The sequence below is a fragment of the Bordetella sp. H567 genome, from assembly GCF_001704295.1.
Lineage (GTDB): Bacteria > Pseudomonadota > Gammaproteobacteria > Burkholderiales > Burkholderiaceae_B > Bordetella_C.
Map to the genome: position 1 here is coordinate 1,081,842 of NZ_CP012334.1, position 56,473 is coordinate 1,138,314.

51 protein-coding genes, 1 tRNA gene and 1 riboswitch (2 of these 53 only partly in view) are annotated in these 56,473 nt (G+C 66.5%); of the genes, 30 read left to right on the forward strand and 22 right to left on the reverse strand.

The annotated features are described in order from the left end of the window. Both dusB and AKI39_RS04850 read right to left on the reverse strand, forming a co-directional pair. Positions 1 to 278: the beginning of a tRNA dihydrouridine synthase DusB gene (gene dusB, locus AKI39_RS04845; RefSeq protein ID WP_066633077.1), read on the reverse strand. 748 nt of this gene lie to the left of the window's left edge; 278 of the gene's 1,026 nt are visible here — the first part of the coding sequence; it begins with the start codon at positions 276 to 278; its stop codon lies beyond the left edge, outside the window. Positions 279 to 526: 248 nt separating this feature from the next. Further along, positions 527 to 1,723 (reverse strand): FAD-dependent monooxygenase, encoded by a 1,197-nt coding sequence (locus tag AKI39_RS04850; RefSeq protein ID WP_066633080.1) that lies wholly within the window; start codon positions 1,721 to 1,723, stop codon positions 527 to 529. Positions 1,724 to 1,775: 52 nt separating this feature from the next. Between AKI39_RS04850 and AKI39_RS04855 the strand changes: the two genes are divergently transcribed. Next, positions 1,776 to 2,228, forward strand: a complete 453-nt coding sequence (locus AKI39_RS04855; RefSeq protein WP_066633082.1) for an NINE protein — start codon at positions 1,776 to 1,778, stop codon at positions 2,226 to 2,228. Between the two features lie 13 nt (positions 2,229 to 2,241). Here the strand turns inward: AKI39_RS04855 and AKI39_RS04860 are convergent, their stop codons facing one another. Next, on the reverse strand, positions 2,242 to 3,585 hold the full coding sequence (locus AKI39_RS04860) for an aminopeptidase P N-terminal domain-containing protein (protein WP_066633084.1): 1,344 nt from the start codon (positions 3,583 to 3,585) through the stop codon (positions 2,242 to 2,244). Between the two features lie 168 nt (positions 3,586 to 3,753). After that, positions 3,754 to 3,860, forward strand: a riboswitch (yybP-ykoY riboswitch). Between the two features lie 111 nt (positions 3,861 to 3,971). Here AKI39_RS04860 and AKI39_RS04865 point away from each other — a divergent pair. From AKI39_RS04865 to AKI39_RS04880, 4 genes are all read left to right on the forward strand, one after another. Further along, the gene (locus AKI39_RS04865; protein ID WP_066642214.1) at positions 3,972 to 4,982 is read left to right on the forward strand and encodes a sodium:calcium antiporter; all 1,011 of its coding nucleotides are present in this window, start codon (positions 3,972 to 3,974) and stop codon (positions 4,980 to 4,982) included. 545 nt (positions 4,983 to 5,527) lie between these two features. Continuing rightward, positions 5,528 to 5,863, forward strand: a complete 336-nt coding sequence (locus AKI39_RS04870) for a hypothetical protein (protein WP_066633086.1) — start codon at positions 5,528 to 5,530, stop codon at positions 5,861 to 5,863. A gap of 45 nt (positions 5,864 to 5,908) precedes the next feature. Continuing rightward, positions 5,909 to 7,030, forward strand: a complete 1,122-nt coding sequence (locus AKI39_RS04875) for a porin (RefSeq protein WP_066633088.1) — start codon at positions 5,909 to 5,911, stop codon at positions 7,028 to 7,030. A gap of 108 nt (positions 7,031 to 7,138) precedes the next feature. Next, positions 7,139 to 7,999: a cytochrome c oxidase assembly protein gene (locus AKI39_RS04880; protein WP_066633091.1), complete on the forward strand. Its 861-nt coding sequence runs from the start codon at positions 7,139 to 7,141 to the stop codon at positions 7,997 to 7,999. 12 nt (positions 8,000 to 8,011) lie between these two features. Here AKI39_RS04880 and galU read toward each other — a convergent pair whose 3' ends face one another. Beyond that, positions 8,012 to 8,857: a UTP--glucose-1-phosphate uridylyltransferase GalU gene (galU, locus tag AKI39_RS04885; protein ID WP_066633094.1), complete on the reverse strand. Its 846-nt coding sequence runs from the start codon at positions 8,855 to 8,857 to the stop codon at positions 8,012 to 8,014. A 71-nt stretch (positions 8,858 to 8,928) separates the two neighbouring features. Here galU and AKI39_RS04890 point away from each other — a divergent pair, with 71 nt between their 5' ends. Then, complete coding sequence (locus tag AKI39_RS04890; protein WP_145925194.1) at positions 8,929 to 10,443, forward strand: tetratricopeptide repeat protein; 1,515 nt, start codon at positions 8,929 to 8,931, stop codon at positions 10,441 to 10,443. A gap of 1 nt (position 10,444) precedes the next feature. Here AKI39_RS04890 and AKI39_RS04895 read toward each other — a convergent pair whose 3' ends face one another. The 4 genes from AKI39_RS04895 to AKI39_RS04910 form a co-directional block, all read right to left on the reverse strand. Further along, complete coding sequence (locus tag AKI39_RS04895) at positions 10,445 to 11,542, reverse strand: YheT family hydrolase (RefSeq protein WP_066633097.1); 1,098 nt, start codon at positions 11,540 to 11,542, stop codon at positions 10,445 to 10,447. A gap of 14 nt (positions 11,543 to 11,556) precedes the next feature. Beyond that, entirely contained in the window at positions 11,557 to 11,979 is a 423-nt protein-coding gene (locus AKI39_RS04900; protein ID WP_066633099.1) for a YybH family protein, read from the reverse strand. A 64-nt stretch (positions 11,980 to 12,043) separates the two neighbouring features. Next, on the reverse strand, positions 12,044 to 12,256 hold the full coding sequence (locus AKI39_RS04905) for a zinc-finger domain-containing protein (RefSeq protein WP_066633101.1): 213 nt from the start codon (positions 12,254 to 12,256) through the stop codon (positions 12,044 to 12,046). A gap of 119 nt (positions 12,257 to 12,375) precedes the next feature. Then, positions 12,376 to 13,296: a branched-chain amino acid transaminase gene (locus AKI39_RS04910; RefSeq protein WP_066633103.1), complete on the reverse strand. Its 921-nt coding sequence runs from the start codon at positions 13,294 to 13,296 to the stop codon at positions 12,376 to 12,378. A 206-nt stretch (positions 13,297 to 13,502) separates the two neighbouring features. Between AKI39_RS04910 and AKI39_RS04915 the strand changes: the two genes are divergently transcribed. The 3 genes from AKI39_RS04915 to AKI39_RS04925 all read left to right on the forward strand — a co-directional run bounded on the left by AKI39_RS04915 (position 13,503) and on the right by AKI39_RS04925 (position 16,279). Next, on the forward strand, positions 13,503 to 14,180 hold the full coding sequence (locus AKI39_RS04915; protein WP_083228626.1) for an AzlC family ABC transporter permease: 678 nt from the start codon (positions 13,503 to 13,505) through the stop codon (positions 14,178 to 14,180). A gap of 8 nt (positions 14,181 to 14,188) precedes the next feature. Next, the gene (locus AKI39_RS04920; protein ID WP_145925401.1) at positions 14,189 to 14,518 is read left to right on the forward strand and encodes an AzlD domain-containing protein; all 330 of its coding nucleotides are present in this window, start codon (positions 14,189 to 14,191) and stop codon (positions 14,516 to 14,518) included. 309 nt (positions 14,519 to 14,827) lie between these two features. Then, the gene (locus AKI39_RS04925) at positions 14,828 to 16,279 is read left to right on the forward strand and encodes a DEAD/DEAH box helicase (protein WP_145925195.1); all 1,452 of its coding nucleotides are present in this window, start codon (positions 14,828 to 14,830) and stop codon (positions 16,277 to 16,279) included. A gap of 32 nt (positions 16,280 to 16,311) precedes the next feature. Here AKI39_RS04925 and AKI39_RS04930 read toward each other — a convergent pair whose 3' ends face one another. Next, positions 16,312 to 16,692: a thioredoxin family protein gene (locus tag AKI39_RS04930; RefSeq protein ID WP_066633109.1), complete on the reverse strand. Its 381-nt coding sequence runs from the start codon at positions 16,690 to 16,692 to the stop codon at positions 16,312 to 16,314. Between the two features lie 59 nt (positions 16,693 to 16,751). Between AKI39_RS04930 and AKI39_RS04935 the strand changes: the two genes are divergently transcribed. The 3 genes from AKI39_RS04935 (at position 16,752) to AKI39_RS04945 (ending at position 19,413) form a co-directional block, all read left to right on the forward strand. Beyond that, positions 16,752 to 17,555, forward strand: coding sequence for an EI24 domain-containing protein (locus tag AKI39_RS04935; RefSeq protein ID WP_066642224.1), 804 nt, complete (start codon positions 16,752 to 16,754; stop codon positions 17,553 to 17,555). Positions 17,556 to 17,573: 18 nt separating this feature from the next. Next, a complete protein-coding gene (locus AKI39_RS04940) occupies positions 17,574 to 18,383 on the forward strand; it encodes a competence/damage-inducible protein A (protein WP_066642220.1) in 810 nt (269 codons plus the stop codon). Between the two features lie 148 nt (positions 18,384 to 18,531). After that, on the forward strand, positions 18,532 to 19,413 hold the full coding sequence (locus AKI39_RS04945; RefSeq protein WP_066633112.1) for an IclR family transcriptional regulator: 882 nt from the start codon (positions 18,532 to 18,534) through the stop codon (positions 19,411 to 19,413). A gap of 229 nt (positions 19,414 to 19,642) precedes the next feature. Here the strand turns inward: AKI39_RS04945 and AKI39_RS04950 are convergent, their stop codons facing one another. Next, complete coding sequence (locus AKI39_RS04950; RefSeq protein WP_066633115.1) at positions 19,643 to 20,620, reverse strand: tripartite tricarboxylate transporter substrate binding protein BugD; 978 nt, start codon at positions 20,618 to 20,620, stop codon at positions 19,643 to 19,645. A gap of 417 nt (positions 20,621 to 21,037) precedes the next feature. Between AKI39_RS04950 and phaP the strand changes: the two genes are divergently transcribed. Continuing rightward, entirely contained in the window at positions 21,038 to 21,622 is a 585-nt protein-coding gene (gene phaP, locus AKI39_RS04955) for a TIGR01841 family phasin (protein WP_066633116.1), read from the forward strand. Positions 21,623 to 21,818: 196 nt separating this feature from the next. On the opposite strand, the gene AKI39_RS04960 is transcribed toward phaP, so the two are convergent. The 6 genes from AKI39_RS04960 to AKI39_RS04985 form a co-directional block, all read right to left on the reverse strand. Then, on the reverse strand, positions 21,819 to 22,868 hold the full coding sequence (locus AKI39_RS04960) for a quinone-dependent dihydroorotate dehydrogenase (RefSeq protein ID WP_066633117.1): 1,050 nt from the start codon (positions 22,866 to 22,868) through the stop codon (positions 21,819 to 21,821). A gap of 191 nt (positions 22,869 to 23,059) precedes the next feature. After that, positions 23,060 to 23,803 carry an arginyltransferase gene (locus AKI39_RS04965; RefSeq protein ID WP_066633121.1) on the reverse strand — a complete coding sequence of 248 codons (744 nt, stop codon included), beginning with the start codon at positions 23,801 to 23,803 and terminating at the stop codon, positions 23,060 to 23,062. 60 nt (positions 23,804 to 23,863) lie between these two features. Then, positions 23,864 to 24,619, reverse strand: coding sequence for a leucyl/phenylalanyl-tRNA--protein transferase (gene aat, locus AKI39_RS04970; RefSeq protein ID WP_066633123.1), 756 nt, complete (start codon positions 24,617 to 24,619; stop codon positions 23,864 to 23,866). Continuing rightward, a complete protein-coding gene (locus AKI39_RS04975; RefSeq protein WP_066633124.1) occupies positions 24,616 to 25,191 on the reverse strand; it encodes an NUDIX hydrolase in 576 nt (191 codons plus the stop codon). The genes aat and AKI39_RS04975 overlap by 4 nt, the downstream gene beginning before the upstream one ends. Positions 25,192 to 25,201: 10 nt before the next feature. Beyond that, the gene (locus AKI39_RS04980; protein WP_066633126.1) at positions 25,202 to 25,870 is read right to left on the reverse strand and encodes a DUF2946 family protein; all 669 of its coding nucleotides are present in this window, start codon (positions 25,868 to 25,870) and stop codon (positions 25,202 to 25,204) included. 82 nt (positions 25,871 to 25,952) lie between these two features. Continuing rightward, positions 25,953 to 26,882 (reverse strand): aldose 1-epimerase, encoded by a 930-nt coding sequence (locus AKI39_RS04985; protein ID WP_066633134.1) that lies wholly within the window; start codon positions 26,880 to 26,882, stop codon positions 25,953 to 25,955. A 108-nt stretch (positions 26,883 to 26,990) separates the two neighbouring features. Here AKI39_RS04985 and AKI39_RS04990 point away from each other — a divergent pair, with 108 nt between their 5' ends. After that, positions 26,991 to 27,401, forward strand: coding sequence for a hypothetical protein (locus AKI39_RS04990; RefSeq protein ID WP_145925196.1), 411 nt, complete (start codon positions 26,991 to 26,993; stop codon positions 27,399 to 27,401). 23 nt (positions 27,402 to 27,424) lie between these two features. Here the strand turns inward: AKI39_RS04990 and AKI39_RS04995 are convergent, their stop codons facing one another. Then, entirely contained in the window at positions 27,425 to 28,330 is a 906-nt protein-coding gene (locus AKI39_RS04995) for a 2OG-Fe(II) oxygenase (RefSeq protein WP_066642226.1), read from the reverse strand. Between the two features lie 231 nt (positions 28,331 to 28,561). Between AKI39_RS04995 and AKI39_RS05000 the strand changes: the two genes are divergently transcribed. The 6 genes from AKI39_RS05000 to AKI39_RS05025 all read left to right on the forward strand — a co-directional run bounded on the left by AKI39_RS05000 (position 28,562) and on the right by AKI39_RS05025 (position 38,557). After that, complete coding sequence (locus tag AKI39_RS05000; RefSeq protein WP_066633137.1) at positions 28,562 to 30,580, forward strand: alkaline phosphatase D family protein; 2,019 nt, start codon at positions 28,562 to 28,564, stop codon at positions 30,578 to 30,580. A 42-nt stretch (positions 30,581 to 30,622) separates the two neighbouring features. Then, positions 30,623 to 32,899 (forward strand): alkaline phosphatase family protein, encoded by a 2,277-nt coding sequence (locus AKI39_RS05005; RefSeq protein WP_338012421.1) that lies wholly within the window; start codon positions 30,623 to 30,625, stop codon positions 32,897 to 32,899. Between the two features lie 90 nt (positions 32,900 to 32,989). Next, positions 32,990 to 34,438 carry a cytochrome-c peroxidase gene (locus AKI39_RS05010; protein ID WP_066642231.1) on the forward strand — a complete coding sequence of 483 codons (1,449 nt, stop codon included), beginning with the start codon at positions 32,990 to 32,992 and terminating at the stop codon, positions 34,436 to 34,438. 272 nt (positions 34,439 to 34,710) lie between these two features. Beyond that, complete coding sequence (locus AKI39_RS05015) at positions 34,711 to 35,445, forward strand: gluconate 2-dehydrogenase subunit 3 family protein (protein WP_066633139.1); 735 nt, start codon at positions 34,711 to 34,713, stop codon at positions 35,443 to 35,445. 3 nt (positions 35,446 to 35,448) lie between these two features. After that, positions 35,449 to 37,224 carry a GMC family oxidoreductase gene (locus tag AKI39_RS05020; protein ID WP_066633142.1) on the forward strand — a complete coding sequence of 592 codons (1,776 nt, stop codon included), beginning with the start codon at positions 35,449 to 35,451 and terminating at the stop codon, positions 37,222 to 37,224. Between the two features lie 10 nt (positions 37,225 to 37,234). Then, complete coding sequence (locus AKI39_RS05025; protein WP_066633145.1) at positions 37,235 to 38,557, forward strand: cytochrome c; 1,323 nt, start codon at positions 37,235 to 37,237, stop codon at positions 38,555 to 38,557. A 62-nt stretch (positions 38,558 to 38,619) separates the two neighbouring features. Here the strand turns inward: AKI39_RS05025 and AKI39_RS05030 are convergent. Further along, positions 38,620 to 38,693 (reverse strand) — tRNA-Cys (locus AKI39_RS05030). A 282-nt stretch (positions 38,694 to 38,975) separates the two neighbouring features. On the opposite strand from AKI39_RS05030, the gene AKI39_RS05035 reads away from it, so the two are divergent. Continuing rightward, positions 38,976 to 40,376: an amidase gene (locus AKI39_RS05035; protein ID WP_066633153.1), complete on the forward strand. Its 1,401-nt coding sequence runs from the start codon at positions 38,976 to 38,978 to the stop codon at positions 40,374 to 40,376. A gap of 108 nt (positions 40,377 to 40,484) precedes the next feature. After that, a complete protein-coding gene (locus AKI39_RS05040; RefSeq protein WP_066633156.1) occupies positions 40,485 to 41,447 on the forward strand; it encodes a LysR family transcriptional regulator in 963 nt (320 codons plus the stop codon). Between the two features lie 15 nt (positions 41,448 to 41,462). On the opposite strand, the gene AKI39_RS05045 is transcribed toward AKI39_RS05040, so the two are convergent. Beyond that, a complete protein-coding gene (locus AKI39_RS05045) occupies positions 41,463 to 42,320 on the reverse strand; it encodes an oxidoreductase (protein ID WP_066633158.1) in 858 nt (285 codons plus the stop codon). A 450-nt stretch (positions 42,321 to 42,770) separates the two neighbouring features. On the opposite strand from AKI39_RS05045, the gene AKI39_RS05050 reads away from it, so the two are divergent. The 6 genes from AKI39_RS05050 (at position 42,771) to lhpH (ending at position 50,525) form a co-directional block, all read left to right on the forward strand. Further along, on the forward strand, positions 42,771 to 43,442 hold the full coding sequence (locus AKI39_RS05050; RefSeq protein ID WP_066633161.1) for an RraA family protein: 672 nt from the start codon (positions 42,771 to 42,773) through the stop codon (positions 43,440 to 43,442). Between the two features lie 594 nt (positions 43,443 to 44,036). Next, on the forward strand, positions 44,037 to 45,491 hold the full coding sequence (locus tag AKI39_RS05055) for an aldehyde dehydrogenase family protein (RefSeq protein ID WP_066633169.1): 1,455 nt from the start codon (positions 44,037 to 44,039) through the stop codon (positions 45,489 to 45,491). A 175-nt stretch (positions 45,492 to 45,666) separates the two neighbouring features. Next, positions 45,667 to 47,421 (forward strand): thiamine pyrophosphate-requiring protein, encoded by a 1,755-nt coding sequence (locus AKI39_RS05060; RefSeq protein WP_066633171.1) that lies wholly within the window; start codon positions 45,667 to 45,669, stop codon positions 47,419 to 47,421. A gap of 9 nt (positions 47,422 to 47,430) precedes the next feature. Next, positions 47,431 to 48,384 carry a ketopantoate reductase family protein gene (locus AKI39_RS05065; RefSeq protein ID WP_066633173.1) on the forward strand — a complete coding sequence of 318 codons (954 nt, stop codon included), beginning with the start codon at positions 47,431 to 47,433 and terminating at the stop codon, positions 48,382 to 48,384. A 38-nt stretch (positions 48,385 to 48,422) separates the two neighbouring features. Continuing rightward, the gene (locus tag AKI39_RS05070) at positions 48,423 to 49,409 is read left to right on the forward strand and encodes a Bug family tripartite tricarboxylate transporter substrate binding protein (protein WP_066633175.1); all 987 of its coding nucleotides are present in this window, start codon (positions 48,423 to 48,425) and stop codon (positions 49,407 to 49,409) included. A 108-nt stretch (positions 49,410 to 49,517) separates the two neighbouring features. After that, on the forward strand, positions 49,518 to 50,525 hold the full coding sequence (gene lhpH, locus AKI39_RS05075) for a trans-3-hydroxy-L-proline dehydratase (RefSeq protein ID WP_066633177.1): 1,008 nt from the start codon (positions 49,518 to 49,520) through the stop codon (positions 50,523 to 50,525). An 82-nt stretch (positions 50,526 to 50,607) separates the two neighbouring features. Here the strand turns inward: lhpH and AKI39_RS05080 are convergent, their stop codons facing one another. Continuing rightward, a complete protein-coding gene (locus AKI39_RS05080) occupies positions 50,608 to 51,723 on the reverse strand; it encodes a calcium:proton antiporter (RefSeq protein ID WP_066633179.1) in 1,116 nt (371 codons plus the stop codon). A gap of 280 nt (positions 51,724 to 52,003) precedes the next feature. Here AKI39_RS05080 and AKI39_RS05085 point away from each other — a divergent pair, with 280 nt between their 5' ends. Further along, entirely contained in the window at positions 52,004 to 53,074 is a 1,071-nt protein-coding gene (locus AKI39_RS05085; protein WP_066633181.1) for an alpha/beta fold hydrolase, read from the forward strand. A 78-nt stretch (positions 53,075 to 53,152) separates the two neighbouring features. Here the strand turns inward: AKI39_RS05085 and AKI39_RS05090 are convergent, their stop codons facing one another. Beyond that, positions 53,153 to 54,502, reverse strand: a complete 1,350-nt coding sequence (locus AKI39_RS05090; protein WP_066642233.1) for an MFS transporter — start codon at positions 54,500 to 54,502, stop codon at positions 53,153 to 53,155. Positions 54,503 to 54,919: 417 nt separating this feature from the next. Here AKI39_RS05090 and AKI39_RS05095 point away from each other — a divergent pair, with 417 nt between their 5' ends. After that, a complete protein-coding gene (locus AKI39_RS05095; RefSeq protein ID WP_066633183.1) occupies positions 54,920 to 55,681 on the forward strand; it encodes a YdcF family protein in 762 nt (253 codons plus the stop codon). A 52-nt stretch (positions 55,682 to 55,733) separates the two neighbouring features. Here AKI39_RS05095 and AKI39_RS05100 read toward each other — a convergent pair whose 3' ends face one another. After that, positions 55,734 to 56,473, reverse strand: partial view of a DUF899 domain-containing protein gene (locus AKI39_RS05100; protein WP_083228629.1) — the 3' portion only. The gene runs 118 nt beyond the window's last position; 740 of the gene's 858 nt are visible here — the last part of the coding sequence; its start codon lies off the right edge, out of view — the gene reads right to left on this strand; the stop codon is at positions 55,734 to 55,736.

Here is a 56,473-nt window from a genome sequence, read left to right on the forward strand (position 1 = left end):
ATGCGGGCACCCTTGCCCGCATTGAAGGCGGCGGCCTCGGCCATCATGGCCGGGTCGGCCCCGGCGATCTGCACCGCGACCGGCGCGATCTCGCCGTCATGGTTCAGGCGGCGCGAGGTCTTGACGCTATCCCACAGGCGCGGGTTGCTGGCGGCCATCTCCGACACGGCGTATCCCGCGCCCAGCCGCTTGCACAGCTGGCGGAACGGGCGGTCCGTCACGCCTGCCATGGGCGCGACCAGCACGTTGTTGGGAAGGGTCCAGGGGCCGATTTGCATCCGCGGATTTTACCCGGGCCGGATACGGCCCGGATTACGCAGGGTGCAAGCCCGCGTAAGCACCCACCGGCGCCGCGCCCGTGCAGGCCCGTACGCTCGTGCGGAGGGAGCACGCTTTAGTATCTGCGTGGGCGGCCTGCCCCGGCCATCCAGTCGGCTCCTGGACGTGCCCGGCCGGCCTAGGGCCTGCTCGCGCGAGAAGGCGATTCAGACTGGCCGAGTCCGGCGCGGCAGACCAGGGGCGGCAATCAGGCCCGCCAGCCTTGCAGCAGGTGCCTGGCCAGTGGCGCCCGCAGGGGCGCGGCCAGGTCCAGCGCCAGCAGCGCCAAGCCGCAGGCGTGTTCGACCGGGGCCAGGCCGGTGGTGAACACACGCGGCAGCAGGTCCGTCAGCGCGGTGGTGAGCCAGCGATCGCCGCGGCGCGCGCCCGCGAAGGCGCGCAGGGTCACGCCGGGATCGCCCGTGGGGTCGCGCAGCCAGGGCGCCAGCGATTGCGCCAGGCTGGCGGCATCGCGCAATCCCAGGTTCAGCCCCTGTCCCGCGACGGGATGCAGCGTCTGGGCGGCATTGCCGATGGCCACGACGCGGCCGTCGACCTGCGTGCGCCGCATGCTCATGAAAAGCGAAGAGACATGGCGGTCGGCGATGCAGGTCAGCGGACCGAGACGGTCGCCGAAGGCGCTGCTGACCGCGCGCGAGAACGCCGCCGCGTCCAGCTTCGCCAGTTCGGCCGCATGGGCAGGCGCGCAGCACCACACCACCGCATAACAATCGTCGCCGGCGGGGTGGGGCAGCAGGGCCAGCGGGCCTTCGCGGGTAAACCGCTCGTAGGCCCACCCCGGCCGCGGACGGGCCGCGCGCACGGCGGTCAGCACGGCATCCTGGCCGTATTCGCGGCGCAGTTGCCCCGTTGCGGCGCCGTCGGACACGACGGCCACGGCACAGCGCGTTTCCCTTCCGTCGGCCGCGCGCACGACGACGCCTTCGTGATCGCGCGCCGCCACCCGGGAGCCATGGGCGTGCAGCACCGTGATGCCGGACTGCCCCACGGCCCGCGCCAGCGCCTCCCGCACGGCGGGATAGGGCGCGACGGCGCCCAGCTGCGGCACCTGGAAGTCCGTGTGGCGGATGACCGCATGGCCGAGCCGGCCGCGCTGCGAAACGTGGATGGTATGGATGGGCGCGGCGCCGGGCGGCCGTGCCCCCAGGGTTTCGAGCAGCACCAGGCTGCCATGGTTAAGGGCAAGGACGCGTGCCTCCGCGCCCGCGGTGGCGCCGGGGCCGGTCGGTGGCGGCGATGCCGTTTCGGCCGCCCGGGCCGGCGGCGCGCCCTGTATGAGGGCGATGCGCGACGGGTCGTCCATGACGCGCGCCAGCATCAGCGCCAGGGCCTGTCCCACCGGGCCCGCGCCCAGGATCGCGATAGGGAATGCGGAGTCATCCATGCCCGAATTCTAGCTACAATCCTCGACGCGGCCCGTCCGCAATGGGATTCCTATGGCCGAAGCCTCTTCCGTTCTGCAGTCGCCGTCTCGCGCGCCCCGCACCAAGGTGCGGGCCGGTTTGCTTGCCCTGTTTTTCGGCTGGATGGGCGCGCACTGGTGGTATCTCGGGCGCCGCGGTGCCATCTGGGTGACCGTATACGCGGTCGCCTGCCTGGCCGCGACCCGCTGGTATCCGGTCTGGTACGACAATCCCGCTTTCTTCCTGCTGTTCATTCCCATGACCGACGGCTTCATCGAGAGCGCCGTGCTGTGCCTGCGCGCCGATGAGAAATTCGACCGTGCCTACAATCCCGGCCTGGGCACGCCATCGCGCACGGGCTGGGGCCCGGTGCTGGTCGCGCTGGCGGCGGTCCTGGTCGGCTCCATCTGCACCATGTTCGCCATCGCCATGGTCGTCGTGTACGTCTGGCAGACCATGGGCTGGCTGGAAGGCTACGTGCTCTGACGGCGCCGCGGCGCTACTCCCGCATCAAGGCCTCTATCTCGCGTGCATCCACCGGCACGCCGCGCGTGATCAGCTCGCAGCCTTCGTCGGTGACCAGGGCATCGTCCTCGGTACGGATGCCGATATTCCAGAAGGCCTCGGGTACGTCGTCCGCCGGCCGTACGTAGATGCCCGGCTCTATCGTCAGCAGCATCCCCTTTTCCAGGGCGCGCCACGGCCGTTCCGGCCCGGCCGCTGCGTCCGGCATGCGGTAGTCCCCCACGTCATGCACATCCAGGCCCAGCCAGTGGCCGGTGCGGTGCATATAGAAGCGGTTGTAGGCCTTCGATTCCAGCACCCCATCCAGCGAGCCTTGTAGCAGGCCCGCATCGATCATCCCCTGGGCCAGGACGCGGATGGCGGCTTCATGGCCGTCGTTCCAGGTGAGCCCGGGACGGGTCGCCGCGCTTGCCGCATCCTGCGCCGCCACGGTCAGGTCGTACAGCAGGCGCTGGGGACCGCTGTAGCGTCCGTTGACCGGAAAGGTGCGCGTGATGTCGGCGGCATAGCCGTCCACCTCGCAGCCGCCGTCCACCAGCAGTAGATGGCCGTCTTGCAGCACGGCGTCCCCGGCCGGATAGTGCAGGATGCAGGCATTCGGTCCCGTCGCGACGATGGTGTTGTAAGCCGGGGCCTGCGCGCCGTGGCGGCGAAATTCATACAGCAGCTCGGCTTCGATCTCGTACTCCCGCATGCCGGGCCGCGTGTGGCGCATGGCGCGCGCGTGCGCGCCCGCCGAAATGCGGGCGGCGCGCCGCATGGTGGCGATCTCGTCGGGGTCCTTTACCAGCCGCATTTCCGCGATCAGCGGCAGCGGGTCCTGCTGGCGCGCCGGCGGGCGCTGGCCTGTCCGGGATAGCCGGCGCACCGCCCCGGTGGCGCGGCGCACGCATTCGTCGACGCGGGTGTCGCGCAGCAGCGAGGCAAACAGCGTGGGGTGGTCCAGCAGCATGCCCGGCAGCAGGTCGTCCAGCCGTTCCACCGGATAGGCTTCGTCGAAGCCGAAGCGCGCGACGGCGGCCTCAGGCCCGGCGCTGCGGCCTTCCCACAGTTCCCGCTCTGGGTTCTTGTCGCGGCAGAACAGCACGGCGCGGTCCGTCGCGCCGGCGATCAGCACCAGCCAGGCGTCCGGCTCCGGAAACCCCGTCAGGTATAGAAAATCGCTGTCCTGGCGATAGGGATATTCCGCGTCGCGGTTGCGCATGACCGGCGGCGCGGCGGGCAGCAGGGCGATGCCGCCGCCCGCGGCGCGCATGAGGTCCTGCAGACGGCGGCGGCGCGCGATGTGAGGGGCAAAATCGTCGGGTGGCAGGCTCATTGGTGGACCGTCCTGTCGCTACGCGACTGCCTGCCCAAGGGCGGGAGCGCCCCTTCGGGCGGCCGTGCGGTGGCGCTCATGGCGTATCCGGCTGTGTCGGAGACGCTACTTTACCCCGTGTCCAGCGTGTTTCACGGCACAGGACGTTTAACCTCCTGCTACAATCCGCCCGTTGTCATTGGGGAGTAGCCATCCTTGCCCCAAGGAGTTTGCGTCAACACACTTGGCGGCCCATGGGCCCCATGGCGCAAACGGCCTCTGCCACGGGCGCGCTTGCCGCGCGCCGGGCGGGTCAGCCAGGCGAGACCTTTGGCCACGACGCGCTAACCCAGCCGGGCGAGCCGTGTCGTCGCGCCATCGGTATCCGCTCGTCCGGCTGCGTCACCATGATTTCCACGTTCCTGCTGTTCTTTGCCGCGGCCGCCGCGATCTATCTCGCGTGCGAATACTTCGTCAATGGCGTCGAATGGGTTGGCCACCGGCTCGAGCTGGGCGCGACGGCGGTGGGGACCGTGCTGGCGGCGTTCGGCACCGCCCTGCCCGAGAGTGCCGTCACCTTCATGGCCGTGGTGTTCGGCGCGACGCCGGACCAGAAGGATATCGGCGTGGGCGCGGCGATGGGCGGGCCCCTGGTGCTGTCCACGTTGGCTTATGCGGTGGTGGGCCTGTCGCTGCTGCGCCTGCGTAGACGGCAGCCGGCCGGCGCCAACGATCCCTGTATCAAGGCCGACCAGCAGCGGCTGGCGCGCGACCAGGGCTGGTTCATGGGCATATTCGTCTTCAAGGTCGGGCTGGGGCTGCTGGCCTTCGCCTGGAAGCCCTGGCTGGGCATCCTTTTCCTGATGGCCTACGCGCTGTACGTCAAGCGCGAGCTGTCCGCCGAGGACACCTTTTCCGAAGCCGACGTCCTGGAACCGCTGAAGTTCAGGCCACGCGACGCGGAGCCCACGATGGGCTGGGCCTGCCTGCAGACCGTGCTGGCTCTGGTGGTGATCGCGATCGCGTCGCGCGTCTTTGTGGTGCAGATCGAAGCCCTGGGCGAATTCATGGGCGCCAGCCCGCATGTGGCGGCCCTCCTGCTGGCGCCCGTCGCCACTGAGCTGCCCGAAATCATGAACGCCATCATCTGGGTCCGCCAGGGCAAGGAACGGCTGGCCTTGGCGAATATTTCCGGCGCCATGATGATCCAGGCCACCATCCCCAGCGCCCTGGGTATCTTCCTGACCCCCTGGCTGCTGGACGGCACGTTGATCGCCGCGGGGCTCTTCACCATGTTGTCCATCGGCGTTCTTTGGTTGCGCTTCCGCCAGGAGGCCATGAGCCTGCGCACCCTGTCCGCCGTGGGCGGCCTGTATGCGTTGTTCGCCGGTTACATCGGCTGGCATTTTTACGCCTGAAAAGCGGCTCAGCCATTGAGCATGCGGGTAAACCCGGTTACAATGGACGCTTCGAATCCCCAGGAGTTGCTTCGTGAATACAGATTCCGGCGACAGTAGTAGTCGACCTAGTGTCGACGTCGCTGCCTGATAGGGTTCACGCAGACCAACTCTGCCGTGCCCTGTCCCGCAGGGTGCGGTTGTCCAGCAAGTTCCATGTTCCGTCCGCGTTGCGGTCGGGTTCCGGGATGAAAGATCCGGCACGGTTTCCTAGTGTGCGGATGCGGTCATCACGGAATGGCGTATAGCGCTGACTTTCTGTACTTTCCCGTTTTCGCTTTCCCGGCATATCCCTCTTGGTATGCCGCGGTCTGGCTGATGCTTCGCAAAGCGTCGTGGCCGGGCTGGATGCGGCGTAAACACGGGCTGCCTTGTTGTGCAGCGAAGTCGTTCGAATCGTCCGTCGTCACCGTTCGCGGTCGTTCCATGCCTGCCCGGCATGGTCGCCGCGGGCAGTGGCGCGACGCGTATCCACGTGGCACCCGCTTCGCGAGAAGGAGGCCACTATGCGTGTTTTCGATTTGTTCCTGCGCCGTGCGGGCGTTGACCGTGCCGCCATGCCCAATCGCCGCGACGCCAGTTCGCGGCTGACAGTGGTTTGTCCGCGCGACGCGCTGGGCGCGGTACGCAAACATATCGTGTCCGACTTCAAGGCTGCGGGGCTGACCGTCTCCCAAATGCAAGTGGAGCAGGGCGGGGACCAGCAGCTCGCTTCGGCGTGCATTACCGTTAAATGCCCTGCGGAAATGAGATCGATACTTATGTCGCAAGCGCGCCAGTTGCAGGCGCATCCGAAGATCAGCCACGTACACTTCGGGGACCTTCGCCGCGCCGCTTCTTGACGGTAGACTCGCACGCGGCGAGGAATCACTCTAGGGTTGCGTGCAATGAAGCAATACGTTTTATCCGCCGCGCTTGCCAGCGCGGCTTTGTTTTATCCGGCGATGGGCCACGCGGACGACGAAGACCCCGCGGGTACCCACGTCACCCTGTATGGTTTGATCGATCTGGCCGTCGCCAGCCAGCACACCTCCGGCCAGGGCACACACAACGGCATGCTGACCGGTGGCCAGACGGACTCGTTGTGGGGAATGCGCGGCAGGGAGGATCTGGATGCGGGCTGGCATGCGTCCTTCCAGCTGGAAACCGGGTTCAACGCCGGCAACGGCCTGGTAGAGGACGACAGTAACCGCCTCTTCAATTACAACGCCTGGGTGGGGCTGGGCCAGGATGCAATCGGTGAAGTGCGCCTGGGGCGGCAGTCCACCATCGGCCGGCAGTTCGGGAACCAGCTGGAACAGGCGGGCTGGAAGGACATGGGCTTGGGCGCGACCTTCAAGGCATCGGACAACTTCCAGTTCGACAACACGGTCAACTATCTTTCGCCGGCTTTCGGCGGGCTGCAGCTGGGCCTGGGGTATTCCTTCAACGCGGACGACAGTAGCGCGTCCGGATTCCGCACGGCCAACAACAACCGCGCCTACAGCGTCGGCTTGCGCTACGAGCAGGGTCCGTTGCTGGCGATCGCCACCTGGGACCAGATGCGCCTGGGCGCCGTCCAGGCGGGGGGCGCGCGGCCGCGTGCGCTTCAGCTCGGCATGGCCTACGATTTCGAGGTCGTGAAAATCGCCGTGGCCTGGAGCCGCCAGCAGGACGGCTACGTCGGCCTGGACGGTGCCGATCCGGACGGCTTTGGGGTGGATGTCGGCCCGGCCGCCTTCGTCCATGGCGGCCGTGTGGATGCCTGGTTTGTGGGCGCGACAGTGCCGGTGGGCGCGGGTAGCGTAGTCGTGCAGTGGTCCCCGGCCAAGCCATCGTGGTCGTGGCAGGACGGCAGCCGTGCACGCACGGCCCAGGTGGGGACGCTGGGCTACATCTATCCGCTATCCAAGCGGACCAGCGTGTATACCTTCGCGGGCTATGCGCGCAACTACACGCTGGACAACCAGTTCGATCCGGACAATTCACATACGACACGCGTGGCCATGGGTATCACGCACCAGTTCTAGCGCTACCAGGCCCTGGCGTAGACGCGGCCCGGCGCCGCGGCCGCCGGCGACTACAATGAGGCGTTCGCGTGCCGCCATCCGGGTGGTGCGCGTGTCGGGATCGTCTCCGTGCTGCTGCTCGATTGGCTCACTCCCTGGGAGTTCTCACCGACGCTGGTAGCCCTTTTCGCTGCCGGCGCGATCTTGTTCGTGCGCGGCGCACGCGTGCACCATGTATCGGCCGTGCGCAAGGCGCTGTTCTGGAGCGGGATGGTGCTGCTCTACCTGTCGCTGCACACGCGCCTGGATTATTACGCGGAACGGATGTTTTTCATCCACCGCATCCAGCACCTGGTGCTGCATCACCTCGGCCCCCTGATCGTCATGGCGGCGTATCCCGGCTCCGCCATGCGTGCTGGCCTGCCGTCTGGCGCCCGGCGCTGGCTGCATCGCTTTCGCGCCAGCCTCGTCGGCCGCGGCGTGGAGGCCGTGCTGACGCACCGGATCCTGGTGCCCGTGCTCTTCGTCTTCCTGGTCGTGGTGTGGCTGTTGCCGACGGTGCAGTTCTATTCCATGCTGGACTGGCGCCTGTACCGCCTGATGAACTGGTCCGTGGTGGTCACCGGTTTCCTGTATTGGAACCTGATCCTGGACCGGCGTCCGCGGCCGCCCGCCGCCATGTCGCCCGGGGGGCGCGTGATATCGCCGATCTTCACGATGGCGCCGCAGATGGTGGCGGGCGCGTATATCGCGCTGACGCAGCGCGATCTCTATCCCTTGTTCGAATTGTGCGGCCGGGCCATACCCATGCCGGCGCTGATGGACCAGAGCATAGGCGGCCTGACGATGTGGATACCAGCGGCGCTGGTGGAATTGATCGGCCTGCTGGTGGCGCTGGGCAGCCTGATGCGCTTGTCCGGCAAGGGCCGGCTGCCCGCGCGCAAGCGCCGCGGGCGGGTCGGGATGGCGGCACCGCCCGCCATCCGCTAGCCCGCCGGGGGCTTATTCCTTGTCCGGTTCCAGGCCGTGGTACTTGCGCCCCAGCGCCACGGTGGCCTGGAACATGCCGTGCTTGTTGCCGCAGTCGTAGCGCGTGCCTTCATAGCGATGCGCGAAGACGGCGCGTTCCCGCATCAGGGATGCGATACCGTCGGTCAGCTGGATCTCGTTGCCGGCGCCCATTTTGGTGGCGCGCAGATGTTCGAAGATTTCCGGTTCGAGCACATACCGGCCAACCACGGCAAGCGTGGACGGTGCGTCGTCAGGCTCCGGCTTTTCAACGATGTGCGTGACGCGCTCCGTGCGTTCGTCCACCTTGCGCGCCGCGACGATCCCGTACTTCTTGGTTTCCGCGCGCGGCACATCCTGCACACCCAGCACGCTGCCGTCGTACTTGATGGCGGTGTTCACCAATTGCTTGAGCACCGGCGTGTCGGCGTCGATCAAGTCATCGGCCAGCACAACCACGAAAGGCTCGTTGCCCACCGCGGGCTCGGCGGTCAGGACGGCATGCCCCAGGCCCAGGGGCGCCGATTGCCGGATATAGATGCAGTTGACGCCCGGCGGCAGGATGCCGCGCACCATATTCAACAGTTCTATCTTGCCCTTCTTTTCCAGATCGGATTCCAGTTCCGGTGCGGAGTCGAAGTGATCCTCGATCGCCCGCTTGTTGCGGCCGGTGACAAACACGAGGTCTGTGATGCCAGCGGCGACTGCTTCTTCCACTGCGTACTGGATCAAGGGTTTGTCCACGACAGGAAGCATTTCCTTGGGCATGGCCTTGGTGGCCGGCAGAAAACGGGTGCCCATGCCCGCAACGGGAAATACAGCTTTTCTTATAGGTCGCATTGGAGCCTCAATATGATGAAATATCGATATAGCTGGGGAAAGGATACTTTGTTCCTGGGTATGATACTCGCATGAAACACGGGACTTCGCGGCTTCCGGCCTACGTAAATAAGCCGCTCATGCTGTTGCTTTGTGCTTCATTATTGAGCGGAGCGCCATCGGCCGCATGGGCTCAGCCGATCGGCTTACCCTCCATGGGCGCCGCGTCGGCGGACCAGCTGTCGCCGTACGCGGAACGGCAACTCGGCGACGTGATCATGGCCGAAGGCCGCCGCGATCCGACCTATATCCCCGATCCCGAAATCAACCAATACCTGACGTCGATGGGGCGCAAGCTGGCGTCCTTTTCGCCGGGTACCGTGCCCACGGTGGACCTGTTCGCCGTGCGCGATGCCGAGATCAATGCCTTCGCCTTGCCAGGCGGCTATATCGGCGTGAACAGCGGCCTGGTGGTGGCGACCCGAAGCGAATCCGAGCTGGCCGCGGTGCTGGCGCACGAGATCGGCCACGTGGTGCAGCGGCACATCGCGCGCGGCATGACACAGGGCAACCAGACCGGCGCCATCATGCTCGCCTCCATCGCGGGCGCGCTGCTGGCCGCGCTGGCGGGCGGCGGCGGCAACCTGGCCATGGGCGTGGCCGCGTTCGGGCAGGCGGCCGCGATCGACCGCCAGCTGGGATTTTCGCGTGATGCGGAACGCGAAGCGGACCGCGCGGGCTTCCAGATGCTGACCGGCGCCGGCTACAACCCGAGCGGCATGGCCAACATGTTCGAGCGCCTGATGAGCGCATCGCGCCTGAACGAAGGGACAGGCGGCGGCGCCTGGGCATCCACGCACCCCTTGTCCATCGACCGTATGTCGGATATCGAGAACCGCGTGCGCAATCTGCCCAAAGGGCATCACGTGGATAGCGACGATTACTGGTACGTGCGCGCCAAGTTGCGCGTCATCCAGGGCCAGGACATGACGGGACTGCGCGGCGCCACGCAGTTGTTCCAGGACGAAGCCCGCACGCTGAGCGGCGTGCAGCAGTCGGCCGCTTACTATGGCCTGGCGCTGGGCGCCATGCGGCGCGAAGACCTGGCGGGCACGGAGAACTACCTGAAGCTGGCCACCGCCAATGGCCGGTCTTCGCCCGAACTGGACAGGCTTGCCATCGATCTGGCCAATGCGCAGAAGGACCATGCCAAGGCCTTGTCGCTGGCGGAGGCCGCCTGGAAGGCCTGGCCCGGCCGCTACGCGATCGCGATCGCCTACGTGCAGGCTTTACAACAGGCCGGCCGCGATGCCCAGGCGCAGACTTTCCTGCGGGACCGCATCAATCAATGGGGTGAGGACGAACCGGTGTTCTACCAATTGCTCGCGCAGAGCGAGGAAAGGACGGGCGACCGGGTGCAGGCCCGGCGCGATATGGCCACTTACTACACCGCGATCGGCGCCTTGGCGGCGGCGGAGGCCCAATTGCGCCAGGCACGCGACATGTCGCGCGACTTCTATGTTTCGTCGCAGATCGACGTGCAGATTAAGCAGGTCAAGGACAAGCTGGACGAGCAGCGCCTGCTGTTGCAGCGCTTCAAGAGCTGATTCAACTGCCGGTTTCGAAGAACCGGCCGAGCCGTTGCGGCAGCCAGCCCAGATGCGCGGGGAAAGCCCCGGTGGGAAAACCGGCGTGGCCGCCGTTGGCTGGTTGGTGCAGCAGCACCTGGGCCGAGCAATCCGCCGGACCCGGCAGCGCGGGCTCCGGAAAGAAGGGATCGTTGCGCGCGTTCAGCACCAGCGTCGGCACCGCGATGGACGCCAGCCAGGGCTTGCTGGATGCACGCGTCCAGTAGTCCAGGGCATTGCGGAAGCCATGCATGGGCGCGGTATAGGCGTCATCGAAGTCGCGCAGGCTGCGCGCATGGGCGATGCGCATGACATCGATGGCGCCGGGGAAGCGGCGCGCCTTTTCCAGAACTTTGTGCTTCATCGTGCGCAGGAAATACGCGCTGTAGACACGGCGGTTGATGAGTCCCCGTGACAGGCTGTTGCCCCCCGCCACGAGATCCAGTGGAACCGAAATGCCGGCGCAGGCGCCCAGCCAATCCATGGCTTGCTGTTGTTCGCCGATGTATTTCAGCAGCGCGTTGCCGCCCAGCGAGACGCCCACTGCGTGCCAGCGCGCATGCGGCACGCGCGCCCGGACGCTGCTCAACATGAACCCCACTTCGTCCGAATCGCCGGAATAGTAGGCGCGCGCCAGTCGATTGGGCGTGCCGGAGCAGCCGCGGAAATGCGCGATGGCGACGATCCAGCCGCGGGCGCGGAAATGGTGCGCGATCGCTTGCGCATAGCGGCTCAGGCTGCCGCCCTCCAGGCCATGGAAAAGTACCAGCGCCGGCGTGCCGGGCAATTGCGGCAGGCTTGCCCAATCGGCGTCGGTGATCCAGCGCGCCGCCGCGGTCTTTGCCGTGACCACGGGCGGCGGCACGGCAGGCTGGCCGTCCGCGGATTTATGCGGGAACAGGCCCGGGCCGGTCCAGTCGATGTCGATGAAGTCGCCGTCCGGCGTATCGACCCGTTCGCGCACGAAGGCGATGCGGTGATAGTGCGCCAGCGTGGCGGCGTACAAGGTCTGGCTATGCCCGTCGGGCAGCCAGCGGGGTACGGGGCAGGGTGTGGTGTCCAGGCGAGCGGAGGCCAAAAGCTGTCACCCGCCTAATGCAGCATGCCAGGGATATCGTGCAGGTCCAGCAGGCCGGCTTCCGCCGGTGCCGCGGAAGCATGATGCATGACCATGCGCCAACCCGTCGCGCCCTTGTGGTAGACATTCGTCGCATAGCAGCTGACATAGCTGTCGTGCGGACCGCGGGTCGACCCGACATGTTCGACCAGGATGTGGACCGCGCTGGCGATGCTCTGCATCACCACGGGCTGCATCGGGCGAATGTGCAGGGGGCCGGCAGCCAGGATGGTCTGCCATGATTCTTCCACCGCCTTCAGGCCGACGATGCGCAGGCCGCCCGGGTGGATGCATACCACTTCTTCATCATCCGCCCAGACCTGCATCAGGCGGGCCAGGTCGGCGTGTTCCAGGGCCTCGTAGAAGGCGTCTTCGGTTTCTTGCGGCGTGGCGAACATGGGCGGCTGGGCGAGCGGAAAACGAAGTGGACGGAAAATCCCGGCGGGCGGGCCGGCGCGGCGATCAGTGCCCGTGGCTACCGAGCACGGTGCCGGGCTTCAGGCGATATTCGGCGCCGCAGTACGGGCAGCGCGTCGACCCGGTATGGGCAACATCGAGGAAGACGCGGGGATGCATGCTCCACAGCGGCGCCTTGGGGCCGGGGCAGTAGACGGGCAGGTCTTCGGCGCCGACCTCGATGACTTCATGCTTGGAGGCGGTGGCGGCAGCTGTCATGGTGTTTCCTGAAAACGGTGTGTGCGGTGAATAGCGCAACGATAGCGGAGGAATCGATGTCTGGGTAATTAGGGCGATCGGCGATGTCTACAAGCCGATCGCGGCGCGTCATGCCTGTGTCAAACCTTGGTCAGCCAGGCCTGGTACTTGGCGTTGCGGCCCTGGACCAGGTCGAAGAAGGCTTGCTGCAGGCGTTCCGTGACCGGGCCGCGGCGGCCGGCGCCGATACGGCGGTTGTCGACCTCCCGGATGGGCGTGACTTCGGCCGCCGTGCCGGTGAAGAAGGCTTCGTCCGCGATATAGACGTCGTCGCGGGTCAGGCGGCGGGTCAGCAGGGGGATGCCCAGGTCCGCCGCGAGCGCATGGATGGTGGACCGCGTGATGCCGGTCAGCGCCGAGGCGATTTCGGGTTCCACCAGCACGCCGTCCTTGACGATGAAGATGTTTTCGCCAGCGCCTTCCGCGACGAAGCCTTCCGTGTCCAGCAAGAGCGCTTCGTCGTAGCCGTCCTGCAGCGCTTCCGAGTTGGCGATGATGGAATTGGCGTAGGTAGTGGCCACCTTCGCGCGCGGCATGGTTACGTTCACGTGCTGGCGCGCATAGGACGACACCTTGACGCGGATGCCTTCGGCCAGGGCTTGCTCGCCCAGGTAGGCGCCCCAGGGCCACGCCGCGATGGCCACATGCACCTTGGCGCCCTTGGGCGATACGCCCATTTTTTCCGAGCCGTAGAAGACCAGGGGACGCAGGTAGCAGGATTCCAGCTGGTTGGCGCGCACCACTTCGCACTGGGCGGCTTCCAGCGTTTCGGCGTCGTAGGGAATCGGAATCTGGTAGATGTGGGCGGAGTTGAACAGCCGCTTGGTGTGATCCTTGAGGCGAAAGATGGCGGTGCCGCCATCCGTCTTGTAGGCGCGGACGCCTTCGAACACCGACAGGCCGTAATGCAGCGAATGGGTCAGGACGTGCGTGGTGGCATCGCGCCAGGGAACCAGTTTGCCGTCATACCAGATGAATCCGTCGCGGTCGGCCATCGACATGTTCGTTCTCCTTGAGTGGGCCGTATTGTATCAAGCAGCCGGCTACAATACGCCCCGTTCCGGTGCGTCGCGGCCTGCCCGCGGTGGCATTTTTGTCCGGCCATCAGGCCGGTTTCCTCCCTCGATCAGGTCCGTCTTTGTCGTTCCAACCGGCAGTCTCAGATCCCGATGGCCTTTCCGTCCGGCAGGCGCGGTGGGCTGCCGCGATGGAAGGCCTGCGCGCCGTCGCGCCCACCCTGGTCGCCACGGCCGCGTGGGGGCTGGTCACCGGCATCGCCATGGTCAAGTCCGGACTCGCCGAATCGATGGCGCTGCTGATGACGCTCACCCTGTATGCCGGTTCGGCCCAGCTGACTTCGCTGCCCCTGATCGCCTCGGGCGCCCCGCTGTGGCTCATCTTCGCCGCCGGATTCGTCGTCAATCTGCGCTTCCTGATCTTCGGGGCGGCGCTGCATCCCTACTTTCGCCATTTGTCCTGGTCGCGCCGCCTGGCCTTGGGCTACTTCACCACCGATATGGGCTTCGTGCTGTTCATCCCGCGCTACGGCGATGCGCGCGTGCGGGGCACGCGCGAACAGCTCTGGTTTTTCGTCGGCGTGATCACGCCCGGCTGGTTCGTCTGGCAAGGCAGCTCCATTGCCGGCATCTACCTGGGTTCGCTGGTGCCGGCCGCGTGGTCGCTGGATTTCGCCGCGGTGCTGGCCCTGCTGGCGATCGTGGTGCCGTTGGCGACGACGCGCCCCATGCTGGCGGCGATGGCGGCCGCGGCGATCACCGCCTGGGTCGGCCAGATTTTTCCCTTGCGGCTGGGGCTGGCCGCGGCCGTTGTCGCGGGCGTGGTGGCCGGCATGCTGGCCGAACGCCACGCGCGGAGTCGCGCATGACCCTGGACATGGCAGCCGAGGACGCATACGTCTATGCCGCCATCGCGCTCTTGATGCTTTGCAGCGTCATCACGCGCGCGGGCTATCAGTTGTTCGGCGATTACCTGCCCCTGTCGGACAGCGTGCGGCGCGCCTTGCGCTACGCGCCCGCGGCGGCGCTGACGGCCATCATCGTCCCCGATCTCCTGCCATGGAAGGCGGGCGTGGGGCCGCTGTTGGACATGAAGCTGCTGGCCGGCGTCGTCGGCGTGCTGGTGTTCCTGCGTACGCGCAGCGCGGTACTGGTCATCGTCGCCGGCATGCTGGTGCTATGGGGGCTGCGCTGGCTGGCGCCGTAGAAGCGTTGCGCAGGTGCGGCGGGCGCTCACTTGCGCTGCGAAGCAGCGCGGATGTGCCAGGGGCTACTCGCCCGCGCCGTGGAAGCCGCGCGAGGCAAGCAAGCACCCTTGGCGGCAGCGCTTTCGATGCATGCCGGCCCCCCGGAAGGGCCCTTGCAACGTGCGTTCGCGGACGGATTTGTCCCCAATAAACTCGCCTTGCCGATGGCGGGCGGCCCCACCTGCGCTAAAATGCAGTTATCCACAGCAATCCGGGCCTGATTCCTTCTGTTTTCGTGCTTGCACGTGGCACCGGTATCTGCCTACTCCATGACTGAAACCAATTCTTCCGCAGTCCCTTCAACGGATGCGCCGACACTCACGTTTTCGGACTTCGATCTGCATCCGCTGTTGGTAGCATCGATCACCGAAACGGGCTACACCACCCCCACTCCCATCCAGGCCCAGGCGATCCCCGTGGTGATCGCGGGCCGCGATGTCATGGGCGCGGCGCAGACCGGGACCGGCAAGACCGCGGCGTTCACGCTGCCCATCCTGCATCGCCTGATGCCGATGGCCAACAGCAGCGCGTCGCCGGCGCGGCACCCCGTGCGGGCGCTGATCCTGACGCCCACGCGCGAGCTGGCCGACCAGGTCGCCGAAAGCGTCAAGCGCTACAGCAAGCGCACGCCCCTGCGATCGGCCGTGGTGTTCGGCGGTGTGGACATCGGGCCGCAGAAGGAAAGCCTGCGCAACGGCTGCGAGGTGCTTGTCGCCACGCCCGGACGGCTGCTGGATCACGTCGAGCAGAAGAACGTCAATCTGGGCCAGGTCGGCATCCTGGTCCTGGACGAAGCGGACCGCATGCTGGACATGGGCTTCCTGCCCGACCTGGAACGCATCATCCGGCTGCTTCCCGAACAACGCCAGAACCTGCTGTTTTCGGCCACGTTCAGCAACGAAATCCGCAAGCTGGCGCGCTCGTATCTCAGCCACCCCGCTGAACTCGAAGTCGCGGCGCGCAACGCGACGGCCGACACCGTCACGCAGATCGCCTACGAGATGAGCAGTGAAGGCAAGCGTGCCGCGGTGGTGCACCTGGTGAAGTCGCGCAACCTGAACCAGGTCATCGTTTTTTCGAACACCAAGATCGGCACCGCCAGGCTGGCCCGTGAATTGGAACGCGACGGCATCAAGGCGGAATCCATACACGGCGATAAAAGCCAGGCCGATCGCATGAAGGCGCTGGATGCCTTCAAGGCCGGACAGCTGGAAGTGCTGGTCGCCACGGACGTCGCCGCGCGCGGCCTGGACGTGGCGGGCGTGCCGTGCGTCATCAATTACGACCTGCCGTACAACGCCGAGGACTACGTGCACCGCATCGGCCGCACGGGTCGCGCGGGCGCATCGGGCGAAGCCATCGCGCTGTTCACGCCCAGCGAAGAACGCCTGTTGCTGGACATCGAAAAACTGATCAAGCGCCCGGTGCCGCGTGGCAAGCTGGATGTACCGGCCGAACTGATCGCCCGCAGCCGCGGCCATCGCGACGAGTCTCGCGGCAGCCACGATCGCCGCGAACCGCGCGTGCGTTCGTCCGGCGACCGCCGCTACGGCGACTCCGGGACGCGCCAGGCGCCGGTCGACGATTTCTTCCTCAAGCCCTACGTGCCGAGCAATCCTGCGCCGGAGTCCACGTCCGGCGAGGACGCGCCCGGCGAGCGCGGTGCCGCGCCCAAGCGCAAGGTCGCCGTCCTGCTGGGCGGCACCCGCAAACCCTCCTGAAGCCAGGCCCGTCCGCGGGCTGTCGCGGTCCGCTATCCGGCGAGCAGGCCGCGTACGTCGGGCAGCCGCGTCGCCACCACGGCGCTGTCCGGGCCCAGCGAGGCCAGCAGGCGTTCCAGGTGCCCGATGTGCGGCAGCATGGGACCGTAGAAAACGGTCTTGCCCGCGCGCTGGACCAGCAGCGTCGGGAAATTTTCCACTTCTTCCTCACCCAACAGATCCGGGTGGTCCTCGATGTCTATCCAGGCGAAGGCCGTGGCCGCGGTCCGCGACGCCAGCGTTTCCAATTTAGGGCGGTATTCGCGGCAGGTATCGCACCAGGCGGCGCAGAAGCAGGCGACCAGGTCGATGTCGGGGCGTTGAAGCAGGCCGCGCAGGGCGGCCGTATCGTTACCAGGTTCTAGAACGGACATATGGGCAGCGGCGAAAGTATTTAACTATCATACCTGCGATGCACAACCGGACCATTCTCATGCCCGCATCTTCCTATTCCCCGTCCAACCCGCCGCCCGTTTCGGCCGGCCTGGCTGGCGTGTGGCAGGCCTTCAAGCGAGCGACGGTATCGCAATGCCACCCTGCAATGCTGTTCGCGGTGCTGCTGCCATTCCTGATCGCGCTGGTCGGCGCCATCCTGCTGCTGTGGTTCTGCTGGACGCCGTTGACCGACTGGCTGCGGGACGAGGCGTCGCGCTGGAGCGTCGTCAACAACGTCGACGAATGGCTGGTGGCGGTGGGATTGTTTTCGCTCAAGGTCTATCTGGTGCCCATCGTGGCGGTCGCGATCCTGCTGCCGATTTCCGGCATCCTGGGGCTGGCCATCGCGGCCATCTTCGTCATGCCGCTGGTGCTGCGCCACGTCAGCGAACGGGAATACGCGGCCGTCAGCAAGCAAGGCAAGTTCGGCACGGCGGTCAGCGTCTGGAACGCCTTGTGGGTCAGTATCGCCTTCGCGGTGGGATGGCTGTTGACCCTGCCCTTGTGGCTGGTGCCGCCGATGGCGGTGCTGCTGTCCATTTTCTGGTGGGCCTTTGCGTTTTCGCGCATGATGCGGATCGACGCCATCGTCGAACATGCCAGTCCGGAGGAAAGGCGCGTCCTGCTGCGCCGACACAACCTGGGCTTCTGGATCGTCGGGCTGGTGTGCTCGCTGATCAATCTGCTGCCGCCCGCGTGGGTGTTCCTGCCGGTGTTCTCGGCGCTGGTATTCGCCCACTATGGCCTGGATGCCCTGCAGCGCCTGCGGCAGGAAAAAGCCATCGAGATGGCGGGCCGCTGATCTTTATTGGAATCCGAAATGTCTCTCGACTCCACGACGCCGCGCATCGGCCTGATCATCGTCGGTGACGAAATCCTGTCCGGACGGCGGCAGGACAAGCATTTTTCCAAGGTCGTCGAACTCCTGTCCGCCCGCGGGCTGAGGCTGGCCTGGGCGGAAATCCTGCCCGACGATCGCGATACGCTGGTCGCGGCCTACCGCCGCAGTTTCGCCGGCGGCGACATCGTCTTTTCCTGCGGTGGCATAGGCGCCACGCCCGACGACCACACCCGGCAGGCGGCGGCCGAGGCCCTGGATTTGCCCCTGGCCCTGCATCCCGATGCCGAGCGGGAAATCACGCTGCGCTGCGCCGAAATGGCGGCGAAGGGCCAGGGCAGCGCGGACATGCGTACGCCGGAAAACCAGCGCAGGCTGGAAATGGGGCGGTTTCCACAGGGCTGTGAGGTCGTGCCCAATCCCTACAACCGGATTCCCGGCTTCTTCATCCGCGATCACACCTTCGTGCCCGGTTTCCCCGTCATGGCCTGGCCGATGCTGGAATGGACGCTGGACACCCGATACCGCGATCTGCACCACCGGACGGCGCATGCGGAGCATGCCTTCCTGGTCTACGGCCTGCCCGAATCCCGGATCGCACCCGTCATGGAAGAGATCCAGGCGCGCTGGCCTGGCGTGAAAGCGTTCAGCCTGCCCAGCGTCGGCGAAGATGGCCGCTCGCCCCACATCGACCTGGGGGTGAAGGGGGAGCCGGCGGCGGCGGCCGAAGCCATGAACCATCTGCGCGCGGAAGTCGAACGGCTGGGCGGGCGCTTGACCCCGCCGGCATGAGGACGGCCGCGACTGGCCCGGCCGCCTGAGCCGCGCCCGCCGCGGTTGCCAAACGGGGCTGCGTATTTCACAATACGGAAATAACGAATTGTTGCGCCGCCGCATGCCGTGCTCCTCACGGTGCACGCGGGACAGACGCGTAGAGCCTATGACCCGCCCCTCCGCCCCAGCCAGCACCCCCCAATCGCCCGGCGATGGCCACGCGACCATCGCGATCCAGGTCATCGAGCGCGCCATGCGGCTGCTCGATGCGCTGGCGGCCCAGCCAGAACCGGTGACCTTGAAGGAACTGGCCGCGACCACCGGCCTGCATGCGTCCACCGCGCACCGCATCCTGAACGACCTGGTCGTGGGCCGCTACGTCGAACGCGTGGACAACGGCGTCTACCAGCTTGGCATGCGCTTGCTGGAACTGGGTTCGCTGGTGAAAGGCCGTTTGAACGTGCGCGATGCGGCAAAAGGCCCCATGCACGATCTGCACGAGTTGACCGGCCAGACGGTCAATCTGTCGGTCCAGCAGGGCGACGAGATCGTCTATATCGACCGCGCATGGAGCGAGCGCTCGGGGATGCAAGTGGTGCGCGCCATCGGCGGGCGCGCGCCGCTGCACCTGACGTCGACCGGCAAGCTGTTCCTGTCCATGGCCGAGCCGCGGCAGGTCCGCGCCTACGCCCTGCGCACCGGGTTGGCGGGCCACACGGGAAACAGCTTGACGCGGCTGGACCTGCTGGAACGGGAGCTGGCCAAGGTACGCAGCCATGGCTACGCCCGGGACAACGAGGAACTGGAGGTCGGCGTGCGCTGCATCGCCGCCGGTATCCATGACGACAGCGGAAAGCTCGTGGCGGGACTGTCGATTTCCGCGCCGACGGAGCGCATGCAGGACGAATGGATCGCGCGCCTGAAGGACACGGCCGCGAGGATCTCCGCATCACTGGGCTATGACGTCCGCGTGGCCGAAACGGATTTCGACCCGCTGGAGGTGGACGGCCACCCCGCCACCCAGAGGGACGGCGCGCAAGCCGCTTGAGCTCACCCCTACAGAAAAAGGCCCCGAGGGGGCCGTTTTTGTCTTGGGGCGGCCCTGCGAGGAAAAGGGCCCCCACGCCGCGCCGGCGAGCCGGCTTGCTGCCCCCCAAGGGGGCCGTTTTTGTCTTGGGGCGGCCCTACGACAAAAAACCCGGCCAAAGCCGGGCTTTCGAAGCATCCCGGCAGAGGGGATGCACGCGCGGTCCGCGGGGCGGCGCGCGCGGTGGGTGTTATTGTTTTTCGATCTTGGCCTTCTTGAACAGCTCGGCCCACTGCGGCACCTGCTGCTTGACCAGGGTTTCCAGCGCCTGCGGGTTGGCTTCATCGGCCAGCACCGAGGCCCCCAGCGTGTTCATGCGTTCCTGGAACTTGGGATCATTCACCCCCGCCTGCAGCGCCTTGACGAGCTTGTCGACCACCGGCTTGGGCGTGCCCTTCGGCACCCACATCCCGTGCCAGATGCCGACCTGGAAACCCTTGTAGCCGGATTCGTCCATCGTCGGCAGATCCGGCAAGGTGGCGACCCGCTTCAGGCTGGTCACCGCGTAAGCCTTGACCTTCTTGGCGTTGATCTGCTGTGTCGTATTCGTGGTCTGGTCGCAGAGCATGTCCACCTGCTTGCCCAGCAAGTCGTTCATGGCGGGCGCCGTGCCTTTGTAGGGAACGGTGAGCAGCTGCACGCCGAAGGCCTCGTTCAGCATGGTGCTGCACAGGTGGCTGGCGGCACCGATGCCGGCATTGGCCAGCGTGATCTTGTCCGCGTTCTTCTTGACGTACTCGGCCAGTTCCTTGATGTTGTTGGGCGGGAAGTTCTCGCGGGCCAGGATGGTCATCGGCACGTCGACCACCAGGCCGATGGGCTCGAAGCTCTTGAAGGGGTCGTAGCCGGAATCCTTGTACAGTGACGGCGCCGTGGAAAAGCCGACGTGCATCAGCAGCACGGTGTAACCGTCCGCCGGCGCGCGCGCGGCGAAGGTGGTACCGATCGTGCCCCCGGCTCCGCCCTTGTTTTCCACGATGATGGATTGTCCCAGCGACGGACGCATGGCTTCGGCCAGCGAACGCGCGACGTTATCGGTCGGTCCCCCGGCGGCGAAGGGGACCACCATGTTGATGACGTGGTCCGGGTATGCGGCGTGCGCGGCGCCAGCCGCGGACAGCGTGACAGCCGCAAGGGCGGCGGCCAGCCGACGAGAAGGGAAAGGCATGTTGTCTCCTGGTTCGCGGATGCAGTGATGCAATCGGTACGAGCGCCTCTGCGGGCTTACTCTGCGTACCGAGTCTAGGCAATAAGCAGGGACACGTCATCCTAGTTGTTTCCCCATGTTGCTCCTCCTCCACGCAGTCTCTATTTTTGCCGAATGGCGGCGCTGTTATCTTGCGCTGCCACCGTGGCCAGGCAAGGCGATGGCCAAGCTGAATTGTGTGACTTTGTTGCGCTGCACCAAAAGCCCTTGACATAGGGCGCCGCGTGCCTAAAATGGCAATTGTGCAGTGCAACAAGGCTCGGGATCCGTGGTAGCCGCGAGCCGGGGGCGTTCCAGCAGTACGGGAAGCCTCGCAACGTCTTCCGCAACCAGCCATTCCCGCCCCCTGCGAAGGGGCAACTCGAGGAGATACCCCCAATGAGCGCTATTCCGCAACAAGTCTTCGCCCGTCAAAAGGCCGGCATCAATACCCTGATCGCCACGCAGTCCGCCCTGTTCGCGGGCTTCGAAAAACTGGTGGACCTGAACCTGAAGGTCATCAAGGCCACCATCGACGAAGTCGCGCTGCGCTCGCAGCAAGCCGCCGACGTCAAGGATCCGCAGGAAGCCCTGGCCTTCTCCACCGGCCTGGTGCAGCCCAGCGCGGAAAAGGCGCTGGCCTACGGCAAGCATGTGTATGACATCGTCGCGGGCGTGCAAGGCGAATTGGTCAAGCTTGGCGAAGAGCATATCGCCGAAAACCAGGCGCAACTGTCCGAAGCCATCGACCAGTTGGCCAAGAATGCGCCGACCGGTACCGAAGGCGCTGTCGCTTTGATCAAGTCTTCGCTGGCCACCGCCACCAGTGCGTATGATTCGATGAGCAAGGCCGCCAAGCAGGCCGCCGAAGTCGCCGAATCCAACCTGAATGCCGCCGCCAACGCGACCTTCAAGGCTGCCTCGGACGCCGCCGACGTCGCCAACAAGGTCGCAACGCCGCGCAGCCGCCGCGCCGCCGCCTGAGTTCCCTCGGGACAGGCTCGCGCCGCGACGCCGCTGCAGGCGTCATCGAAGTAAACCAGTTTGAGCAGAGCTGGAACCTGGGCCGCCTTTTAGGCGGCCCTTTTTTGTACCCAAGCCGAACCCGGACCAAAGCCCCTGGTGCGCAAGCAAACGGGTTCGCGAGGGGCGGCCAGGGGCCTGAGAGCTGCCAGCGTGGCTAGCGCGCCCGTACGGCCGTGGCGTCCACGCATTCGCGGACCAGGGCCGGTCCGCGGTAGATCAGTCCGGTATACAGCTGCACCGCGTCCGCGCCGGCCGCCATTTTCTCGGCTGCCTGGCGCCCGCTATGGATGCCGCCCACGCCGATGATGGACAGCGACGAGCCCAGCCGTTGCTTCAGCCGGGCAATGACGGCCAGGCAGAGTTCATGCACCGGCGGGCCTGACAGGCCGCCTGCTTCCTCCGCGTGCGGCAGCCCGGCGACGGCGGCGCGCGACAGCGTGGTGTTGGACGCGATGACGCCGTCCACGCCGTAGCGGGGCAGGATGTCGGCGATGCCGTCGACCTGCTCCGGTGTCAGGTCGGGCGCGATCTTCACCGCCAGGGGCACGTCGCGCCCATGCGTGTCGGCCAGGGCCTTGCGCGCCTCGCGCAGCCGGCCCAGCAGATCGCTCAGCTCATCGCCGCCCTGCAGGGAGCGCAGGTTCTGCGTATTGGGCGATGAAATATTGACCGTCACATAATCCGCGTGCGGAAACACGCCCCGCAAGCCCAGCAGATAATCGTCCGCCGCCTGCGCGATCGGGGTATCCGCGTTCTTGCCGATGTTCAGCCCCAGGATGCCGCCCTGTGCGCGCCACTGGCTGCGCTTCACATTGGCGATGAAGGCGTCCAGGCCCAGGTTGTTGAATCCCAGCCGGTTGATCAGCGCGTTGGCGCTGGGCAGGCGGAACAGCCGCGGCTTGGGATTGCCCGGTTGCGGGCGCGGCGTGACGGTGCCGACCTCGACGAAGCCGAAGCCCAAGTTGCCCAGTGCGTCGATGTAGGCCCCATTCTTGTCCAGGCCCGCGGCCAGGCCGACGGCGTTCGGGACGCGCAAACCCATCAGCGTGATGGGCGCGAGCGGCGCGGCATGCATCAGGGAACGGGTCAGGCCGCATTCGTAGGCGCGCTGCAGGCTTTTCAGCGTGACTTCATGGGCGGTTTCCGCGTCCATGGCGAACAAGGCCCGGCGCGCGAGGGGATAGGCGTGGAACAGGATAGACATGGGGGGGCATTGTAGAGCGATCCGCCGCGCTCGTGGCGTCCCGATCGCGCGTAGCGCGGCGGTCCGCGCAGCGGTTCGATGGCGTGGCGCGTGGCCGTGGCGCGCCGGATGGCGCGGGCAGGGCAGGGAGGTGTATCGGGGGCATCAGGCTTGCCCCTGCCCACCCGTGCCGGCGGTGGGGCACAGGCCCGTCAGCCTGCCGCGTCTTCCTGTGCGGGCGAGTCGCGCCAGGTGCCGTCGATCAACAGCTGGGCGGGGCGGAAGCCCGCCTTGTAGGCCATTTTGCGGCTGGCCGAGATCCAATAACCCAGGTAAAGCCACGGCAGGTCCAGGGCGCGGCACTGTTCGATCTGCCACAGGATGCTGTAGGTGCCGAGGCTGCCCGCGAGATCGGGGTCGTAGAACGTATAGACCGACGACAGCCCTTCGTCCAGCACGTCGATGATGGAGACCATCGCCAGCGAACCTTCCGGCGTGCGGAATTCGACCAGCCGGGTGTTCACGCGGCTGGTCAGCAGGAATTGCGCGTACTGTGTGCGGCTGTCCTCGTCCATGCCGCCGCCGGGGTGCCTTCCCTGCTGGTAGCGGGTATAGAGCTCGTAATGCTCCGGCGACCACGCCAGTTCCGCCACGAAGGCGCGCAGATCGCCATGGCGCTTCCAGGCGCGGCGCTGGCTGCGATTGGGCGCGAAGCGCGCGGCGTCCACGCGCACGGGGATGCATGCCTGGCAGCCGTCGCAATGCGGCCGGTAGGTAAAAAGGCCGCTGCGGCGAAAGCCCTGCTCCACCAAGTGCGAATAGGTGCCGGCGTGGATCAGGTGCCCGGGCGCCGCGACCTGTGAGCGCGCCTGTCGCCCGGGCAGATAGCTGCAGGGGTAGGGGGCCGTGGCATAGAACTGTAGGGTCGAAAAAGGAAGTTCTTTTAGCTGGCTCATGCGCGCCCGCCGGCGGGGGTGAGGCCCCGTGGCGGTGGGGACATGATAACGCTTAAGGCGCTAGGGCGTCGCCTCGGGCAAAGGCAGCAGGCGGCCCTGTGTATCGAGCCGCCCACACCGCCAGGGCGGCGCCGGGCGGGTGACGAGCTCCGCCACGCGCGCCACGAATTGCGCGCGCGGCAGGGGGCGCGCGCCCAGGCTGGCCAGATGACGGGTTTGTTGCTGGCAATCTATCCACGGGACATCGTGGTTCGCGAGGAAACGCACCAGATGCGCCAACGCGATCTTCGAGCCGTCGCTCACCTGCGTGAACATCGACTCGCCGTAGAACATGCCCCCCAGGCTGATGCCGTACAGGCCCGCGCGCAGCTTGCCGTCCACCCAGGTTTCCACGCTATGCGCGGCGCCGGCTCGATGCCAGGCTGCATAGGTCTCGCGCATTTCGTCGGTAATCCACGTGCCGGATAGCCCGTCGCGCGGCGCGGCGCAGGCCTGCAGGACCTGGTCGAACGCCGTGTCCACGCGCACCTGCACGTGCGGTTGCGCGTGCTGTTCCTCGCGGGCGAGGCGGCGCAGGAGCTTGGCCATCGAATGCGAGACGATGAAGTCCTCGCAGGCGAGCACCATGCGCGGGTCGGGGGACCACCACAGCACCGGTTCGCCTTCCGAATACCAGGGGAAGATTCCGCGGGTATAGGCTTCCGTCAGGCGTTCCACCGAGAGGTCGCCGCCGGCCGCGAGCAGGCCGTCGGGTTCGCGCATCGCGAACTCGACCGGCGGCAACGGCGTGTCGGGGTCAACCCAAGGCAGTTTCAATGATGTTCTAGCGAATAGCGATGGGCGCCGAATACGCCACGGCGGCGATCTTCCAGGAAGTGCCGCAGGGTGGTCACCACCGTGCGGAACGACAGGTCGTCCCAGGGGATTTCCGATTCGTCGTAATACCGCGCGTCCAGGCTTTCCGGACCGGGATCGAGTTCCGGCCCCAGCGCGCGAGCCAGATAGTAGACATGGACCTGGTCCACCTGGGGTACGTCGATGACGGTGAACAGATCGCCCAGTTCGATACGGGCGCCGGATTCCTCCAGGGTTTCGCGCGCGGCGCCCTGGGCCGTGGTCTCGCCCAGCTCCATGAACCCGGCCGGCAGCGTCCAGGTGTCGTAGCGCGGCTCGATGGCGCGCCGGCAGAGCAGGATGCGGTTCTCCCAAACCGGGACGGTGCCCACCACGACACGGGGATTCTGGTAGTGGATGGCGCCGCAGTGGTCGCAGATATCCCGCTCACGGTTGTCGCCGTCCGGCACGCGTCGATCGACCGGCGATCCGCACTGGCTGCAGAAGCGTGCGCGGCGCGGCGCCGGGAAATAGTGGGGGGGCTTTTCACTCATGATGCCGATTCTAACGGCTAGGCTGGCCCGTCGGGGCGGCGTGTGGGGCGGCGGACCCGGAGCCGGGGCCTTGCGGATCGCTTGACGAGGTACGCGGATTCGCCACGAACCCCAGTTCGCGCTCGATCGCATCGTGGCGCAGGCGGCGCAGCGGCGCACCCTGCTTCGACGCGGGATGGTGGACGCGCAAGGCGCCGCCGTCCTCGGGCAGTCCGGCCGCGGCTTCCAGCGCGTCGCTTCCGTCCTCCAGCCGCATGGCATCCATCAGGGCCGATACGTCGCGGCCGGCGATCATGCCGGGACCCAGGTCGGTGCTGGCATACAGGCGGTGCGACTCGTCCAGGTACCACGCCGTCACGTCCTGCACGGGCAGGCCGGTATGCGTTTCTAGGCACGTGGCGTCCGCGCTCGTGCGCAGGATGTAGGGTGCCGCATCCAGCCGCACGTAGACGCGCTGCGGCCCGTTCTGGAAAAACCAGCGGCCTTGTTCGTCGTGGTCGTAGTTGCGCCCCATAAAGGCCAGGATCGCGGGATTGCCGATGGATACCCCTGGCCCGCCTTGTGCCGCGTCGCCGTCCGGATGCAGCCGCCAGCGGCCCGCGGCGTCCAGCGACAGCCAACCCGCCACGGCGGGAATATTGGGCCAGCGTGCGATGGATTTCAGTACGGAGGCGTCCATGGATGGCTCCTGGGGTAAAGGCCTTTCATCCGCGGCGTACCGCTGGCCGATGTGGCGATGCCAGCCTTCGCGGTCTCGGTGGTCATGGGATGCCTGCCTCGCGCAGCGTCGACGGGCGCAGGCAAATGGCGCCGGTCAAGGTCGCGCCGGGCGCCAGTACCGTCGTGCCGGTGTCGGGATCGTGGCCCGGGATGGCGGTGCCGCCGGCCGCGGTATATCGGTTGAACGCATCCGTCATGTGCGACACCGGCTCGACGGCCAGGTGCGGCTTGCCGGGTGGCGTGAAGATGACCAAATGGCTGAAGATTGGGTCGGCGCGCAGCGTGACGGCGGTATCGCGTTCCGGCCAGGCCACCGCGGCATGGCCGCGGAAACCGCGGAACACATTATCGTAGTCCGCGTGCTCGGCCAGCATCCCGGACGCCAGCGCGGCGGGCGCGGGCACCAGGCGCATGGGCAGGTGGGCCTCGTCGTTGACCCACATATCGCCGGTATCGGCGTACACCCGCGTCCGCGGCGTGCGTGGGAAATAAGGATGCCAGCCCAGCCCGGCCGGCTGCGCGACCGTGCCGGTATTGCGTATCGACAAGGTCATCCGCAGGCCGGCGTCGTCCAGCGTGAAGCTCTGCTGGGCGGCATAGGGAAAGGGCCAGGGCGGCGTCGCGCCTTGCGGGGCGTAGTCCTGGGCCAGGACGGCGCTGCACGCGGTATGCGATTCGACGCGCCACGGGCGCTGCCAGGCCAGCCCGTGCATGGGCAAGGGTGCGTAATCCACCGTTTGCGGAATGGGGTACACCCGGCCGCCGAAGTCGAGACGGCCGCCCGCGAGGCGATTGGAAAAGGGCAGCAGCGGGTAGCAGGCGCTCAGCCGCGCGATGTCGGGGACGCCGTCGCTGGGCCGCAGGATCGGCACGCCGCGCCAGGTATGGCGCAGGATGGTACCGCCCAGGCCGGGACTGATTTCGACGCTGGCATCGCCGTGTTCCAGCCGCAGTATGGTGGTCTCGTTCATGGCCAGATTATAGGTATGCCTATCCTGCGCAGGGGGGCGCAGCCCCATGGTGTCGGGTACACGTTTTGCGCCGCCCCGCCTGGTCTTCCATGTCAAGGGAGTTTGACCATGAAAAAACCGAGAATGCATCCGGTGGCGCGAGCGCTGCTGTACATTGCCGCGGCGGTTGCGTTGACGATCGCACCGTGGGCGGCGTCCCGCGTGCAGGCCGCGGATCAACGATCGTCGTCGGGCAGTTCCCGCCCCCTCATGCCGGGCAATCAGCCCGCCGGCACGGGCCTGAACCAACCCGTACCGGGCTCCGATCTTGGCACGAATCCGCAGCGGCCCACTACGCCGGCGACGACACCCGGCCCGGTGACGCCGCCCACGTCCGTATCACCGGGCGGCGACGCGCCGTCCAGCATGCCCGGGCAGGGCACCGTAAAGGGCAGCAAGGGGGCCCCGGCCTCCGTGGGCGATCCGGCCGGCGGGACGGCGGGCAGCCGGGGGGCCAAGGACAGCCGCTACGGGCGTTGAGTCCGCTACGCCGGCGTCGCCCGCTAGCCGGCGCGTGGCACGAATCTACGGGTGCGCACCCATTTGGTCGCGATCCATTTTTCTCCTGCGAGTACCGGCGCGCCGGCATGCAGCGAGGCGGGATCGGTCTGACCGGCGGCGTTGGCGTATTCGAAATACACGGCGTGGCCCTTGCGCGGCAGGATAGACCAGCCCGATTCCGGGAATGTCGTCTCGCCTCCGGCCGGCACGTCGTTCAGGTACATGATCAGCGTGCACACGCGCTGGCCGCTGCGGGCCAACGATTCGCGGTTGGCCTCGTTGGTGGGCATCAGGTAATCGAAATGCGGCGTGCTTTCCGCGCCCGCAGGGTAGTGCAGGATCTGCAGGCCTTCGCCGTTCTCGATGGGGCGGTCGATCAGGCGGGCGATGCGCTGCTCGATCTTTTCGATCAGATCGGTTTCACGCGGGCGGAAAAACATGCCCAGGCTGCTGCGGTGGTCTCGGGCCACGTCCAGCCCCGTGATGGGATCGACCACCAGCGACGGGCGCAGCCGCGGACGCGCGGCGGCGATCAGCCGATCGCATTCACCGGCGTCCAGCATGTCGGCCAGTATCGCCGTGCCTGGCCGTGCCATGCGGGCCAGCACGCGCACGTCGCGGTCCCCAGCGCGGATAACCGGCCCCGGCGCCAACCGCATCGCGTCGGCGCGATAGGCCGGAGCGCCGGGGGCAAGATCCACGCCGGCTTCCAGTACGAGCTCTCCATCCGGTAGCGGCGCGTCATGGGTCAGCGCGTTCGCGACCGCGGCCACCATCGCGCCGGCCAGGTCAGGCGCCGTCCTGTGCACGATCAATTCATCGACGATGTCCTGTGCGGCGACGCCGCGGCCCAGGTTCTGCGCGATCCAGTCGCGCACCTGGTTGGAGAATCTGACAGTGAGGGCCATGTCCGCGATGTTAGGGCGGCCATGTTGCAGGCAATCGTCACTGCCATATGACTGTTCGTCGACGACGCGCTTGCTGGCAGCTGAACACATTGTGGCAGTGTCATCCACAACGCCCATTCTTGTAACCCGCGCGCAACTTCCGTGTGGGGTAATGCCGCACCCCAATCCGGTCGTCGGTGCTGCCTCGCCTTTCGAACAGGCTGACGACCCATAGCCCCGACACTGGTGAACATGGACCGTCGCGAATTTATCAAGTGGAGCAGTTTCCTGACCGTTTCCGTTGCCATGACCGGCACGCTCGCCGCGTGCGGCAGCGACGACGGCAACGACGATAGCGGGACCGCGAGCCCTCCGGCCACGGGCGCCAATCCGTCGCCCACGCCCACCTCCTTCGCCCAGGGCGTCGCATCGGGAGATCCCAAGCCTGACAGCATCATTCTGTGGACGCGCGTGGACGGCGCCAATGGTACGGACCCGGTGAAGGTGACGGTGCAGGTCGCCACCGACGATGCCTTCTCGAAGCTGGTGGTCAACGACACGATTCAGGCCGATCCGTCGTGGGACTACACGGTGCGCCACAAGGTCGTGGGCCTGGATGCCGCGACCTCCTACTACTACCGCTTCGTCGCGGGCACGATCACCAGCACGGTGGGCCGCACGAAGACGGCGCCGGCCGCGGGCGCCGGCATCGCGCAACTGAAGTTCGCCTTCATCTCCTGTCAGGACTGGAACGCCAACCACTGGTCCGCGTTCAGCGAAATGCTGAATGAAGACCTGGACTTCGTCGTGCACCTGGGCGACTACATCTACGAGAGCCTGCCCGCGCACGTACTGATCGGCCAGACCGAAAAAAACCATGCGGCGCTGACCCTGCCCAACGGCACCAAAATGGCCGACGGTTCCGTCTATGCGACCACGGTCGCCGACTATCGCACGCTGTACAAGAGCTACCGTTCGGATCCTCGCCTGCAGGCCTTGCATGCGCGCTTCCCGATGATCGCCATCTGGGACGACCATGAGTTCTCGGACGATGCGTGGCAGGACCACCAGACCTATACCGCCACGGACGACCAGACCGAACAGCTCGCGCGCCGCCGCAGCGCCAGCCAGGCCTGGTTCGAATTCATGCCCGCGGACGTCACGCTGGACTTGAACAATCCCTCTTTCGAAAACATCCAGATCTACCGTTCGTTCACCTTCGGCTCGCTGGCCACGCTGGTCATGACCGACGAACGCCTGTATCGCGACGACCACGTTATTCCGGAATCGGCCACGGGCGGCTTCCTGGGCAGCCGCTACCTGGTGGGCCGCGATACCCTGGCGGCCGCCGAGCAGGCCAAGATCGGCGCCGGCGGTACGCAATCGATGCTGGGCGCCACGCAGCTGGCGTGGTGGAAGGACCAGATGCTGGCCAGCAAGGCCAACACCGCCTGGCGCCTGTGGGGCAACGAAGTATCCCTGTTGCGCATGCAGGTGGACGGCCAGGAAGCGGTGGTCCAGCTGGTCACCGACGCCATCGTCGCGACGGATCCGGGCGACCTGGTGCCCCTGCGCAACACCGCCATCCTGCCCGCGGTGCGCCGGGACATCCAGGCGATCAAGGCCTCGGGCACGCTGCCCGGGACCTTCGCCAACATCCACGCGCTGTTCGACAGTTCCTTTGGCGTGGATGCCGTCAATGCGTCGATGGCGGCGATCAACGCGATGCTGCCCCCGGTGTCGTTCCTGAACGTCATCCTGTTCGATGCCGACCAGTGGGACGGCTACAACACCGAGCGCAAGAACATGATGTCCTTCCTGAAGGACAACAGCATTCCGAACGTGGTGGCCCTGACGGGCGATATCCACGCCTTCTTCGCCGGTCCGGTCATGGACGACTACGATGCCACCACGCCGGTGCCCGTGATGGTCGACCTGGTGACCGCGGGCGTATCCAGCACCTCGCTGTTCAGGTTCTACGTGGACGAGATCCACACCGTGACGGAACTTGCCGGCCTGCAGCCGCTGGTCTACCAGAACGTGACCAATAAACTCAACGGCACGATGTCGGCCTACAACACGTGGCTCAAGTACATCGACACCGATGCCCAAGGCTACGCCGTCGTCACGCTGACCGCCGACAAGCTCACCTGCGATTTCCGCAAGGTGAAACCGCTGGTCAATGGCGAGCTGCCCGCCGCGCCGACGGTGTCCGGCACCACCACCGTGACCGTCAATGCCGGCGTCCCCGCCGTCGTCCTGCCCGCCTGATTCCACTTATTCCCATCGCTTCATTCCCAGAGGGAAAGACTCATGATGCTATCGACATCCACGCGCGCCGTGCACCGCGCGCCTTTCTACGCCTCGCTGACCGCGATCGCGGCCGCGCTGGCGCTGGCCGGCTGCAACGGCGGCGACGATTCGTCGGAGCCCTCGGCCAGCACCGATGCGCCGACGGCCATCACGATGCAGGGCGTGGTCACCGGCTCCAACTACAAGCCCGGAAGCGCGGCCAACCCCACGATCGACGCCGCCTATTTCCAGAATGCCAAGGTCTGTATCGACACCAATGCCAACGGCAAGTGCGATCCGGCCGAAAATCCGGTGGTCACCGACAACAACGGCGTGTTTTCGCTGCAGGCACCCGCCGTGTCGCCGCTGCTCGCCGATATCGGCACCGACGCCACCAATACCGCCAGCGGGACGAAAGTCGCCCGGCGCATGGCGCTGCGCATTTCGGCCGAACAGATCCAGGACCAGGGCGCCGGCAAGATCGTCATCAGCCCGATGTCCAGCGAAATCCAACGCATGGTCGAGGACGACAGCAGCGCATATGCAGCCGAGAAGGCCAATCTGGCCGCACGCCTGAATGTGCAGCCCGCCGACGTGATCGTCGACGTGCATGCGACCCAGGGCGCCACCCGCACGTCGCTGCTGTTCGAGACCAATCAGCTGGGCAATCGTTATACCTATGCCACGACCAAGCTGGATCGCGGTGACCTGTATCCCGACGCGCTGGCGGTACAGGGCGGCGATCCGGAACTGACCAACAAGATCAACGTAACGCCCGAGACGGCGACCACGCCCGAGACGCGCAAGCCCATCACCTTCCTGCAGGCGCAGCAGGCCGCGTTCAACGTGGAAGGCATTCCACGCTACGATCATCTGTTCGTGCTGTTCCTGGAGAACAAGGGCTCCAACACGATCCTGAACCAGCCGTACGCCCCCAAGATCGCCAAGTACCTGAAGGAATACAACCAGCTGTCGAACTACTTCTCGACCGGACAGCCCAGCGAGCCGAACTACACGGCGGTCGGTGGCGGCGACGACTTCGGCATCACCGACGATTCGCAATGGAACTGCAGCGCCACGGGTGCCAATGCGCCCAAGGATCCCTTGCCCACCCATGACAAGCCGGGCCTGGTTTCCTCGCCGTTCAGCGCGACGGCGGACTGCGGCGGCACCAATCACAACATCACTGCCCCCAACCTGTTCACGGCGCTGGAAAACGTCGGCATGACCTGGCGCGTTTATGGCGAAACCATGAACCCGGGCCAGGATCCTCGTACGGACAGCGTGGCCGATAACGCGATCACCGGCGTGGATACCGCCTACCCGAGCGGCATAGGCAACGACCCCACGCCGATTCCGTCGGGCGGCACGGTTCCGCTGGCCAGCAATATGTACCGGACCAAGCATCATCCGGCCATGGCCTTCCAGGATGCACGCCTGCTGCCTGACTTCTTCTTCAGCAACCGCACGCTGGGCGGCGGCCAGTTCGACGCCAACATGAAGAACGGCACGAAGTACGTGGTTCCCGCCAACTACGAAGTGGACCAGTTCGGCAAGGACCTGGAGAACGGCGACGTCGGCGCCTTGAACTTCCTGATCCCGGACCAGTGCGACGATATGCATGGCACGACGGTGAAAACGACCGCCGGCGCCCTCATCACCGACTGCGCCGCCCCCGCGATCATCACCCGGGGCGACAACTACGTCGACTACATCATCAAGAAGATCCAGGCGTCCCGGGTGTGGAAGAATACCCAGCAGCGCTCGGCCATCGTGATCATGTTCGACGAGGGCACGGCCAGCAACGGCTTCAATTCCTGCTGCGGCTGGAACGTCAGCAACAGCACGGTGTCGCAGCCACTGAAGCAGAACCCGGACGGCAGCTTTACGCCGGACCCGTCGGTGGTCAACTATACCGAGGGCAATCACGGCCACGGCAATTCCATCTTTTTGGTCGTGACCAACCAGCCCAACGCGCCCAAGGGCGTGGTGGACAGCGACGCGTACAGCCACTTTTCGCTCGTGCGGACCATGCAGGACATGTTCCAGCTGGCCGATCCGGCGAACGATGCGTCGTACCTGAACCGCGCCAAGTACACCGAGAAGTTCATCGCCGAGCATCTGCAGGTATTGCCTGAGTACGCCAACAGCGGCGATACGCACTTCGATGCGGTGCGTCCGATGAATCACGCCTATGTGATTCCCGCCGACTACCGCCAGAAGCAGTCGACGGACGCGGCCACCGCGCCGCAGGTCGGTCCCGACAAGACGCAGGCCAGCGTCTGGGCGGTGAAGTAAGGCAGGGCGGCTGATTCGGCTATCCCCGGACAGGGGCGGCGGGTGGAAGCGATTCCGCCCGCCGGTTTTTTTCACTTCAAGGGATTTTGCATGCGCAAGCGTTATCTGGCGGCGACGGCGTTGCTGGCCTTGGCCGTCGTGGCGGGTGTGGCGGCCGGCGCCGATGGCCTCGGCGAACAGGGCGGGGCCGCTCCGGCTGGCGAGGGCGGCGCGCCCGGCCCGGGATGGAACAACCCGGTTGTCCGGCAGAAACCGCTCAGTTTGGCGGCCCAGGTGGGCCAGAAGCTGTTTTTCGACCACGACATGTCGGGCTCGCGCACGATGGCCTGCGCGACCTGCCACGACCCGAAGTTCGCCTACGGGCCGCCCAATGACCTGGCGGCGCAATTGGGCGGCGCCGCCATGACCGAGCGCGGCGTGCGCGCCGTGCCTTCGCTGCGCTACAAGGACAAGACGCCGCCGTATTCCGATCTGCTGGACAATCCGGACGCGATCAGCGTGCCGGGGCCGGGTGGCGGTTTCGACTGGGACGGCCGCGCGGCCGATCACGGCGAACAGGCCAGGGGCCCGTTGCTGGATCCGGTGGAGATGGCCAATGCGTCGGCCGGCGAGGTGGTTGCCAAGGTGAAGGCGGCCGACTACGCACCGCTGTTCCGGCAGGCCTTCGGCGAGCATGCCTTCGACGACACCGCGTCCGCCTTCCATGACATCACCGCCGCCCTGCGCGCCTTCCAACTGGAGGACATCAGCTTCCGGCCGTACAACAGCAAGTTCGACCTGTACACGTCGAACAAGAAGGGCGGGCAACTGACCGTGGCCGAATTGCGCGGCATGAAGGTATTCACCGATCCCAATACGGGCAATTGCGCCTCGTGCCATTACCAGGGAGCGGGCTTTCGCGGCAGCAGCGCCCTGTTCACCGACTTTTCGTACGAGGCCATCGGCGTGCCTCGCAATGATGTGCACGCGACGTTGCCGCACGCCAACCGCAACGATATCCCGGCCAACGACAAGGACGCCAAGCGCTTCGACATGGGCTTGTGCGGCCCGCAACGGCCGGACCATGCGCTGATGGAGGAGGGCAAGCCCAGCAAATTCTGCGGCATGTTCAAGGCACCGACGCTGCGCAACGTCGCGCTGCGGCAGGCGTTCTTCCACAACGGCGTCATCCATACCCTGGAACAGGCGATCCGCTTCTACAACACGCGCGATACCAATCCGGAGCTGTGGTATCCCACGGTGGGCGGCAAGGTGATCAAGCCGGGTGATCCGGGCTACGACCCGCACTATCCCACCTACGGCCTGATCACGGTGCAGTATGCCAAGGGCACGGGCAAGGTACAGAAGTACAACGACCTGCCCATGCCGTACTGGGGCAACATCGACACCCAGATGCCCTTGGACGGCCGCCCGGCCGGTTCCAAGCCGCCGATGTCCGAGCAGGACGTGCACGACCTGATCTGCTTCCTGAACACGCTGACGGACGACTACCCGCCCAACGCCCCGCCCACCGAGGCCCAGAAGGCGTGCGTGAGCTGACGTGCGCCGCCCGAGATCCTGGATGCGCTGACACGCAGAGCGCGGCATCCTGCGCGATGCCGCCGCCATTGAATCGCGGAATATCGTTTTGAATTCGCGCCATCGATGCAAAGTGCGTAGGCGCCGTGTCGCGTATCCGCCGTTGCATCGTGACAGGAATATGTACGGCAAAGGATGTATCTGATATGGTCCTGGGGTCCGGCCCAGGCGCAATACGGCCCAAGTGATTTTCGTAGAGGCTGTTGCGCCGCCGGTTTCCAGGGAGAAGCTTCATGACGCAAGAGCGAGAGCCGCGCAGGCGTTTCCTGCAGCAGGTACTAGCCATCGTGCCCGCCTCGACACTGGCCGCGGGCGCGGCGGTAAGCCAAGCCGGCTGTACCGATCATCCCGCGCAAGGCGCGGCGCAGGCGGGCCCCAGTCCCGCCAAACCGTATACCCCCACGTATTTCACCGAAGCGGAATGGAAGTTCGTCCACGCCGCGGTGGATCACCTGATACCCGCGGACCAGTACGGCGCGGGCGGCATCGAAGCCGGGGTGCCCGAGTTCATCGACCGGCAGATGGAAACACCCTGGGGCCACGGCCAGCTGTGGTACATGCAAGGCCCCTTCCATCCCGACGTGGTGCCCGAACTTGGCTACCAGACCAACCAGACGCCGCGCGATGTGTATCGCCACGGCATCGCCGCATGCGACGCATGGTGCAAGCAGCAGCACGGCAAGGCCTACGCGGACCTGGACAAGCCGCTGCAGGAGCAGATCCTGAAGGACCTGGACGCGGGCAAGATCGTCTTCGATACCGTGCCCTCGCGCACCTTCTTCAACTTCCTGCTTTCCAACACCAAGGAAGGCTATTTCGCCGATCCCATCTACGGCGGCAACAAGCATATGACCGGCTGGAAGATGGTGGGCTTTCCAGGCGCCCGGGCCGACTTCGCCGACTGGGCCGACCAGCCCAATGCCAAATACCCCTACGGGCCCGTGTCCATTTCCGGAGAAAAGGGCTGACTTATGGCGATCAAACGAGACAAGGTGGACGTGGTCCTGGTCGGCTTCGGCTGGACCGGCGCGATCATGGGACAGGAGTTGACCGAGGCGGGCCTGAACGTGCTGGCGCTGGAGCGCGGCCCCATGCGCGATACACCCACGGACGCGCAATATCCGAAGGTGATCGACGAGCTGGCGTACTCGATACGCGGCAAGCTGTACCAGGAACTGGCCAAGGAAACCGTGACCATACGCCACGGCGTCAACGACCTGGCGGTACCGTACCGGCAAAACGGATCCTTCCTGCTGGGCAACGGCGTGGGCGGCGCGGGCTTCCACTGGAACGGCATGCATTACCGCGTGCTGCCCGAAGAGTTGCGACTGCGCACGCGCTACGAGCAACGCTACGGCAAGAAGTTCATCCCGGAGAACATGACGATCCAGGACTTCGGCGTCAGCTACGACGAACTGGAGCCTTACTTCACCCAGTTCGAGTATGTGTGCGGCACGTCGGGCAAGGCGGGGAACCTGCAGGGCAAGATCGTCGCCGGCGGCAATCCGCTGGAGGGCGCGCGCAGCAAGGAATATCCGGTGCCGCCCCTGCGCAACACGCTGGGCGCGCAGTTGTTCGAAAAAGCCGCGCGCGAAGTGGGCTTCCATCCCTATCCGGCCCCCGCGGCCAATGCCTCGGAGCCCTACACCAATCCCTATGGCGTGCGTCTGGGGCCCTGCAACTACTGCGGTTTCTGCGAGAACTACGGCTGCTATATGTACGCCAAGGCGTCGCCGCAGACCACCATCCTGCCGGTGCTGCTGAAGAAGCCGAACTTCGAACTGCGCACGCATTCGCATGTGCTGAAGGTCAATCTGGATTCCTCCGGCAAGAAGGCGACCGGCGTGACCTACGTCGATGCGCAGGGGCGCGAGGTGGAACAGCCCGCCGACCTGGTGGTCCTGACCGCATACCAGATGCACAACGTGCGCCTGCTGCTGCTTTCGGGGATCGGCAAGCCGTATGACCCCGTCACCAACGAAGGCACGGTGGGGAAGAACTACGCCTACCAGATGAACGGCTCGGTCAACGTGCTGCTGCCCAAGGGCACGCAGCTCAACCCCTTTGTCGGCACGGGGGCGGGCGGCGTATCGATGGACGACCTGAACGGCGACCAGTTCGACCATGGGCCCCTGGGCTTCATCGGCGGCGCGTCGATCCGGCATATCCGCTATGGCGGCCGGCCCATTGCGCAAACACCTACCATGCCCGGCGCGCCGCGCTGGGGAAGCGGATGGAAGGCGGCCGTGCAGGACACCTACCAGCGCTACATGAGCATCGGTATCTCGGGTTCGGTCATGTCGTACCGCGACGCCTACCTGTCGCTGGACCCGACGTACAAGGACGCCTTCGGCCAACCGCTGCTGCGCATGACCTTCGACTGGCACGATAACGAGTTCGACATGATCGGCCATCTGGGAACCCGCATGGACGAAGTGGCCAAGGCCATGAACCCGGAAAAGCACTTCGTCGCCGTGCGCAAGAAGGGATCGCACTACGACACCCGCGTCTACCAGAGCACGCACAACACCGGCGGCGCCATCATGGGAACGAATCCCAGGGAAAGCGTGGTGAACCGCTACCTTCAGAGCTGGGACGTTTCCAACGTCTTCGTCATGGGCGCCTGCCTGTTCCCGCAGAACATGGGATACAACCCCACCGGCCTGGTCGGCGGGTTGGCCTACTGGGCCGCGCACCATATCCGCGAGCAGTATCTGAAGAATCCTGGTCCGCTGGTGCAGGCATAAGGAGGGGAGCATGATGAAGCCACATCTCGTCACCGTCGCCCTTACCCTGGCGGCGGCCCATGCGTGGGCCGAGGCGCCGGCCGGCGGCAACGTCGACGCGCAATTGATCAAACAGGGTGAATACCTGTCGCGCGCGGCCGATTGCGTGGCCTGCCACACGGCCAAGGACGGCAAGCCCTACGCGGGCGGACTGCCCTTCGATACGCCGATCGGCACGGTTTATTCGACCAACATTACGCCGGACAAGGAAACCGGCATCGGGGACTACAGCTACGAAGACTTCGACCGCGCCGTGCGTCACGGGGTGGGGAAGGGCGTCGGCAGCCTGTACCCCGCCATGCCCTACACCTCGTACGCCCACGTCAGCCCGGATGATGTAAAGGCCCTGTATGCGTACTTCATGCACGGCGTGACGCCGGTCAAGCAGCAGAACAAGGGCACGGATATTCCCTGGCCGTTGTCGATGCGCTGGCCCCTGGGCATCTGGCGGGGCCTGTTCGCGCCCGATGTCGCAAACGGCACGGCTTCCGCGCCGGGCGGGCAGCAGGCGGCGTCCGGCGACGCCGAAGTGCTGCGCGGACGCTACCTGGTCGAAGGCCTGGGCCATTGCAGCGCCTGCCACACGCCGCGCGGCTTCGCGCTCCAGGAAAAGGCGTCCACCGACGCCGACGGCACCGCGTTCCTGTCCGGCGCCGTCGTGGAAGGCTGGCTGGCCAAGAACCTGCGCGGCGACGTCAATAGCGGATTGGGCAGCTGGAGCAAGGAAGACATCGCAGCGTTCCTGAAGGGCGGGCGCAATGCGCACTCCGCCGCGTTCGGCGGCATGGCGCAGGTGGTGCAGGACAGCACCCAGCACATGAGCGATGCGGACCTGGCCGCCATCGCGGCCTACCTGAAGACGCTGGCGCCGGCCGGCAAGGGCGACGCGCGGACGCTCGCCTACAGCGACGCGACCGGCCAGGCCCTGCGCACGGGCAGCGACAAGAGCGAAGGCGCGATCACCTTCCTGAACAACTGCGCGGCCTGCCATCGCAGCACGGGCAAGGGCTACGCAGAGACCTTCCCGCAGCTGGCGCAAAGCTCGACCGTGCTGAGCGGCGATCCCGCTTCGCTCATACACCTGGTGTTGAAGGGCGCGCAGATGCCCGGCACGCGGTCCGCGCCCACGCAGTATGCGATGCCGGGGTTCGATTACCGGCTGAGCGACGGGGAGGTCGCGGCCGTGGTGACCTTCGTGCGCAACAGCTGGGGCAACCAGGCCTCGGCCGTTACGGCCGACCAGGTGGCCAAGGTCCGCAAGGAAGTCGGGGCGGTCGCGGCCCCGGTGCGCTAGGCAGCACCCGGTCTTGCGCCCCAAACAAAACAGGCCCGCATCGCTGCGAGCCTGGATCGGTTTGGAGGCGCAAGCCGGAATCGAACCGACGTACACGGATTTGCAATCCGCTGCATAACCACTCTGCCATTGCGCCTTCGCTGTCCCGGACCTATGTCCCTGGACAATTTCCGCAGCCGTTGCCGGGGATAAAACGCCGGGCGCCGGAGGGAAGCCCAGCATTCTAACATCATCTCGCGGGCGCCTGCATGGCAAGCGGCCGGGCCCCTGGAATCGCTGCCGAAGGCGCGGATCATGCGGCGGCCGTCGCGGCGAAATCCGCGGCGCCACCCGAAGGGCCACCCCTGTTTGGGACGCCAGTTTCCCCGGGGGGAAGTACGATGTCGCGTCACGTGCGCCCTTGGCCCCGGAGAGTCCCATGAGTCCTGTAGATCCCTTCGCCTCCCTGGAACAGATCCACCGCGCCCTCGAAAGCGGCGATCTGACGAGCCAGGCGCTGGTGCGGATGCGGCTGGACCGGATCGAGCGCTTCGATCCTGTTCTCCATGCCTATATGGACGTCTATGCCGATGCGGCGATGTCCGCGGCGCAGGCCGCCGATCGACTGCGTGCGGCCGGCGTGGTCCTGGGGCCGCTGCATGGGATCACGGTGGCCATCAAGGATTTGTTCGATATCGCCGGACGACCGGTGACGCACGGGTCGAAGTCGCGGCCGGCGCGCATCGCGGACCATACGGCGACGGTGGTCAACAAGCTGCAAGGCGCGGGCGCGATCGTGCTGGGCAAGACGCATACGGTGGAGTTCGCCTTCGGCGGATGGGGCACCAACGCCTCGTTCGGCACGCCGCGCAACCCGTGGGACATGCGCACGCACCGGGTGCCGGGCGGGTCCAGCAGCGGGTCGGGCGTCGCGGTGGCGGCGGGCCTGGCTTGCGCGGCCATCGGCACGGATACCGGCGGTTCGGTGCGCATCCCTTCCTCGCTGTGCGGCCTGGTTGGGTTGAAGACGACGCTGGGGCTGGTCAGTCGCGATGGCTTGATGCCGCTAAGCGCCACGTTGGACACCGTGGGCCCGATGACGCATACCGTCAGGGACGCTGCCTGGATGCTGGACGCGATCGCGGGTCCGGATCCGCGCGATCCGTCCTCGCTACAGGCGCCTGTCCGGTCCGTCCTGGCCCGGCTGGACGCCGGCGTGAAGGGCATGCGCGTGTGGGCGATGCCGGACGAAGAACGAGACGGCGTGCATCCGGCCGTCTTGGCGGCCTACGATGCGGCGCTGCAAGCGCTCGAAGGCCTGGGTGCGCTCGTGGTCCGGCGGCCTTTGCCGAAGCGTTGCGCCGACTATATGCAGATCAACGGCGGCATCATGAGCGCGGAAGGCTATGCCAACCTGGGCGATATCTGCGAGCGCGACGACCTTCAGGTCGATCCGTATGTCAGGCGGCGCGTGCTGCTGGGGCGGGATATCCGCGCCTTCGAATACATAAGGCTGCTGAAGGCGCGCGAGCAGGCCCGGGCCGAGATGGCGGCCGCGATGGACGGGGCCGATGTGCTCCTGCTGCCGACCACGCCGCTGCCCGCGGTGCCGTTGGCGGAGGTGGATCAAACGACTTCCACGCTGGCGCATTTCAATCGCATGGCGAATTTGATGAATCTGTGCTCGGTGGCGGTACCGGCCGGATTTTCGTCGGAAGGATTGCCGCTGTCCGTGCAGTTCGTCGGTCGTGGGTGGGACGAGCCGTTGATATTGCGGGCCGCGTATGCCTACGAGCAGGCGACGCGCTGGCATGAGCGTCGGCCGGAAGGGCTGGCCTGAAAAGCCCGGCGGCATCACGCGGCCGCCTGGGGAGAGGACAGACAACATCCGCCACACGGCATCGGCCCAGCCGTCCGGCCGTGGCCAAGAGCGGAACAGGGGGAACTGGTGAACGAAATCCGCGCCATTTCGCTATTCGTCAGGACGGCCACGCTGGGCAGCCTGCGCAAGGCCGCCATTGAACAGGGCGTGACGCCGCAGGCCGCCAGCCTGGCGGTCTCGCAGCTGGAAAAGCATCTGGGCATCCGCTTGTTCCATCGCACCACGCGACAGATCAGCCTGACCGACGAGGGACGCCGCTTCCTGGAGTCCGTCCAGCCGCCGCTGGAAGCACTGAATGACGCCATGCACGGCGCCCGTCATGCCGATCTTGCCACCGGCCCCCTGCGCGTCACGGCGCCGCGCAGCCTGGGCTATTCGGTGCTGTGGCCCTTGTTCGAGGCGTTCGCGCAGGCACATCCGGACGTGCAGTTGGACATCCAGCTGGAGGATCGCCTGCAGGACTGGGTGGCGGAACGCATCGACGTGGGGTTTCGCGCCGGTGAGCAGCCGGACGGCCGCATCATTGCGCGGCGGGTGCTGCCTATCCAGCTGATCGTTTGCGCGTCGCCCGGTTATCTGGCCCGGCATGGCGCGCCCGCCACCATCGACGATCTGGCATCGCACCGCTGCACCGGCTACTTGCAGCCCAATACCGGCAAGGTGGCGCCGTGGGAATTCCAGGTCGGCGACGACATCGTCTATCGCGATGTGCCGCCCTCCATCTGCATGAACGATCCCGACCTGGAGACCCGCGCGGTGCTGGCGGGCCTGGGGATAGGGCAGTTGGGCAGCTTCACCGCGGTGCCCCTGATCCGCGCGGCGAGGCTGGTGCCGGTGCTGCTGCCGCATACCGTGCAGCGGATCGCGATGTACCTGTGCTACACGCGCCGTGCGCAGATGCCGAAACGGGTGCGGCTTTTCATCGACTTCATGATGGAACGGCTGCAGGCCAGCACGGAATGGCATCTGACGGAAGAAGAACTGCGCGCCGGCAGGCCGGCGCGCAGGCGAAAACAGCGGGGTAGCTGAGGGCCGCCACGCGGGTTACTTCGGGAAGTCCGTGGACGCCGCCAGTTCGCGCCATTGTTCGGTTTCCTCGGTAACGTAGGCGTTCTTGTGCGCGATGGCGGCCAGCGTGTCGGTGCCGAAGGGCATGCGCAGCGGCGGGCGGTCGGCGTCGACCAGCTTGACCATGGCCTGGGCCAGGCGCTTGGGATCGCCCGGCTGCTGGTGGTTGGCTTGCGCGGCCTGCTCGCGCACCTTGCCGGCGGTCTCGGCGTAATCCGCGATCACCGTTGGCGACTTCACCAGCGACGATGCGTCCAGGAAATCGGTGCGGAAGTAGCCGGGCTCGACCACGGTGGCGTGGATGCCCAGCGGGGCCAGTTCATCATGCAGGGCTTCGGTCAGGCCTTCCACCGCAAACTTGGTGGAGCAGTACACGCCGAAGCCGGCGGCGCTGCGATAGCCGCCGATGGACGAGATATTGACGATATGGCCGGCTTTCCGTTCGCGCATGGCGGGCAGCACGGCGCGGACGACGTTCAGCAGACCGAAGACGTTGGTGTCGTACATGCGGCGTACGTCGGCGTCGTCGGCTTCCTCCACGGCGCCCAGCAGCCCGAAGCCTGCGTTGTTGATCAGCACGTCGATGCGGCCGAAGCGTGCCACCGCGGCGCTGACGGCGGCGCGCGCCTGGGTTTCGTCGGTCACGTCCAGCTGTACGGGCAGGGCGTTGGGGGAATCGCCGAAGCGTTCCGCCAGCGCGGCCACGTTGCGGCCGGCCACGACGACGGCATTGCCGTCGGCCAGCGCCGCGTCGGCGATCAGGGCGCCCAGGCCGCGCGCGGCGCCGGTGATGAACCATACGCGCTTGATGGAGGAAGAGGATAGTGTCGTCATGGCAGTGCTCCGGTAGGCTTGAAAAGGTGGCGGGGCGCGGCGGATGGGTTTGAAGTCCGGTACCGCGTTGGATGTCACTGTAGGCGCGCGGCGGGGGCCCGCCTAGCCACGAAACGCTGACTTGATCGCCAAGTAAAACTTGTCAATCCGCCCCGCCACGGCGGTTCCGCATCGCGCCATCACCGCCAAGGCCCGCGGCACGGGCAAAAGTCGGCGGTGCGGGCAAAAGTCCGCGGGCACAGGCAAAAGCCCGCGGCACAGGCAGAGCCCCGGCCTTCGCGTCCCTCATCCCCTTGCAAGCGTCCCGCCAGCTTGCGTCGATTACGATGTAGGGGCGCCGTGTGGCGGCCTGGGGCCGCATCCCGGCAACCGGCCGGGGCAGTGCCACGGCGCGGGTGCTTGACGGCGGTCCAAACCTTTACAACACAAGCCACACCCGGAGAACCCCTCATGATCGGTTTTGAAATCCATGCGCGCCGCCGTGCCGTCGCCGCCGACGTCGTCGCCAAGTTCGTCGGCCTGCCCGTCGCCAACATCAGTGATGTGATGTCGCGCATGACGGCGGGCGGCCCGCGCTTGCGGCCCATGCACGACGGCAGCTTCATGGCGGGGCCGGCCCTGACCGTTCGCACGCGTCCGGGCGACAACCTGATGGTGCACAAGGCGCTGGACCTTGCGGCGCCGGGCGACGTCATCGTGGTGGACGCCGGGGGCGACCTGACCAATGCGATCATCGGTGAAATCATGGTGTCGTACGCGAAGTCGCGCAAACTGGGCGGCATCGTCATCAACGGCTCGATCCGCGACGCCGGTGCGCTGCGGCGCGGCGATTTTCCGGTGTTCGCGGCCGGCATCACCCATCGCGGTCCCTACAAGGACGGCCCGGGTGAAATCAACAGCACCATCGCGCTGGACGGCATGACCATCGAGCCGGGCGACCTGATCGTGGGCGACGACGACGGCCTGCTCTGCATTCCTTACGACCAGACCGAAGCCATCTACGAGGCCGCCAAGGCCAAGCACGCCGCGGAAGAAAAAACCTTCGCCAACATCGCGTCGGGCAAGCACGACACCAGCTGGATCGATGCGCGGCTGAAGGCGCTGGGCTGCATCGCCAAGTAATCCAGTTGGCGGTGAACCGGGTCGCGGTCCAGGCATGTGCCGCCGATCTCGATCCGCCCGGGAGTCCGCCTTGGAATCCCGGGATCCGGCCGTGGCCATCATCACCTGCCATCGCGCCGTCCGGCCAGGTATATCCTGGACGTTATGGTTGATAATTTAAATTCATTTCGGGATGCATGGCTCCGACGGGATAATTTCCCTCGAAGACGATAGACAAGAAGGACCGGAGGATCGCGCTGGCACCGCCAGGCCCGATCGATCCGGCCAAGAGCCTGGGTGGCGACCGATGTCGCCGGACATGGGCATAGCGGCCGCGCTGTGCGGCGTGCTATATGGAGACTGTCATGGCCATGTGTAGCTGCGCGGGCATCCGCCGCGCTTTCGTGCATCCTGTTTCGCTCCGAAATTCCGGCAGCGTGGCCGATAGACGGCCATAGCGGCCTGGCGCCGCGCCGCCGCGACACCATCCCCCCAATACCCCATGTGCCGGAACACCCGCCTTCAAGGTGGGTCGCCGCGCGACGAATACGCACACCCCGCCGCCGCGCGCGCCCGGGGCCGCCTCGTACCGATTACCGTTGGAGGACGACACGCATGCAGCTTGCCAAGCACTACATCGACGGCGCCTGGATCGAATCCGTGGCGGGACAGAGCCGCCAGGGCCTGTCGCACAATCCCGCGACGTCCGAGGCGGCCGCGCACTTCGCCGATGGCGGCACGGCCGAAGCGCATGCCGCCATCGCCGCGGCGCGGCGCGCCTTCGAGCAGCCGGATTGGCGCCGCTCGCCCCGGCTGCGCGCCGACGTGTTGTGGGATTTTGCCGTGCGGCTGGAGGCGCGCAAGGACGAGATCGCCGACTGGCTGGTCACGCTGAACGGCAAGCTGCGACGCGAGGCCCTGGGTGAAATCCTGGCCGGCGTGTCCGAGCTGAAGTACTACGCCGGACTGGCGCGCAATCTGTTCGGCCGCATCATCGAGGTGGAGCCGGGTTGCCATGCATCGTTGCGGCGCGAGGCAGCCGGCGTGGCCGCCATTATCCTGCCGTGGAACGCCCCCATCACCCTGCTGGTGCGTTCGCTCGCGCCCGCGCTGGCCGCCGGATGCGCGACGGTGATCAAGCCGGCTTTCCAGACGGCGCTGGCGCACAACCTGGCGCTGGAATGCCTGACGGTCGACCCGCGCCTGCCCGCCGGCATCGTCAATTCCGTGATCGAAGGCGGCTCGGCCGTGTCCCAGGCCCTGTGCGAATCGCCGGACGTCGATGTCGTCAGCTTCACGGGATCCACCGCGGTCGGCAAGAAGATCGCCGCTGCCGCCGCCGGCACGCTGAAACGCCTGTCGCTTGAACTGGGCGGCAAGGCGCCGGCGCTCGTCTTCGCCGACGGCGCGTCCGACGCGACCGTCAAGGGCATCACCGCCGGCAGCCTGATCCTGGCCGGGCAGCAGTGCACCGCCATCACCCGCGTATTGGTGCAGGACAGCGTCTACGCCGATTTCACACGACGGCTGGCCGAGGCCTTCCGCGCGGTGCGGGTGGGCGTGGGCAGCGATCCGCAATCGCAGATGGGCAGCATGATCGATATCGCCAACCGCGATCGCATCGCGGGCCTGGTCGCGCGCGCCGGCGACGTCGGCCAGGTCCTGGTGCGTGGCGAAGCGCCGGGCGGCGCGCTTGCCAAGGGCGCCTTCCTTTCGCCCAGCCTGGTGGCCATCGACGACCTGCAGTCCGAATACGTGCAACGCGAATTGTTCGGTCCGCTGCTGATCGTCGAGCGCTTCAAGGACGAAGAGGACGCGATCCGCCGCGCCAACGCCACGCGCTACAGCCTGGCATCGAGCGTGTGGACAGCCGACGGCGTGCGTAGCGAACGCGTCGCCGCCCGGTTGCGCTTCGGCACCGTCTGGGCCAATACCCACAACCGCCTGTTCGCCGAAGCGGAAACAGGCGGCCGCGCCGACAGTGGCTACGGCCGCCTGCATGGGGCGGAAGGGCTCAATGATTTCCTGGAAACGAAGCACTACTACTTCGAAACGGGCGTTCGATCCTGACCGCGCGGCACGGCGGGGCTGTGGCGGCTGCCGCCGCCGCGGCGGCGCACGCGCGGCAAGGCCGGCAATGGCGCCGGCGTGGTCCGGGTCGGCAATGACGGCAATGGCAGCATCGTGGGCAAGCTCGGCCATGCACCCATGGCAGCCACCAAGAAGACACAACAACGGAGACGATATGGACAAGCAGCACGCAGCGTCCGGCGCGGACACCACGCGCACGGCGGCGCATTATTTCCTCGAGGGACTGGCCGACACCGGGGTCGAGTACATCTTCTCGAACCTGGGCACCGATCACGTCACGCTCATCGAGGAACTGGCCCGATGGCAGCGTGAAGGCCGGCGTGCGCCCGCCACGGTGCTGTGCCCGCATGAAAACGTCGCGGTGCATATGGCCGCGGGCTATGCGGCCATGACGGGGCGCGGACAGGCCGTGATGGTGCACGTGGACGCGGGCACCGCGAACGCGGCGATGGGCATGCACAATATGTTCCGCAGCCGCTTGCCCGTGATGCTGATGGCGGGCAAGGCGCCCTATACGCTGCGCGGCGAGCTGCCGGCTTCACGCGACAACTACGTGCATTTCGTCCAGGATCCCTTCGATATCGGCAGCCTGGTTCGCCCCTACGTGAAGTGGGAATACACGCTGCCGTCCGGCGTCGTCGCCAAGGAAGCGCTGCGCCGCGCCCACACGATGATGCAGAGCGATCCGCCGGGGCCGGTCTATATGACGCTGCCCCGCGAGACGCTGGCCGAGTCCTGGCCGGAATCGAAGATGCCCGGCTATCCGGCGGACCGCTATGGCGCCGTGACGCTGGGTGGTATCGATCCGGAACAGGCGCAGGCCATCGCCCGCGACTTGATCGCCGCTAGCTCGCCGATCGCCGTGACGGCCTACCTGGGCCGCAGCGCGCGCGCGGTCGCGGCCTTGACCCGGCTGGCGGACCGCTGCGGCATGCGTGTCTACGAATTCATGCCCACGTACATGAACGTGCCGCGCGACGCGGCCTGTTTTGGCGGCTTCGATCCCAAGGCCGGCCTGGCCGGCGCGGATGTCGGCATGTTGCTGGACGTGGACGTGCCCTGGCTGCCCGCCTTCGCCAGCGAGAATCCGCGAACCGCGTGGACGCACATCGACGTGGACCCGGTCAAGCGCGACTTCCCGATGTGGGGGTTTGCCACGCATCGCCGCCTGCAGGCCGATTGCGGCCGCGTGCTGGAGCAGGTGCTGGAAGCGGTCGAAGCCCTGGCCACGCCGGATTTCGACGCGCGGGCACGCCAGCGTCGCGAGGGCTGGACCGCGGACAACGAGCAGCGCCGCGCCACCCTGGCGCGGGCCGCCGCGCAGCCTGGCGCGGCGCAGGCGCTGTCACCGCAATACGTGTGCGCCGCCGTGGGGCGCGCCATTTCCAGCGACGACGTGGTCGTCAACGAGGCGATCCGCAATTCGCCGGCGGTGCTGGGGCAGATTCCGCGCAGCAAGCCGCTGACCCTGCTGGGATGTTCGGGCGGCGGCCTGGGCTATAGCGGCGGCATGGCCCTGGGCGTCAAGCTGGCACGGCCCGATGCGCGGGTGGTGCAGTTCGTCGGCGACGGCGGCTTTCACTTCTCCACGCCGACCTCGGTCTACGCGGTCGCGCAGCAATACCAGCTGCCCATATTCACCGTGGTGCTGGACAACGGCGGTTGGCAGGCCGTCAAGGAGGCGGTGCTGCGCGTGTATCCGGATGGCGAAGCGGCGGGGAGCGGCGACTTCCAGGCCAAGCTGGCGGGCCGGGGCGAGCGCCGCTTCGATCGCGTGGCGGCGTCCTTCGGCGCGCACGGTGAATACGTTGCCGAGCCCTCCGAGCTGGAAGCCGCGATCGCGCGCTGCCTGGCCGCCGTGGATGCCGGCCAGGCCGCCGTCATGCACGTGCGCATCGCGGCGCTGTAAGGGCAGGCCATGCGGCGCATATTGATCGTGGGCTGCGGCGCCATGGGCGGCATCTTCGCCGCGCATCTGGCGGGCGTAGCGGACGTGACCGTGCTGGACGTCAATGCGGAACACATCGATGCCATCCGCCGCGACGGCCTGCGTGTCGAGGGGCCTGCGCCGCGCACGGTGCCACTTCGGGCCGTCACCGGCGCCCAGGCGGTCGCGGGCGATTCCTTCGACGCGCTGATCTTCCTGACCAAGTCCGGGCAGACCGGCGCGGCCTGGGCCGCCCTGCGGCCGGTGCTGCGCAACACCCCGCTGCTGGTGACCCTGCAGAACGGCATGGGCAACACCGAAACCCTGCTGGCCGGTGGGGCGGGGCCGGTCGCCCGCGGCGTCGCGCTGGATGCAGGGCGCTTTCTGGGTCCCGGCCGCGTCGAGCATCTGATCCACGGCAATACCACCTGGATCGGCCCGGCGCGCGGCACGGTGGACGATTGCGCCTGGCTGGCCCAACTGTTGTCCGATGCCGGAATGCCGGCCCAGGCCCTGGCCGATCCCATGGACGCGGTGTGGTCCAAGTTCGTGTTCAACGCCGTGATGAATCCGGTCGGCGCGCTGCTGCTGGGCGTGAACCGCGCGCGCTACGACGTGCCGGAAGTACGCGACCTGATCGACGACATGGCGCGCGAATGCATCGACGTCGTGACCGCCCTGGGCGGCCGGCTCGCATTCGATCCCCTGCACCTGGTCAAGCAAACGCGCGCGGGCGAACGTCCCATCACGCGGCATGCGGGCTCGATGGCCCTGGACATCGCGCGCGGCGCCGCCACCGAAATCGATGAGCTGACCGGCTACATCGTGCGCGAGGGCGATCGCCTGGGCGTGGCGGTGACGGCATGCCGCACGGTCTACCGCCTGGTCAAAGGCCTGGAGCTCGCGCGTGCGGTTCAGCTCGAAGAAACCAGAATCGATCCCTGATACGGCCTAGAGAAGCCGATACCCCCCTGGAGACTGCAATGACCTTGACGCGTTCCCTCGCGTACCGGCTGGGCACGATGGCCCTGTCGGCCGGCACCGTGCTCGGCGCTTCATCCGTCCATGCCGAGGACGCCTATCCCTCCAAGCCCATCACCATCATCGTGGGCTACAGCGCGGGTGGCGCCAACGATTTGCTGGCCCGCGTGGTGGGAGAAAAAATGTCCACGCTGTTGAAGCAGCCCGTGATCGTGGAAAACAAGCCGGGCGCCGGTTCCATCATCGCGGCGAATTTCGTCGCCAAGGCCAAGGCGGACGGCTACACCCTGCTGATGGGCGCCAGCGGGCCGATCTCGTTCAATCCCTCGCTGTACAAGAAGCTGCCCTACGATCCGCAGAAAGACTTGACGCCGGTATCGCTGGTGGGGACTTTTCCGCTGGTACTGGTGACCCAGAAGTCCAACCCGGATACGGGATCGCTCCCCACGCTGATCGCATACGCCAAGGATCATCCAGGAAAATCGAACTACAGCGCCAGCTCGGCATCGTTCCAGCTCATCACCGAGCTGTTCAAGCGGCGTACGCAAACGGCGTTCGAATACATCCCCTACAAGAGCAGCTATGAATCCGTGATGGCGGTCAGCACGGGCGATGCGACCATGACGCTGGCGGATTCCAGTCCGGCCATGCAGGGCATATCCAGCGGTCGCGTGCGCGCGCTGGCGGTCACGTCGCCGCAACGCATCAGCTACATGGCCGATACGCCCACGCTAAAGGAACTGGGTATCGACATGACGGTGGAATTGTGGAGCGGCCTCTTCGTGCCGGCGGGTACGCCGCCGGCCGTGGTGGGCAAGCTGGAAGAGACGGTCAAGACCATCATGGACGATGGCGACGTCCGCAAGCGGGTGGAAGGCATGTCGATTACGCCGGCCAGCAGCACGTCGCGGGACTTTGCCCAGCGCATCGCGCAGGAAATTCCCTTCTGGAAGAAAATCGCGCAGGACGCTGGCATCCAGCCGAACTAGCCGGCCGCGGCAGGCGGTTTCATCGGGCGGGGATTTGACATACGATAGGCCCCGCCGCGGGACGACGTCCGCGACGGCCCTGATCCGCCATCCTGGAATGATCCCCTCATGAAGTTCGAACGCATGGTCAGCACCGTGGAAACGCACACGGGCGGCGAGCCTTTCCGCATCGTGACCAGCGGCCTGCCGCGCTTTCGGGGGGCCTCCATCGTGCAGCGCCGCGCGTGGGTCAAGGAAAACCTGGACGACGTGCGGCGGGCCTTGATACTCGAACCGCGCGGCCACGCCGATATGTACGCGGGCTACCTGACCGATCCGGTATCGCCGGATGCCGATTTCGGCGTGATCTTCGTGCACAACGAAGGGTATAGCGATCATTGCGGACACGGTGTCATCGCGCTGGCAACGGCCGCCGTGGAGCTGGGGTGGGTGACGCGCGGCCAGCCGGAAACGCGCGTGGGCATCGATGCGCCGTGCGGGTTCATCGAAGCCTTCGTCGAATGGGATGGCGAACGGGCCGGCGAGGTGCGCTTCGTCAACGTGCCATCCTTCCTGGTGGCCCGCGACGTGTCGGTGGACACCTCTACTTTTGGCCGCGTTACCGGCGACATCGCCTTCGGCGGCGCCTTCTACTTCTATACCGATGCCGCCCCGCATGGCCTGGTGGTCGACGCATCCGATATCGAGCGCCTGGTCCGTTTCGGGGCGGAAGTCAAAACCGCCGCCAACGCGGCCTATCCGGTCGTGCACCCGTTCATCCCCGAACTGAACCACATCTACGGCACCATCGTGAACGGCCCGCCGCGCCATGCCGGCTCCACGCAGGCGAACTGCTGCATCTTCGCCGATCGCCAGGTCGACCGCTCGCCCACCGGTTCCGGCACCGCCGGCCGCATCGCGCAACTGGTCGCGCGGGGCCAACTGGCGCTGGATCAGGATTTCCAGAACGAATCGGTGATCGGCACTCTCATGCGCGGGCGCGCGCTCAGCCGCACGAAGGTGGGGGATTACGACGCCGTGATTCCACAGGTATCGGGCCGCGCCAGCATCCACGGCTTCGCCAACTGGGTGCTGGATGAACGCGATCCGCTGAAGAACGGCTTCCTGGTGCGATAGACGGGCGGCGGCCGCGTCGTGGCGCCGCTTCCTGCACCTGCTTCATGGTGCTCCGGTTCCGCGGGATGCCGGTCCGTAGCCGTCAAGGCAGGAATGCCATGAAAATGAAGGTCGCGAAAATCACCAGGTGCACGAACCCGTACAGCACATTGGTCCGCCCGCTGCCCAGTGTCACGATGCTGACCACCAGCGTCAGCAACATCAACACCGTGTCGCCCGGACCCAGGCCCAGGACCAGGGGCTTGTGCAAGGCAAGGCTGAGCGCCGACACGGCGGGAAAGGTCAGGCCGATGGTGGCCAGCGAAGAGCCCAGCGCCAGGTTCAGCGCCTTCTGCAGTTCGTCGCGGCGGGCGGACTGGTAGGCCGAGATGCCTTCGGGCAGCAGCACCAGGATGGCCACCATCAGGCCCGTCACGGCCGGCGGCGCGCCGATGGCCTCGCGGCCGAACTCCACCACGTTGGCGAATTGCTTGGACAACAGCACGACGGCGACCAGCGCGACCAGCAGCAGGACGATGCTGAACGCGAGCGCGCGCCCGCCGATGTGGTGGTTCTCATCCGGCGCATGGTCGGATAGCGTGATGAAGTAGTCGCGGTGCCGGACGGTCTGGATATACAGGAACGCGCCATACAGCAGCAGCGTCATCACCGCGACGAAAACCAGCTGCCTGTCGGAGTACGAGGGCCCTTGCATCTCCTGTACATAATTGGGCAGGACCATGGTCAGCGTCGCCAGCACGATCAGCACCGTCAGGTAGGCGGAAGCGCCGGTGCTGCCGTACCGTTGCTCCCGGAACCGCAGGCTGCCGCCGAGGATACAAATGCCCGCCAAGCCCGTACACACGATCATTACCACGGAGAACACGGTGTCGCGCGCCAGTGCGGGACTGCCGTTTTCATCGAAGATCATGATGGACACGATCAACGCGACTTCGATCACGGTCACGGATGCGGTCAGTACCAGTGTCCCGTAGGGTTCTCCGGTGACGTGGGCGATGATTTCGGCGTGGTAGACGGCCGCGAAGATCGTACCGAACAGCACGACCATCATCAGCACCGCCACCGCCGCATTGCCCAGGCTGGCAACGAAGGGCGTCGCGAACCCGTAGGCGGCGGCCGCGAAGTAAAAGACCAGGGCCAGCAGGGGATAGACCCAGGTCGATCTGGGCATGGACACGGCATGGGTTTCTGACGGCATGTTCACTCCGGGTTGGTGAAGCTTTGTCGCCCATACGGTGCAATGGCGCCTGCCTATCTTAGTCAAAGTCTTGCCGCGCGGGGAATGTATCGCACTGTATTCGCGGGACGTGGCCGGTACATGGCGATACCGCCCGGGCCCGTGGCGAAGAAACGCCCGATACATCCGGCCGATGTAATGCCTGCACGCCGAAACCGGGAGGGGTAAGTATCCGGATGCGGCCGGATCGCCCACTGAGGACAGTCGGGCATCCCCATCAAACTGCATAGGAGAATCTCGCATGTCCGACCAGATCAACAACCGTCGCCGCCGCTTCCTCGGTACAGCCGCTGCCGGCATCGGCGCCCTGGAGCTGGGATTGGCGGGGCTGGCCAAGGCCGAAACCGCGGCCCCGGGCAAGAATGGCGTCAAGCCGGCTATCGGCAAGACAGGCGGCGCCCGTGCGTCGGCCGGCTCATTCGCGACGATCAAGCAGATCGACGCCGGCGCGCTGAACATCGGCTATGCGGAAACCGGCCCCAGCGACGGGCAGGTGGTCATCCTGCTGCATGGTTGGCCCTACGATATCCACAGCTACGTCGATGTGGCGCCCATGCTGGCGGCCAAGGGCTACCGGGTGATCGTGCCGCACCTGCGCGGCTACGGCACGACGCGGTTCCTCTCCGACGACACGAAGCGCACCGCCCAGCAGTCCGCGGTGGCCGCGGACATCATCGCACTGATGAACGCGCTGCAGATCCGGCGCGCCGTCATCGGCGGCTACGACTGGGGGGCGCGCACGGCGAACATCATCGCCGCCTTGTGGCCGGAACGGTGCAGGGCCATGGTTTCCGTCAGCGGCTATCTGATCGGTACCCAGGCGGCAAACAAGGCGCCGCTGCCCCCGGAGGCGGAACTGGCCTGGTGGTATCAGTTCTACTTCGCCACGGAACGCGGCCGGCTGGGCTACGAAAAGAACTGGCATGACTTCGCCAAGCTGATCTGGAAGACCGCCTCGCCGAAATGGCAGTTCGACGATGCGACATTCGAACGCTCCGCCGCGTCGCTGGCGAATCCGGATCACGTGGCGATTACCATCCACAATTACCGCTGGCGGCTTGGCCTGGCGGAGGGCGAGCCGCAGTACGACGCGCTGGAAAAGCGCCTGGCCGAGCTCCCCACCATTGCGGTGCCGACCATCACCATGGAGGGCGAGGCCAACGGCGCGCCGCATCCGTCGCCGGCGGCGTATGCGAAGATGTTCACGGGCAGGTACAAGCACATCGATCTGCCCGGCGACGTGGGGCACAACCTGCCTCAGGAGGCGCCGCGCGCGTTCGCGGACGCCATCATCGAAGTGGCGGGATGGTAGCCGGACAGCGTCGCGTAGTGGCGGGAAGGTGGGGCCCCGCGGAATCGCAATGTGGCCGTGTGGACAGCCCCGCGGGATTCAGGCAGCCTTGCGTGACCGCCCGCGAGAGATCCCCGCGCCGGCCTCCGGCCGCAGCGCGGCATATCCGGGCGCGGACGCCAGCACCACGGCGGCGATCGCGATGAACGACCACGCGAAATCCCAGTGCGCGGCATGGTCCCGGCCGGACAGCATCATCGATATCTGCATGACGCCCGCCGCCACGGCGACGCCGGCCGCGCGCGGCAGATGCTGCGCCGTGCCGGAAAAGGACGTCGCCGCGGACAGCTTTTTTGGCGGAACGTCGGCGTAGGTCAGCGCGTTCATGCAGGCGAAGTTCAGCGAGCGCGCCAGGCCGCCGCATAACAGCAAGGCGAAAATGGCGGTTTCCGGCCAGTCCGCCGTCAGCGTCGCGCAGCCGAGCAAGGTGGCCGCGAAGGCATAGCAGCCGCCCAGCAGGATGGTGCGCACGCGATACCGCTGCAGGAAGAACTGCGCCATCGGCCGCATGCTGAAGGCGCCCACGGCGCTGGCCAGCGTCAGCATGCCGCTGCGCGAAGCCGATAGCCCGAAGCCCAGTTGCAAGGTCAGGGGCACCATGAAGGGCAGGGCGCCCGCGCCGGCGCGAAACAGGCTGCCGGCGGCCGTGGCGGCCTTGAACGTCGGGATGGAGAGCAGCGAGAAATCGATGGCCGGGTTCGGCACGCGCTTGCAATGCCGCACCGTCAGGCCGAAGAACAGCAGTCCGAGCGCGATCGCCAGCCAGGGGAGTTCCGGCGCCACGATCCCGCGTCCCACGGTCTCCACGCCCACCATGAAGACGCTGATGGCAAGGCCCATCAAGGTCATGCCGCGGATGTCGAGCTTCGGCGGCCGCTCGGTCTCCGTATGCGGAATCAGGCGCCACACCAGGGCGAGCCCCAGGATGCCGATGGGCAGGTTGATCCAGAAGATGCTGCGCCACGAAAACGTGTCGGTCAGGAAGCCGCCCAGCGGCGGTCCGATGACCGGGCCCACCATGGCGGGCATCGACAGCCACGTGGTGGCGGACAGCAGGTCTTCCCGACGCACGCCACGCAGCAGCACCAGGCGCCCCACCGGCACCATCATGGCCCCGCTGGCACCTTGCACGATGCGGGCGATGACAAGCTGCCCCAATCCATTGGACAACGCGCAGGAACAGGACGCCGCGGTAAACAGGAAGATCGCGCACATGAAGATCCGCTTGGCGCCGAAGCGGTCCGCCACCCAGCCGCTGACGGGAATGAACACCGTCATGGCCACCAGGTAGGACGTGATGGCCGCGCTCAGGTGCACGGCGTTGACGTTCAAGTCCCGCGCCATCGCGGGCAGCGCCGTCGCGATGGCGGTGCTGTCGATGTTCTGCATGAAGAGCGTCGTGGCGACCACCACGGCGATGACGCGAAAGTTGCTGTGCGGGTTCACAGAAAGGGGCTGTATGGGGTGATGAGGCGATCGCGCGAGGGCCGGAAAAGCGCATCGGAATCCGGGGACGGGCGCGGAGACAGGCCCTGGATTCTCGGCCAGAGGCGTTGGCCTTGTCAAAACGGGGCGCCCGGCGCTTACGGATTCATGGTTTTGTCAGGACCGGCGGCCCGGCCGCGGTCGCGATGGCTGTCCGGCGACATGAACCTGCGGGCATACTTTGTCACCCAGGACCCGGCTACCACCCGCCGGCATGGAAGGTATCCCGGCCATGCGGGCCATCGGCTGCCCTCTGGTACGGTTTCACGGCGCCCCCCCGCGAAATCGCCCTCAAACTCGGTTGGAACACAAAAGTTCGGTATGACGTTGACGCTCCTTATCGCCATTGTTGCCCTCGCCACGCTGTTTCTCCTGCTCAGGCGGCGGCGCGCCGGCACAGCCTTGTACGCGGTATCGCTGATCCTCGTTTTGGCGGTGGGCTGCGGTCCGGTACCGGCGTGGCTGCTGGGCGATCTGCAATCCCCTTACCTCGCCAGGCCCTCCGTTCAATGGGGCAGCCGTAATGCCATCCTGCTGCTCGGTGCCGGTACGGCGAAGATCCCCGGGTCGGGGCAGGTGGAGCCAGGGATCTTCTCGTATCCACGGCTGGTCGAAGCCGCAGGCCTTTATGTGGACTGCCGCAGGGCCCAGACGGATTGCAAGATCCTGGTCAGCGGGGGCGATGCGCTAGGCCAGGGCAGGGCCGAAGCATCGGTCTATCGGGACGTCCTTGTGGGGATAGGCATTCCGTCCGCGGATATCCTGGTCGAATCCCGCAGCATGAACACGTGGCAGAACGCGCAATTCAGCAGCGCGATGCTAAAGGACTATGGCGCGAATCGGGTTTTGCTCGTTTCTTCAGGCATACATCTGCGGCGCGGCCTGATCTACTTCGCGCATTTCGGGGTGGACCCGACCCCGATGCGTGCGGACTATCTGCGCGCGGTATCGTCCTGGCTGCCGCTGGCGTACAACTTCGCGCTGGCCGATTTCGCGCTGCACGAATACATAGGTATCGCGCGCTACCACCTGTACAACGCGATGGGGTGGAACGCGGCAAGGACCTTGCCGGGCCAGGCTTGATATCCCCATCGGTGAACGCCGCGGATCCGCCGCGCTCCAGCCGCCGCTTGCGTCAGGATCCGGCGTTTGGATCGTCGGCGCAGTGGGCGCATCCGGGTTGGGGGTCGGTGCCAGGTTTATCGCCTTTTTTCGCGCTTTCTTCCCGAAACGCCTTCTCTCCCGCATCCGAGACTTCCACCCATTTCTGGTCGGGCGGCGCGTCCGCGACGTAGCTGTCGTGCCAGTTCCACCACTTGTAGGTCGGGGTCTGCGGATAGCCTTCCGGTGAATCTTCCCAGACTTCCTGCCGGCCCAGCGGCGTGATGTCCAGGTAGTTCCACGTATTGCCCATCTGCTCGTCGCCGCGATTGTTCAGGAAGTAGGTGCGGTAGACGCGGTCGCCGTCGCGATAGAACACATTGGTGCCGTGCCACTCATGGACGCCGAAATCGGCGTCGAAGCTGTCGGTCAGCGTGAACCAGGGCATCTGCCAGCCCATCCGTTCCTTCAGCCTGGCGATATCCGGTTGCGATGCGCGGGATACGAAAACCAGCGTGGTGTCGCGGGCGTTCAGGTGCGCCACGTGGGCGACCTGATCGGCCACCATGGAGCAACCGCGGCAGGCGTGGTCCGGCCAGCCGTACACGCCCGGCTCGAAGAAGGCGCGGTAGACGATCAACTGGCGCCGGCCGTCGAACAGATCCAGCAGGTTGATCCGGCCCGCAGGGCCGATGAAGGCATACGGCTTGTCCACGGCCATCCACGGCATGCGCCGGCGTTCCGCGGCCAATGCGTCGCGGGCGCGTGTCTGGG

Excerpts from the sequence above, each read along its gene's own strand:
- AKI39_RS04850 (WP_066633080.1), bottom strand. The coding sequence starts at position 1,723 with ATGGATGACTCCGCATTCCCTATCGCGATCCTGGGCGCGGGCCCGGTG.
- AKI39_RS04855 (WP_066633082.1), top strand. The coding sequence starts at position 1,776 with ATGGCCGAAGCCTCTTCCGTTCTGCAGTCGCCGTCTCGCGCGCCCCGC.
- AKI39_RS04860 (WP_066633084.1), bottom strand. The coding sequence starts at position 3,585 with ATGAGCCTGCCACCCGACGATTTTGCCCCTCACATCGCGCGCCGCCGC.
- AKI39_RS04865 (WP_066642214.1), top strand. The coding sequence starts at position 3,972 with ATGATTTCCACGTTCCTGCTGTTCTTTGCCGCGGCCGCCGCGATCTAT.
- AKI39_RS04870 (WP_066633086.1), top strand. The coding sequence starts at position 5,528 with ATGCGTGTTTTCGATTTGTTCCTGCGCCGTGCGGGCGTTGACCGTGCC.
- AKI39_RS04875 (WP_066633088.1), top strand. The coding sequence starts at position 5,909 with ATGAAGCAATACGTTTTATCCGCCGCGCTTGCCAGCGCGGCTTTGTTT.
- galU (WP_066633094.1), bottom strand. The coding sequence starts at position 8,857 with ATGCGACCTATAAGAAAAGCTGTATTTCCCGTTGCGGGCATGGGCACC.
- AKI39_RS04890 (WP_145925194.1), top strand. The coding sequence starts at position 8,929 with ATGAAACACGGGACTTCGCGGCTTCCGGCCTACGTAAATAAGCCGCTC.
- AKI39_RS04900 (WP_066633099.1), bottom strand. The coding sequence starts at position 11,979 with ATGTTCGCCACGCCGCAAGAAACCGAAGACGCCTTCTACGAGGCCCTG.
- AKI39_RS04905 (WP_066633101.1), bottom strand. The coding sequence starts at position 12,256 with ATGACAGCTGCCGCCACCGCCTCCAAGCATGAAGTCATCGAGGTCGGC.
- AKI39_RS04910 (WP_066633103.1), bottom strand. The coding sequence starts at position 13,296 with ATGTCGATGGCCGACCGCGACGGATTCATCTGGTATGACGGCAAACTG.
- AKI39_RS04915 (WP_083228626.1), top strand. The coding sequence starts at position 13,503 with ATGGAAGGCCTGCGCGCCGTCGCGCCCACCCTGGTCGCCACGGCCGCG.
- AKI39_RS04920 (WP_145925401.1), top strand. The coding sequence starts at position 14,189 with ATGGCAGCCGAGGACGCATACGTCTATGCCGCCATCGCGCTCTTGATG.
- AKI39_RS04925 (WP_145925195.1), top strand. The coding sequence starts at position 14,828 with ATGACTGAAACCAATTCTTCCGCAGTCCCTTCAACGGATGCGCCGACA.
- AKI39_RS04930 (WP_066633109.1), bottom strand. The coding sequence starts at position 16,692 with ATGTCCGTTCTAGAACCTGGTAACGATACGGCCGCCCTGCGCGGCCTG.
- AKI39_RS04935 (WP_066642224.1), top strand. The coding sequence starts at position 16,752 with ATGCCCGCATCTTCCTATTCCCCGTCCAACCCGCCGCCCGTTTCGGCC.
- AKI39_RS04940 (WP_066642220.1), top strand. The coding sequence starts at position 17,574 with ATGTCTCTCGACTCCACGACGCCGCGCATCGGCCTGATCATCGTCGGT.
- AKI39_RS04945 (WP_066633112.1), top strand. The coding sequence starts at position 18,532 with ATGACCCGCCCCTCCGCCCCAGCCAGCACCCCCCAATCGCCCGGCGAT.
- AKI39_RS04950 (WP_066633115.1), bottom strand. The coding sequence starts at position 20,620 with ATGCCTTTCCCTTCTCGTCGGCTGGCCGCCGCCCTTGCGGCTGTCACG.
- phaP (WP_066633116.1), top strand. The coding sequence starts at position 21,038 with ATGAGCGCTATTCCGCAACAAGTCTTCGCCCGTCAAAAGGCCGGCATC.
- AKI39_RS04960 (WP_066633117.1), bottom strand. The coding sequence starts at position 22,868 with ATGTCTATCCTGTTCCACGCCTATCCCCTCGCGCGCCGGGCCTTGTTC.
- AKI39_RS04965 (WP_066633121.1), bottom strand. The coding sequence starts at position 23,803 with ATGAGCCAGCTAAAAGAACTTCCTTTTTCGACCCTACAGTTCTATGCC.
- AKI39_RS04975 (WP_066633124.1), bottom strand. The coding sequence starts at position 25,191 with ATGAGTGAAAAGCCCCCCCACTATTTCCCGGCGCCGCGCCGCGCACGC.
- AKI39_RS04980 (WP_066633126.1), bottom strand. The coding sequence starts at position 25,870 with ATGGACGCCTCCGTACTGAAATCCATCGCACGCTGGCCCAATATTCCC.
- AKI39_RS04985 (WP_066633134.1), bottom strand. The coding sequence starts at position 26,882 with ATGAACGAGACCACCATACTGCGGCTGGAACACGGCGATGCCAGCGTC.
- AKI39_RS04990 (WP_145925196.1), top strand. The coding sequence starts at position 26,991 with ATGAAAAAACCGAGAATGCATCCGGTGGCGCGAGCGCTGCTGTACATT.
- AKI39_RS04995 (WP_066642226.1), bottom strand. The coding sequence starts at position 28,330 with ATGGCCCTCACTGTCAGATTCTCCAACCAGGTGCGCGACTGGATCGCG.
- AKI39_RS05000 (WP_066633137.1), top strand. The coding sequence starts at position 28,562 with ATGGACCGTCGCGAATTTATCAAGTGGAGCAGTTTCCTGACCGTTTCC.
- AKI39_RS05005 (WP_338012421.1), top strand. The coding sequence starts at position 30,623 with ATGATGCTATCGACATCCACGCGCGCCGTGCACCGCGCGCCTTTCTAC.
- AKI39_RS05010 (WP_066642231.1), top strand. The coding sequence starts at position 32,990 with ATGCGCAAGCGTTATCTGGCGGCGACGGCGTTGCTGGCCTTGGCCGTC.
- AKI39_RS05015 (WP_066633139.1), top strand. The coding sequence starts at position 34,711 with ATGACGCAAGAGCGAGAGCCGCGCAGGCGTTTCCTGCAGCAGGTACTA.
- AKI39_RS05020 (WP_066633142.1), top strand. The coding sequence starts at position 35,449 with ATGGCGATCAAACGAGACAAGGTGGACGTGGTCCTGGTCGGCTTCGGC.
- AKI39_RS05025 (WP_066633145.1), top strand. The coding sequence starts at position 37,235 with ATGATGAAGCCACATCTCGTCACCGTCGCCCTTACCCTGGCGGCGGCC.
- AKI39_RS05035 (WP_066633153.1), top strand. The coding sequence starts at position 38,976 with ATGAGTCCTGTAGATCCCTTCGCCTCCCTGGAACAGATCCACCGCGCC.
- AKI39_RS05045 (WP_066633158.1), bottom strand. The coding sequence starts at position 42,320 with ATGACGACACTATCCTCTTCCTCCATCAAGCGCGTATGGTTCATCACC.
- AKI39_RS05050 (WP_066633161.1), top strand. The coding sequence starts at position 42,771 with ATGATCGGTTTTGAAATCCATGCGCGCCGCCGTGCCGTCGCCGCCGAC.
- AKI39_RS05055 (WP_066633169.1), top strand. The coding sequence starts at position 44,037 with ATGCAGCTTGCCAAGCACTACATCGACGGCGCCTGGATCGAATCCGTG.
- AKI39_RS05060 (WP_066633171.1), top strand. The coding sequence starts at position 45,667 with ATGGACAAGCAGCACGCAGCGTCCGGCGCGGACACCACGCGCACGGCG.
- AKI39_RS05065 (WP_066633173.1), top strand. The coding sequence starts at position 47,431 with ATGCGGCGCATATTGATCGTGGGCTGCGGCGCCATGGGCGGCATCTTC.
- AKI39_RS05070 (WP_066633175.1), top strand. The coding sequence starts at position 48,423 with ATGACCTTGACGCGTTCCCTCGCGTACCGGCTGGGCACGATGGCCCTG.
- lhpH (WP_066633177.1), top strand. The coding sequence starts at position 49,518 with ATGAAGTTCGAACGCATGGTCAGCACCGTGGAAACGCACACGGGCGGC.
- AKI39_RS05080 (WP_066633179.1), bottom strand. The coding sequence starts at position 51,723 with ATGCCGTCAGAAACCCATGCCGTGTCCATGCCCAGATCGACCTGGGTC.
- AKI39_RS05085 (WP_066633181.1), top strand. The coding sequence starts at position 52,004 with ATGTCCGACCAGATCAACAACCGTCGCCGCCGCTTCCTCGGTACAGCC.
- AKI39_RS05090 (WP_066642233.1), bottom strand. The coding sequence starts at position 54,502 with ATGCAGAACATCGACAGCACCGCCATCGCGACGGCGCTGCCCGCGATG.
- AKI39_RS05095 (WP_066633183.1), top strand. The coding sequence starts at position 54,920 with ATGACGTTGACGCTCCTTATCGCCATTGTTGCCCTCGCCACGCTGTTT.